Origin of the sequence: Nocardioides litoris, from assembly GCF_006346315.1 — a bacterium.
Taxonomy (GTDB): domain Bacteria; phylum Actinomycetota; class Actinomycetes; order Propionibacteriales; family Nocardioidaceae; genus Nocardioides; species Nocardioides litoris.
Genome location: NZ_VDMR01000005.1, coordinates 1 through 55,337, shown reverse-complemented (window position 1 = coordinate 55,337; position 55,337 = coordinate 1). Strand labels below are relative to the sequence as shown.

The 55,337-nt window shown below is 74.6% G+C and carries 58 protein-coding genes and 1 tRNA gene (1 of these 59 running past the window's edge); 33 read left to right on the top strand and 26 right to left on the bottom strand.

Annotation, left to right across the window (positions count from 1 at the left end):
- The 3 genes in view from FJQ57_RS16335 to FJQ57_RS16325 are tightly spaced (at most 60 nt apart) and all read left to right on the top strand, a layout consistent with a single transcriptional unit that may run on beyond the window.
- On the top strand, positions 1–748 hold the 3' portion of the coding sequence (locus tag FJQ57_RS16335; RefSeq protein WP_139982370.1) for a CapA family protein. Its footprint begins 389 nt before the window's first position; the window shows 748 of its 1,137 coding nt (coding positions 390–1,137); its start codon lies off the left edge, out of view; it ends in the stop codon at positions 746–748.
- Positions 745–1,227 carry a GNAT family N-acetyltransferase gene (locus tag FJQ57_RS16330; RefSeq protein ID WP_139982367.1) on the top strand — a complete coding sequence of 161 codons (483 nt, stop codon included), beginning with the start codon at positions 745–747 and terminating at the stop codon, positions 1,225–1,227. Before FJQ57_RS16335 ends, FJQ57_RS16330 begins: the two co-directional genes overlap by 4 nt.
- A 60-nt stretch (positions 1,228–1,287) precedes the next feature.
- Complete coding sequence (locus tag FJQ57_RS16325) at positions 1,288–2,139, top strand: aldo/keto reductase (RefSeq protein ID WP_139982364.1); 852 nt, start codon at positions 1,288–1,290, stop codon at positions 2,137–2,139.
- 13 nt (positions 2,140–2,152) lie between these two features.
- On the opposite strand, the gene FJQ57_RS16320 is transcribed toward FJQ57_RS16325, so the two are convergent.
- Positions 2,153–2,674 (bottom strand): MarR family winged helix-turn-helix transcriptional regulator, encoded by a 522-nt coding sequence (locus tag FJQ57_RS16320; protein ID WP_246081860.1) that lies wholly within the window; start codon positions 2,672–2,674, stop codon positions 2,153–2,155.
- A 40-nt stretch (positions 2,675–2,714) separates the two neighbouring features.
- Between FJQ57_RS16320 and FJQ57_RS16315 the strand changes: the two genes are divergently transcribed.
- Positions 2,715–3,641: an EamA family transporter gene (locus tag FJQ57_RS16315; protein ID WP_246081859.1), complete on the top strand. Its 927-nt coding sequence runs from the start codon at positions 2,715–2,717 to the stop codon at positions 3,639–3,641.
- Between the two features lie 38 nt (positions 3,642–3,679).
- Here the strand turns inward: FJQ57_RS16315 and FJQ57_RS23385 are convergent, their stop codons facing one another.
- Positions 3,680–4,348 carry a SecDF P1 head subdomain-containing protein gene (locus FJQ57_RS23385; RefSeq protein ID WP_246081858.1) on the bottom strand — a complete coding sequence of 223 codons (669 nt, stop codon included), beginning with the start codon at positions 4,346–4,348 and terminating at the stop codon, positions 3,680–3,682.
- Between the two features lie 87 nt (positions 4,349–4,435).
- Between FJQ57_RS23385 and FJQ57_RS16305 the strand changes: the two genes are divergently transcribed.
- Positions 4,436–5,635: an MFS transporter gene (locus FJQ57_RS16305; RefSeq protein WP_246081857.1), complete on the top strand. Its 1,200-nt coding sequence runs from the start codon at positions 4,436–4,438 to the stop codon at positions 5,633–5,635.
- Positions 5,636–5,780: 145 nt separating this feature from the next.
- Here the strand turns inward: FJQ57_RS16305 and FJQ57_RS16300 are convergent, their stop codons facing one another.
- Positions 5,781–6,386 (bottom strand): hypothetical protein, encoded by a 606-nt coding sequence (locus FJQ57_RS16300; protein WP_139982351.1) that lies wholly within the window; start codon positions 6,384–6,386, stop codon positions 5,781–5,783.
- A 75-nt stretch (positions 6,387–6,461) separates the two neighbouring features.
- On the bottom strand, positions 6,462–6,890 hold the full coding sequence (locus FJQ57_RS16295) for a nuclear transport factor 2 family protein (RefSeq protein WP_139982348.1): 429 nt from the start codon (positions 6,888–6,890) through the stop codon (positions 6,462–6,464).
- Positions 6,891–6,936: 46 nt separating this feature from the next.
- Here FJQ57_RS16295 and FJQ57_RS16290 point away from each other — a divergent pair, with 46 nt between their 5' ends.
- The 6 genes from FJQ57_RS16290 to FJQ57_RS16265 all read left to right on the top strand — a co-directional run bounded on the left by FJQ57_RS16290 (position 6,937) and on the right by FJQ57_RS16265 (position 12,214).
- Positions 6,937–7,833, top strand: coding sequence for a TIGR03619 family F420-dependent LLM class oxidoreductase (locus FJQ57_RS16290; RefSeq protein WP_139982345.1), 897 nt, complete (start codon positions 6,937–6,939; stop codon positions 7,831–7,833).
- Entirely contained in the window at positions 7,830–8,993 is a 1,164-nt protein-coding gene (locus FJQ57_RS16285; RefSeq protein ID WP_139982342.1) for a hypothetical protein, read from the top strand. Before FJQ57_RS16290 ends, FJQ57_RS16285 begins: the two co-directional genes overlap by 4 nt.
- On the top strand, positions 8,990–9,823 hold the full coding sequence (locus FJQ57_RS16280; RefSeq protein WP_246081856.1) for an SDR family oxidoreductase: 834 nt from the start codon (positions 8,990–8,992) through the stop codon (positions 9,821–9,823). The genes FJQ57_RS16285 and FJQ57_RS16280 overlap by 4 nt, the downstream gene beginning before the upstream one ends.
- Positions 9,820–10,992: a sulfotransferase family protein gene (locus tag FJQ57_RS16275; RefSeq protein ID WP_246081855.1), complete on the top strand. Its 1,173-nt coding sequence runs from the start codon at positions 9,820–9,822 to the stop codon at positions 10,990–10,992. Before FJQ57_RS16280 ends, FJQ57_RS16275 begins: the two co-directional genes overlap by 4 nt.
- Positions 10,993–11,138: 146 nt before the next feature.
- A complete protein-coding gene (locus FJQ57_RS16270; RefSeq protein ID WP_139982339.1) occupies positions 11,139–11,699 on the top strand; it encodes an rRNA adenine N-6-methyltransferase family protein in 561 nt (186 codons plus the stop codon).
- Between the two features lie 41 nt (positions 11,700–11,740).
- On the top strand, positions 11,741–12,214 hold the full coding sequence (locus FJQ57_RS16265; RefSeq protein WP_139982336.1) for a hypothetical protein: 474 nt from the start codon (positions 11,741–11,743) through the stop codon (positions 12,212–12,214).
- Between the two features lie 4 nt (positions 12,215–12,218).
- Here the strand turns inward: FJQ57_RS16265 and FJQ57_RS16260 are convergent, their stop codons facing one another.
- A complete protein-coding gene (locus tag FJQ57_RS16260; RefSeq protein ID WP_170219475.1) occupies positions 12,219–13,154 on the bottom strand; it encodes a helix-turn-helix domain-containing protein in 936 nt (311 codons plus the stop codon).
- 62 nt (positions 13,155–13,216) lie between these two features.
- Between FJQ57_RS16260 and FJQ57_RS16255 the strand changes: the two genes are divergently transcribed.
- The gene (locus FJQ57_RS16255; RefSeq protein ID WP_139982331.1) at positions 13,217–13,813 is read left to right on the top strand and encodes a maleylpyruvate isomerase N-terminal domain-containing protein; all 597 of its coding nucleotides are present in this window, start codon (positions 13,217–13,219) and stop codon (positions 13,811–13,813) included.
- Between the two features lie 54 nt (positions 13,814–13,867).
- Here the strand turns inward: FJQ57_RS16255 and FJQ57_RS16250 are convergent, their stop codons facing one another.
- Entirely contained in the window at positions 13,868–15,271 is a 1,404-nt protein-coding gene (locus tag FJQ57_RS16250) for a cytochrome P450 (RefSeq protein WP_139982328.1), read from the bottom strand.
- Positions 15,272–15,312: 41 nt separating this feature from the next.
- On the opposite strand from FJQ57_RS16250, the gene FJQ57_RS16245 reads away from it, so the two are divergent.
- On the top strand, positions 15,313–16,191 hold the full coding sequence (locus FJQ57_RS16245; RefSeq protein WP_139982325.1) for a hypothetical protein: 879 nt from the start codon (positions 15,313–15,315) through the stop codon (positions 16,189–16,191).
- A 29-nt stretch (positions 16,192–16,220) separates the two neighbouring features.
- Here the strand turns inward: FJQ57_RS16245 and FJQ57_RS23650 are convergent, their stop codons facing one another.
- On the bottom strand, positions 16,221–19,214 hold the full coding sequence (locus tag FJQ57_RS23650) for a helix-turn-helix transcriptional regulator (protein ID WP_170219474.1): 2,994 nt from the start codon (positions 19,212–19,214) through the stop codon (positions 16,221–16,223).
- Between the two features lie 48 nt (positions 19,215–19,262).
- On the bottom strand, positions 19,263–19,424 hold the full coding sequence (locus FJQ57_RS22630) for a hypothetical protein (RefSeq protein ID WP_170219473.1): 162 nt from the start codon (positions 19,422–19,424) through the stop codon (positions 19,263–19,265).
- 381 nt (positions 19,425–19,805) lie between these two features.
- Here FJQ57_RS22630 and FJQ57_RS16235 point away from each other — a divergent pair, with 381 nt between their 5' ends.
- Together FJQ57_RS16235 and FJQ57_RS16230 are read left to right on the top strand one after the other, a co-directional pair.
- Positions 19,806–20,435 (top strand): nitroreductase family protein, encoded by a 630-nt coding sequence (locus tag FJQ57_RS16235; protein ID WP_139982319.1) that lies wholly within the window; start codon positions 19,806–19,808, stop codon positions 20,433–20,435.
- Positions 20,432–20,854, top strand: a complete 423-nt coding sequence (locus FJQ57_RS16230) for a hypothetical protein (RefSeq protein ID WP_139982316.1) — start codon at positions 20,432–20,434, stop codon at positions 20,852–20,854. The genes FJQ57_RS16235 and FJQ57_RS16230 overlap by 4 nt, the downstream gene beginning before the upstream one ends.
- Here FJQ57_RS16230 and FJQ57_RS16225 read toward each other — a convergent pair.
- Both FJQ57_RS16225 and FJQ57_RS16220 read right to left on the bottom strand, forming a co-directional pair.
- Positions 20,851–21,606, bottom strand: a complete 756-nt coding sequence (locus FJQ57_RS16225; RefSeq protein ID WP_211349003.1) for a dienelactone hydrolase family protein — start codon at positions 21,604–21,606, stop codon at positions 20,851–20,853. The two genes, FJQ57_RS16230 and FJQ57_RS16225, sit on opposite strands and share 4 nt — an antisense overlap.
- Positions 21,603–22,916 carry a serine hydrolase domain-containing protein gene (locus tag FJQ57_RS16220; RefSeq protein ID WP_139982313.1) on the bottom strand — a complete coding sequence of 438 codons (1,314 nt, stop codon included), beginning with the start codon at positions 22,914–22,916 and terminating at the stop codon, positions 21,603–21,605. Before FJQ57_RS16220 ends, FJQ57_RS16225 begins: the two co-directional genes overlap by 4 nt.
- A 141-nt stretch (positions 22,917–23,057) precedes the next feature.
- Here FJQ57_RS16220 and FJQ57_RS16215 point away from each other — a divergent pair, with 141 nt between their 5' ends.
- The 4 genes from FJQ57_RS16215 to FJQ57_RS16200 all read left to right on the top strand — a co-directional run bounded on the left by FJQ57_RS16215 (position 23,058) and on the right by FJQ57_RS16200 (position 26,446).
- Positions 23,058–23,597 (top strand): DnaJ family domain-containing protein, encoded by a 540-nt coding sequence (locus FJQ57_RS16215; protein WP_139982310.1) that lies wholly within the window; start codon positions 23,058–23,060, stop codon positions 23,595–23,597.
- A 68-nt stretch (positions 23,598–23,665) separates the two neighbouring features.
- On the top strand, positions 23,666–24,754 hold the full coding sequence (locus FJQ57_RS16210; RefSeq protein WP_139982307.1) for an HpcH/HpaI aldolase/citrate lyase family protein: 1,089 nt from the start codon (positions 23,666–23,668) through the stop codon (positions 24,752–24,754).
- On the top strand, positions 24,747–25,631 hold the full coding sequence (locus FJQ57_RS16205; RefSeq protein WP_139982304.1) for an HpcH/HpaI aldolase/citrate lyase family protein: 885 nt from the start codon (positions 24,747–24,749) through the stop codon (positions 25,629–25,631). The genes FJQ57_RS16210 and FJQ57_RS16205 overlap by 8 nt, the downstream gene beginning before the upstream one ends.
- A gap of 230 nt (positions 25,632–25,861) precedes the next feature.
- A complete protein-coding gene (locus FJQ57_RS16200) occupies positions 25,862–26,446 on the top strand; it encodes a DEAD/DEAH box helicase family protein (RefSeq protein ID WP_139982300.1) in 585 nt (194 codons plus the stop codon).
- Here the strand turns inward: FJQ57_RS16200 and FJQ57_RS16195 are convergent.
- Entirely contained in the window at positions 26,415–27,287 is an 873-nt protein-coding gene (locus FJQ57_RS16195) for a patatin-like phospholipase family protein (protein ID WP_139982297.1), read from the bottom strand. The genes FJQ57_RS16200 and FJQ57_RS16195 overlap by 32 nt on opposite strands.
- A gap of 65 nt (positions 27,288–27,352) precedes the next feature.
- Between FJQ57_RS16195 and FJQ57_RS16190 the strand changes: the two genes are divergently transcribed.
- Positions 27,353–28,021 (top strand): SDR family NAD(P)-dependent oxidoreductase, encoded by a 669-nt coding sequence (locus FJQ57_RS16190; protein WP_139982294.1) that lies wholly within the window; start codon positions 27,353–27,355, stop codon positions 28,019–28,021.
- Positions 28,022–28,075: 54 nt separating this feature from the next.
- Here the strand turns inward: FJQ57_RS16190 and FJQ57_RS16185 are convergent, their stop codons facing one another.
- Positions 28,076–28,645, bottom strand: coding sequence for a cysteine dioxygenase (locus FJQ57_RS16185; protein ID WP_139982291.1), 570 nt, complete (start codon positions 28,643–28,645; stop codon positions 28,076–28,078).
- Positions 28,642–29,559, bottom strand: a complete 918-nt coding sequence (locus FJQ57_RS16180; RefSeq protein ID WP_139982288.1) for an amidohydrolase family protein — start codon at positions 29,557–29,559, stop codon at positions 28,642–28,644. The genes FJQ57_RS16185 and FJQ57_RS16180 overlap by 4 nt, the downstream gene beginning before the upstream one ends.
- 71 nt (positions 29,560–29,630) lie before the next feature.
- Between FJQ57_RS16180 and FJQ57_RS16175 the strand changes: the two genes are divergently transcribed.
- Positions 29,631–30,398 carry a hypothetical protein gene (locus FJQ57_RS16175; protein ID WP_139982285.1) on the top strand — a complete coding sequence of 256 codons (768 nt, stop codon included), beginning with the start codon at positions 29,631–29,633 and terminating at the stop codon, positions 30,396–30,398.
- Positions 30,399–30,466: 68 nt separating this feature from the next.
- On the opposite strand, the gene FJQ57_RS16170 is transcribed toward FJQ57_RS16175, so the two are convergent.
- From FJQ57_RS16170 to FJQ57_RS16140, 7 genes are read right to left on the bottom strand one after another with little or no spacing between them, the layout of a single operon-like run.
- A complete protein-coding gene (locus tag FJQ57_RS16170; protein WP_246081854.1) occupies positions 30,467–31,480 on the bottom strand; it encodes a M48 family metallopeptidase in 1,014 nt (337 codons plus the stop codon).
- Between the two features lie 25 nt (positions 31,481–31,505).
- Positions 31,506–32,561, bottom strand: coding sequence for a sulfate/molybdate ABC transporter ATP-binding protein (locus FJQ57_RS16165; protein ID WP_139982279.1), 1,056 nt, complete (start codon positions 32,559–32,561; stop codon positions 31,506–31,508).
- Positions 32,558–33,340, bottom strand: a complete 783-nt coding sequence (locus FJQ57_RS16160) for an ABC transporter permease (RefSeq protein ID WP_139982277.1) — start codon at positions 33,338–33,340, stop codon at positions 32,558–32,560. Before FJQ57_RS16160 ends, FJQ57_RS16165 begins: the two co-directional genes overlap by 4 nt.
- Before the next feature lie 21 nt (positions 33,341–33,361).
- The gene (modA, locus tag FJQ57_RS16155; RefSeq protein ID WP_139982274.1) at positions 33,362–34,141 is read right to left on the bottom strand and encodes a molybdate ABC transporter substrate-binding protein; all 780 of its coding nucleotides are present in this window, start codon (positions 34,139–34,141) and stop codon (positions 33,362–33,364) included.
- A 41-nt stretch (positions 34,142–34,182) separates the two neighbouring features.
- Positions 34,183–34,557: a TOBE domain-containing protein gene (locus tag FJQ57_RS16150; RefSeq protein ID WP_139982271.1), complete on the bottom strand. Its 375-nt coding sequence runs from the start codon at positions 34,555–34,557 to the stop codon at positions 34,183–34,185.
- A 47-nt stretch (positions 34,558–34,604) separates the two neighbouring features.
- A complete protein-coding gene (locus tag FJQ57_RS16145; RefSeq protein WP_139982268.1) occupies positions 34,605–34,814 on the bottom strand; it encodes a TOBE domain-containing protein in 210 nt (69 codons plus the stop codon).
- Between the two features lie 60 nt (positions 34,815–34,874).
- A complete protein-coding gene (locus tag FJQ57_RS16140) occupies positions 34,875–35,930 on the bottom strand; it encodes a hypothetical protein (RefSeq protein WP_139982265.1) in 1,056 nt (351 codons plus the stop codon).
- 324 nt (positions 35,931–36,254) lie between these two features.
- Here FJQ57_RS16140 and FJQ57_RS16135 point away from each other — a divergent pair, with 324 nt between their 5' ends.
- The 3 genes from FJQ57_RS16135 to FJQ57_RS16125 all read left to right on the top strand — a co-directional run bounded on the left by FJQ57_RS16135 (position 36,255) and on the right by FJQ57_RS16125 (position 43,798).
- Positions 36,255–37,562 carry a choice-of-anchor P family protein gene (locus tag FJQ57_RS16135; RefSeq protein ID WP_139982262.1) on the top strand — a complete coding sequence of 436 codons (1,308 nt, stop codon included), beginning with the start codon at positions 36,255–36,257 and terminating at the stop codon, positions 37,560–37,562.
- 196 nt (positions 37,563–37,758) lie between these two features.
- Positions 37,759–40,305: an amidohydrolase family protein gene (locus FJQ57_RS16130; protein WP_139982259.1), complete on the top strand. Its 2,547-nt coding sequence runs from the start codon at positions 37,759–37,761 to the stop codon at positions 40,303–40,305.
- A 115-nt stretch (positions 40,306–40,420) separates the two neighbouring features.
- Complete coding sequence (locus FJQ57_RS16125; RefSeq protein WP_246081853.1) at positions 40,421–43,798, top strand: (Fe-S)-binding protein; 3,378 nt, start codon at positions 40,421–40,423, stop codon at positions 43,796–43,798.
- An 82-nt stretch (positions 43,799–43,880) separates the two neighbouring features.
- Here FJQ57_RS16125 and FJQ57_RS16120 read toward each other — a convergent pair whose 3' ends face one another.
- Positions 43,881–44,159, bottom strand: a complete 279-nt coding sequence (locus FJQ57_RS16120) for a hypothetical protein (RefSeq protein ID WP_139982256.1) — start codon at positions 44,157–44,159, stop codon at positions 43,881–43,883.
- A gap of 18 nt (positions 44,160–44,177) precedes the next feature.
- Positions 44,178–45,893, bottom strand: a complete 1,716-nt coding sequence (locus FJQ57_RS16115) for a sodium:solute symporter family protein (RefSeq protein WP_211349012.1) — start codon at positions 45,891–45,893, stop codon at positions 44,178–44,180.
- A gap of 213 nt (positions 45,894–46,106) precedes the next feature.
- On the opposite strand from FJQ57_RS16115, the gene FJQ57_RS16110 reads away from it, so the two are divergent.
- The 4 genes from FJQ57_RS16110 to FJQ57_RS16100 all read left to right on the top strand — a co-directional run bounded on the left by FJQ57_RS16110 (position 46,107) and on the right by FJQ57_RS16100 (position 48,355).
- Complete coding sequence (locus tag FJQ57_RS16110; protein WP_139982250.1) at positions 46,107–46,682, top strand: toxin-antitoxin system HicB family antitoxin; 576 nt, start codon at positions 46,107–46,109, stop codon at positions 46,680–46,682.
- Positions 46,683–46,769: 87 nt separating this feature from the next.
- The gene (locus tag FJQ57_RS16105; protein ID WP_139982247.1) at positions 46,770–47,603 is read left to right on the top strand and encodes a DUF4097 family beta strand repeat-containing protein; all 834 of its coding nucleotides are present in this window, start codon (positions 46,770–46,772) and stop codon (positions 47,601–47,603) included.
- Positions 47,604–47,639: 36 nt separating this feature from the next.
- Positions 47,640–47,801 (top strand): hypothetical protein, encoded by a 162-nt coding sequence (locus FJQ57_RS22625; RefSeq protein ID WP_170219472.1) that lies wholly within the window; start codon positions 47,640–47,642, stop codon positions 47,799–47,801.
- A 110-nt stretch (positions 47,802–47,911) separates the two neighbouring features.
- Positions 47,912–48,355, top strand: a complete 444-nt coding sequence (locus FJQ57_RS16100) for a response regulator (protein WP_139982245.1) — start codon at positions 47,912–47,914, stop codon at positions 48,353–48,355.
- On the opposite strand, the gene FJQ57_RS16095 is transcribed toward FJQ57_RS16100, so the two are convergent.
- Positions 48,322–49,272: a siderophore-interacting protein gene (locus FJQ57_RS16095; RefSeq protein ID WP_139982242.1), complete on the bottom strand. Its 951-nt coding sequence runs from the start codon at positions 49,270–49,272 to the stop codon at positions 48,322–48,324. The two genes, FJQ57_RS16100 and FJQ57_RS16095, sit on opposite strands and share 34 nt — an antisense overlap.
- 63 nt (positions 49,273–49,335) lie before the next feature.
- Positions 49,336–49,911: a dCTP deaminase gene (gene dcd, locus FJQ57_RS16090; protein WP_139982239.1), complete on the bottom strand. Its 576-nt coding sequence runs from the start codon at positions 49,909–49,911 to the stop codon at positions 49,336–49,338.
- A 65-nt stretch (positions 49,912–49,976) separates the two neighbouring features.
- Here dcd and FJQ57_RS16085 point away from each other — a divergent pair, with 65 nt between their 5' ends.
- The 3 genes from FJQ57_RS16085 (at position 49,977) to FJQ57_RS16075 (ending at position 52,288) form a co-directional block, all read left to right on the top strand.
- A complete protein-coding gene (locus FJQ57_RS16085) occupies positions 49,977–50,741 on the top strand; it encodes an SGNH/GDSL hydrolase family protein (protein WP_139982236.1) in 765 nt (254 codons plus the stop codon).
- A 13-nt stretch (positions 50,742–50,754) separates the two neighbouring features.
- Positions 50,755–50,827, top strand: a tRNA-Gly gene (locus FJQ57_RS16080).
- Positions 50,828–51,631: 804 nt separating this feature from the next.
- Positions 51,632–52,288 carry a DUF2461 domain-containing protein gene (locus FJQ57_RS16075; protein ID WP_139982233.1) on the top strand — a complete coding sequence of 219 codons (657 nt, stop codon included), beginning with the start codon at positions 51,632–51,634 and terminating at the stop codon, positions 52,286–52,288.
- A 12-nt stretch (positions 52,289–52,300) separates the two neighbouring features.
- Here the strand turns inward: FJQ57_RS16075 and FJQ57_RS16070 are convergent, their stop codons facing one another.
- Both FJQ57_RS16070 and FJQ57_RS16065 read right to left on the bottom strand, forming a co-directional pair.
- Entirely contained in the window at positions 52,301–53,092 is a 792-nt protein-coding gene (locus FJQ57_RS16070; RefSeq protein WP_139982230.1) for a hypothetical protein, read from the bottom strand.
- Complete coding sequence (locus tag FJQ57_RS16065; protein ID WP_139982227.1) at positions 53,089–53,610, bottom strand: SigE family RNA polymerase sigma factor; 522 nt, start codon at positions 53,608–53,610, stop codon at positions 53,089–53,091. The genes FJQ57_RS16070 and FJQ57_RS16065 overlap by 4 nt, the downstream gene beginning before the upstream one ends.
- A gap of 127 nt (positions 53,611–53,737) precedes the next feature.
- Between FJQ57_RS16065 and FJQ57_RS16060 the strand changes: the two genes are divergently transcribed.
- Together FJQ57_RS16060 and FJQ57_RS16055 are read left to right on the top strand one after the other, a co-directional pair.
- On the top strand, positions 53,738–54,190 hold the full coding sequence (locus FJQ57_RS16060) for a nuclear transport factor 2 family protein (protein ID WP_139982224.1): 453 nt from the start codon (positions 53,738–53,740) through the stop codon (positions 54,188–54,190).
- A gap of 67 nt (positions 54,191–54,257) precedes the next feature.
- Positions 54,258–55,052: a hypothetical protein gene (locus tag FJQ57_RS16055; protein WP_139982220.1), complete on the top strand. Its 795-nt coding sequence runs from the start codon at positions 54,258–54,260 to the stop codon at positions 55,050–55,052.
- Positions 55,053–55,337 lie beyond the last annotated feature (285 nt).

The following is a 55,337-nucleotide window of genomic DNA, read 5'->3' as shown; positions in this document are numbered from 1 at the left end:
CGCGGCCGGCGTCGACGTGGCCACGATGGCCAACAACCACGCCCTCGACGTCGGCCGCGGGGTGCTGACCGGGCCCGACGGCACCCTGGCCGCCGCCCGCGCGGCAGCCGCAGCCGACCCGCCGCTCGACGTCGTCGGGGTCGGCCGCGACGCCGCCCAGGCCTTCGCCCCGGCGGTGCGGGAGGTGCGGGGCAGCCGGGTCGCGGTGCTCGGCGCGACCGTCGCGGGCGCCGACCCCACCGCCGACCCGACCGGCCAGTGGGCGGCGACCGACGACCGGCCCGGCACGGCCGACGCCCTCGACCCCACCCGGCTGCTGGCCGCGGTCCGCTCGGCCGACCGCGGCGCCGACGTGGTGGTCACCTACCTGCACTGGGGCGTGCAGGGCGAGTCGTGCCCCGACGACCGGCAGCGCTCGCTGGCCCGCCGGCTCGTCGACGCCGGGGCCGACGTCGTCGTCGGCTCGCACGCGCACGTGCTGCAGGGCGACGGGCGGCTCGGCCCGGCGTACGTGGCCTACGGCCTGGGCAACCACGCCTGGTACACGCCCTCGACGACCACGACGCTGACCCTCACGGTCCGCCCACCCACGGCCCCGGGCGGCCGGGCTCGCGTCGTCGCCGTCGACCGGGCGCCCGCACGCACCGGGGCCGACGGGCTGCCCGCACCCCTGCGCGACGCCGAGGCGCAGGCGGTTCTCGACGACGTACGACGGCTGCGGTCGTGCGCCGGGCTGGCGGCCCCGTGACGGCCCACCTCCGCGACGCCGACGCCGCCGACCGCGACGTCCTCCTGGACGCGCTCGTCGAGGCGGTGGACTGGGCGGGCACCGGCACCCTCGCAGCGGCCGACGTGCTGGCCACCCCCGAGCTCGCCCGGTACGTCGATGCGTGGCCCCGGCCGGGGGACGGGGGCGTGGTGGCCGAGGTGGCCGGCGAGCCGGTCGGCGCGCTGTGGTGGCGCCTGTTCCCGGCCGACGCACCGGGCTACGGTTTCGTCGCCACCGACGTGCCCGAGCTCTCCGTCGCCGTGCTGCCCGGCCACCGGGGCCAGGGGGTCGGCCGCCTGCTCGTCGACGGAGCGGTCGAGCGAGCCCGGCGCAGCGGCGTGTGCGCGCTGTCGTTGAGCGTCGCCGACGGCAACCGGGCGCGCCGGCTCTACGAACGCGCGGGCTTCCGACCCGTGGCCCGCGTCGGTGCGTCCGCCGTCCTGCTGCTCGACCTGTGACCCGGGCCTCATCCGTCCGGGTCTGGGAACAACCCGCGGCCGCGTGGTGTGGTCACAGGTATGGCTACGACCGTTCCGAACCTGACCCTCAACAACGGCACGACCATCCCGCAGCTCGGCTTCGGGGTCTTCCAGGTGCCGCCGGAGCAGACCGCCGACACCGTCACCAAGGCGTTCGAGGCCGGCTACCGCCACATCGACACCGCGCAGATGTACGGCAACGAGCAGGAGACCGGCGTCGCGATCGCCTCCTCCGGCATCCCGCGCGACGAGCTCTTCATCACCAGCAAGCTCAACAACGGCTTCCACCGGCCCGACGACGCCGAGCGGTCCTTCGACGAGACCTTGGCCAAGCTCGGCCTGGAGCAGATCGACCTGTTCCTCATCCACTGGCCCCTGCCCACGCTGTACGACGGCGACTACGTCTCGACCTGGCGGACCCTGGTCTCCTTCGTCGCCGACGGCCGCGCCCGGTCGGTCGGCGTGTCCAACTTCCAGCCCGCCCACCTCGACCGCATCGTGGCCGAGACCGGCGTCGTCCCCGCGGTCAACCAGATCGAGGCGCACCCGTTCTTCCTCAACGACGAGGCCCGCGCGGCCTCGCACCGCCACGGTGCGCTCGTCGAGGCCTGGTCGCCCATCGCGCAGGGCGCGGTGCTCGACGACGAGACGATCGGCAAGGTCGCCGCGGCGCACGGCAAGACGGCCTCGCAGGTCACGCTGCGCTGGCACGTGCAGCGCGGCGACATCGTCTTCCCCAAGACGATGTCGCCCGAGCGGATGGCCGAGAACTTCGCCATCTTCGACTTCGAGCTGACCGACGACGAGATGGGCGCGATCAGCGGCCTCGACAAGGGCGAGGACGGCCGCACCGGCCCCAACCCCGACCAGTTCGACTACGTACCGGAGTGACCCCCGGCTGATCTCAGGCGGGTCGCTCGAATCCCTCGAGCGCCCGCGCCCACGTCGCCAGGAGCCCGGCGAGCGCCTCCCGCTCGCCGGGCTCCAACGCGTCCAGGAGCCGGTGCTCGTTGGCGACGTGCTCCTCGACGAGCCGGTCGACCAGCACCAGCCCGCCCGCGGTGAGGCGGACCCGGCGCGAACGGGCGTCGTCGGCACACGGGCGCCGCTCGACGTGGCCCGCGGCGACGAGCCGGTCGACCCGCTTGGTCACCGCACCCGAGGTGACCATCGTGGTCGCGCCGAGCTCACCCGGCGTCAGCTCGTACGGCGCCCCGGAGCGCCGCAGCGCCGCCAGGACGTCGAAGTCGCCCGCGGCCAGGCCGGCGGCCGCGAACACCGGGCGCAGCTCCTCGTCGAGCCGCGCGGCCAGCCGGTGCAGCCGGCCGATGACGCCCATGGGCGAGACGTCGAGGTCGGGTCGCTCGACGCGCCACTGCTCGAGGAGGCGGGCGACGTGGTCGCTGTGGACGCCGTGGTCGGTCACGGGCTGGACGGTATCTCACGCGGAAGATAGTTTGTCTTCCGTGGAAGACAACAGCCTGCGACCGGCCCTCGTCGCCGCCGTCGCCCCGCTCGCGTGGGGCACGACCTACCTGGTCACCGAGCAGTGGCTGCCGCCGGACCGGCCGCTGTTCGCCGCGCTGGTCCGCGCCCTGCCCGCCGGCCTCCTGCTGCTCCTGGTCGTCCGCCGGCTGCCACCCACCCGGCAGTGGTGGCTGCGGGCCGCCGCCCTCGGCGCCTGCAACATCGGGCTCTTCTTCCCCCTCGTCTTCCTGGCCGCCTACCACCTGCCCGGCGGCCTGGCCGCCACCGTGCAGGCCGCCTCGCCGCTGGCCGTGATGGCGCTGGCCCTGCCCCTGCTGCACGAGCGGCCCGGCGTCGTACGCGTGGGAGCGGCGCTGGTCGGCCTGTCCGGCGTCTGCCTGCTCGTGCTGCGCTCCCCCGACGGCGTGACCGCGCTCGGCCTCGCCGGCGCCTTCGGCTCGGTGGCCGTCTCGGCGCTCGGCTTCGTCCTGGTCAAGAAGTGGGGCCGCCCCGAGGGCGTCTCGATGCTCACCATGGTGTCCTGGCAGTTCCTCGCCGGCGGGCTGCTGCTGCTGCCCGTCGCGCTGCTCGTCGAGGGCGCGCCGCCGGCGCTCGACCTGCCCGCCGTCGGCGGCTTCCTGTGGATCGGGGGCGCGGGCACCGTGCTCGCCTACACCTGCTGGTTCCGCGGCCTGTCCCGCCTGCCCGCCGGCGCGGTCTCGCTCGTCGGGCTGCTCAACCCGGTGACGGGCACCGTGCTCGGCGTCACGTTCGCCGCGGAGGCCTTCGGGTGGGTCCAGGCCCTCGGCATGGCCCTGGTGCTGGGCGGCGTCCTGGCCGGCCAGCGGCGTACGGCGCCGACCGCTCCGCTCGCACCCGCCGTGGCCCCACCGGTCCCACCGGTCCCGGTCACCACGCGACCCTGACAGCGGGGCATCGCGGGCGCGGGCTCGAGGTGGGGCGGTCAGCCGCCGGCCGCGATGGCCGCGGCGAGCTCGCGGGCCCGGTCCTCGGTGAAGCCCCCGTTGATCTGCAGCCGGCCGTCGCTGACGGTCTGGGTGGAGTACGGCGCCGCGAGCACCACACCGTCGAGCACGAACGCCACGGTGTCGCCGTCCGGCCCCTTCGCCAGCCCCTCCGAGAGCGCGGCGACCTGCTCGGCTGCCGCCTCGCCCAGGTCGACGTCGACGGCCCAGGTGTCGGTGCCCTTCGCGACGTACCCGGCCCCCTCGACCCCGCCGACGACGTCGGCCGGGGCGAGGGCGAACCGGACCGGGGGATGAGGGGGCACACCCTCGGTCGCCTCCCGCCCGGGCTCGCAGGCGTACCTGACCTCCTCGGCCGGCACCGGCGCACCGGGGTCGGCGCAGTCCAGGGCGAGCAGCGTCTCCCGGTCGCAGGCCGGCCCGCCGGGACCGCCCGAGCCGGCGACGTCGGCACACAGGGGCGACACGTCGCTGGCCAGCACCCGGCGCAGCTCCAGCGGACGTTGGTCGGCCCGGCCGCCACCGACGAACGCGGGGCCACCCGCCGACGACGCCTCCCGGTCGGTCCCGCAGCCGGTGAGCGTCGGGACCAGGGCCACGCCCAGCGCCACGAGGAACGACACGGTGACCATCCCCAGCCGGCACATGGCCGGATCGTGCCACGCCCCGGCTCCGCCCACACCCGCCGCCGTGGGGTTGGATGGCCCGGTGCCCCGCTGCCCCGCCGACCCGTGGTGAGCGAGCCCGCGAGCGGGTTCCGGCTGCGCGACGTCGCGCTGTCGGCGTACGGGCCCACGCTGGTGAGCGCCACCGGGTACGGCGCCGTGACGCCGGTGCTCGCGCTGCGTGCCCGTGACCTCGGGGCCGACGTCAGCACCGCGGCCGCCGTGGTCGCGCTGCTCGGCGTCGGGATGCTCGTGGCGTCCCTGCCCGTGAGCGTCGTCGTGGCGCGGGTCGGGGAGAAGAAGGCGCTGGTCGCCGCGGGCCTCGTCGACGCCGCAGCCATGCTGCTCGGCGCCCTGGCCGGGACGGTGGCGCTGCTGGCCGTCTCGGTCGTGGTCAGCGGGATGACGTGGACGACGTTCCTGATGGCCCGGCAGGGGTTCATGATCGACGCGGTGCCGCTGAGCCACCGCGCGCGGGCGCTGTCGATCCTCGGCGGGTCGACGCGCGTCGGCGTGCTCGTCGGTCCGCTGCTGGGGGCGGGGCTCATCCCGCTGGCCGGCCTGCCGGCGGTCTTCGTGCTCGCCGCCGTGTGCTCGGCCGCGGCGGCCCTGCTGGCCTGGCGGGTGCCCGACCTCGGGGAGGACCGCCGCCTGGCGCAGCGCGAGCGCGGTCAGCCGCGCGTGTGGCGGGTGCTGGCCGACCACCGCCGCACCCTGCTCACCCTGGGCAGCGTGGTCGCGGTCATCTCCGCCTCGCGGTCGGTGCGCACCGGGCTGCTACCGCTGTGGGCCGACCACGTGGGGATGTCGGCGAGCACGACCTCGCTCGTCCTCGCGCTCGCCGCACTCGTCGACATCGTCTTCACCTACCCCGGCGGCTGGCTGATGGACCACCGCGGCCGGGTCGTCATCGCCGTCCCCGTCGTGCTGACCGTCGCCGTCGGGTCGCTGCTGCTGCCGCTGGCCACGTCGACCGCGGGCGTCGCGGCCGTGGCCGTGCTCATCGCCGCCGGCAACGGCCTCGGCTCCGGCATCGTCATGGTGCTCGGCGCCGACGCCGCCCCCGACGAGGGACGCGCGCAGTTCCTCGGCGGCTGGCGCCTGTGCGGCGACATCGGCCTCTCCGGGGGCCCGCTCGTCGTCAGCGCCCTGGCCGCCGTGGCCCCCCTCGCCGTGGCCGCCCTGGCCGTCGGTGCCCTCGGCCTCGCGGGCACCGCGTGGACGGGGTGGTGGGTCGGCCGCGCCGACCGGGCGCGGACGAGCGCCTAGCGGCGCGGGGGCCGGCCTGCCGTGGCGCCGGCGTGGGGTGACGGGGACGTCGTCCGAGCTGGTTGCCCACGCAGCCAGGACGCAGGACGTCCGACCCGGCCCCGAGGCCACCGCGGCCGCGTCGCAGGGGCGGCGGCGACCGCCGTCACGAGATGGTGACCGTGACCTCGTTGCTGGCCAGCCCGGTGTCGGTGTCGATGACGCGGAAGCGGTTGGGCCCGAGGGCGCCGGTCTGGATGAAGGTGGAGAAGTCGGTGCCGTTGACCGGGATGGTCACCGGGAAGTCGCCCCACTGGCCGGCCTCGAACTGCTGGACGCGCAGCACCGCGCCGTCGCCGCCGGTGTAGGTGCCGTTGAGGTCGATGGGCTGCATCTGGCCGACTGTGGCCTGGGCCGAGGACAGGGTGATCTCGGTCTCCGGCGCCTCGGGCGTCTCGGAGAACGTCGAGTCGGGCGTCTCGGGCTCGGGCAGGTCGGACAGGGTGATGTACTGCGAGGGCGTGCCACCGGTGTCGGTGGGGTCGGGGATGACGAGGGTCTCGGCCTGGGTGCTCGTGCCGCCGCCCCCGCCGCCACCGCCGCCCAGGCCGGAGGCCTTGGACGCGACGCTGGCGCCGATCGAGAGCACGCCTCCGACGATCACCGCGGCCGCGACGAGCGCGACGAGACCCCAGACGACGGCCATGCCGGGACGCTCGGGCCGCGCGACGTCGTCCTCGTCCGGGTCCTGGCCGGGGTGCAGGTCACTCACGCCGTCATTGTGGGCGACGCCGGGCGCCGACCCAAGTCCCGCCCGCCGGCGACCGCTCCCCCGCGCCTCCCGCCGTCAGATCCCGCGCTTCCAGACGACCTGCTCGTGCAGGCGCCGGCTGCGCCAGCCGGCCGGGGTGCGGACGACGTCGTGGTGGTACATCCCGCCGATCTCCACGATGGTGGTCCCGCCCTGGCCGTCGCGCAGCGGCATCGGGTTGTCGAAGTAGGCGCACACCGCCGCCTCGTCGGGGCCGTCGAAGACGATCTCGACCTGCCCGATGGTGTGCATCCGCTGCGGGAAGAACGCCGGCAGCATCTCGGCCAGCCACGGCTTGACCTCGGCGTACGACGCATGGATGCCGCCGGACTCGGTGTAGTCGATCTGGGCGTCGTCGGTGAAGACGGTGTCGAGCCGGTCCCACTCGCCCGAGTCGATGGCCCGCGTGTAGCGGGTGACGACGTCGGCGATCTCCATGCGGTCGCTGATCTCCTGCAGGTCCACGTGCGGACCCTGGCACAAAACTGGAACACGTTCTAGTGTGCGGCCCGTGAGGTTCTCCTACGCCGAGGCGATGACCCAGGCTTCCCACTACGCCCCACTGGCCCAGGCCGCCGAGGCCGCGGGCTACACCTCGATGACCGTGGCGGACTCGCTGGTCTACCCCCGGGAGTCGGACTCGACGTACCCCTACACCGACACCGGCGACCGGGAGTTCCTCGAGGACAAGGAGTTCATCGAGACGATGGTGATGTGCGCGCACCTGTTCGCGCACACGACCACGCTGCGGCTGACGCCGTTCGTGCTCAAGCTGCCGGTGCGCCCGCCGGTGCTGGTGGCCAAGCAGGCCTCGTCGCTGGCGTTCCTCTCCGGCAACCGTCTCGGTCTCGGCGTCGGGCTGAGCCCGTGGCCGGAGGACTTCGCCAACCTCCAGGTCGACTGGGCGCGCCGCGGCAAGCGGATGGACGAGTGCATGGACATCCTGCGCGGGCTGACCGCGCCGGGCGAGCAGGCGAGCTGGTTCGGCTACTCCGGTGAGTTCTACGAGATCGACGAGCTCAAGCAGTGCCCCGCCCCCACCGAGAAGATCCCGCTGCTCGTCGGCGGCCACGCCGACGCCGCCCTGCGCCGCGCGGTCGTCAAGGGCGACGGGTGGATGCACGCCGGCGGCGACGGCGAGGAGCTCGACCGGCTGCTGGCCCGGCTCGCCGAGATCCGCGCCGAGGAGGGCGACACCCGCGGCCCCGACGAGTTCGAGGTCCACGTCATCTCCTTCGACGCCTACACCCCCGACGGCGTCAAGCGCCTGGAGGACAAGGGCGTCACCGACTGCATCGTCGGCTTCCGCGTCCCCTACATCACGGGCCCCGACACCGAGCCGCTCGAGACCAAGGTCAAGCACCTCGAGTCGTACGCCGAGAACGTGATCGCCAAGGTCGGCGGATGAGCGAGCCCGGCGGGGCCAGCGCCTCGCTCGACCTGACCCGCCCGCTCCAGGAGGCCATCGCCGAGGCCGAGGAGCTCATCGCCAACGCGGCGTTCATCCGCACCGAGCAAGACCGGCTCGAGGGCTACGACTACCTCGCCGGCCGGATCCGGATGGCCATGCAGACGGCGTTCGACTACGACCTCGACCGGCCGCTGTTCGTCAACCCGACCCACCAGTTCTCCCGGCAGGGGCTCGACAACCCCGACGCGATCTACCTCAACGCCTACCTGCGCGAGGGCGTCACCTACGTCGTCCGGGGCCGCCGCGGCACGAGCGCCGACCTGAGCTTCCAGGTCATGGGCGGCGCCTACTCGGCCACCTCGGCCGCGACCAACCTGATGGCCTTCGACGACCGCGAGCTCGACGTGCGCGACGACGGCACGTTCGAGCTCACCTTCACCGCCGAGCCGGGCGCCAGGACGCTCATCGTGCGCGAGGTCTTCAACGACTGGGACACCGAGGAGCGCGGCACGCTCACCATCGAGCGGCCCGACCGCCTCGGCCAACCGGCGACGCCGCTCACCGAGGCGGTGCTGCGCAAGAAGTACGAGGTCGCCGCGCGCTCGCTCACCGGGTCGATCCTGACCTGGTTCGAGTTCCCGAAGTGGTTCGAGCGGCAGGAGCCGGTCAACACCCTCACCCCGCCCCGCTCGACCCCGGGCGGCCTGGCCTCCCAGCGCTCCTCCATCGGCCACTACGAGCTCGACGACGACCAGGCGCTGCTCATCGAGGTGCCGCGCTGCGACGACTGCGCCTACCAGGCGGTGCAGGTCGGCTCCGACTGGTACGCCTCGACCGACTACGAGACCCACCAGACCTCGCTGACCAAGGCCCAGGCGGTCACCGACCCCGACGGCGTCATGCGGTTCGTGCTGTCCGAGCGCGACCCCGGCATCGCCAACTGGCTCGAGGCCACGGGCCACCGCAGCGGCTCGCTGATGCTGCGCTGGCAGCGCCTCGAGCGCGACCTCACCGACGCCGACGGACCCACCGCGACCGTCGTCCCGTTCGACGAGGTCGTCGAGCACCTGCCGTTCCACGAGCCCGTCACCCCGGACCAGCACGCCGCCCGCATCGCCGCGCGCCAGCGCGCCGTCGCCCGAAGGATGATCAGTTGAGCACGACGTCGATCCACCACAGCACCCCCGTCGCCGACGCGTTCACGCCGCCCCCGCTGCTCGAGGGCAAGGTCGTCGTGCTCTCCGGCGTCGGCCCCGGCCTGGGCCGGGCGCTGGGCGAGGAGGCGGCCCGGATGGGCGCCGACCTCGTGCTGGTCAGCCGCACCGAGCGCCGCCTGGAGAAGATGGCCGAGGTCGTGCGCGCCCACGGCCGCCGCGCGCTCGTCGTGCCGACCGACATCACCGACGAGGCTGCCCGCCAGGCCCTGGTCGACCGCACGGTCCAGGAGCTCGGCCGCGTCGACTGCCTCATCAACAACGCCTTCGGCATCCCGCCCATGGACCCGATCAGCACGATCAAGGTCGAGGACCTGCGCGCGGCCAACGAGACCAACGTCTTCGCCCCGCTGCGGCTGACCTCGCTGTTCGCCGACGCCCTGGAGAAGACCCACGGCTCGGTCATCATGCTCAACAGCGCGGTGCAGTTCAGCAGCCAGCCGGAGTACTCCGGCTACAAGCTCTCCAAGGGCGCGCTTGCCCACCTGGCCCACTCCCTGGCCACCGAGCTCGGACCCCGCGGCATCCGCGTCAACAGCGTGGCGCCGTCGTACATCTACGAGGACGTCAACAAGGGCTACTTCGACTGGCTGGCCTCCGAGGCCGGCACCACCCACGACGACGTGTACGCCGAGAAGGCCGCGCCCTGCGACCTCAAGCGGCTCGCGTCGCCGGAGGAGGTGGCCCGGGCGACGCTGTTCCTCGCCTCCGACCTGGCCTCGGCGGTGACCGGGCAGACGCTGACCGTGGACTGCGGGGAGTTCCACTCGTGACCGTCTCGGACCAGTCGCAGAACGTGATGACCCGGGAGCGGGCGGACATCGGGTCCTACGACGACATCGTCGCCGCGGCCCAGCGCACCACGGGCCTCACCGAGATGGGCAGCACGCTGCACGAGCAGGGCCTGCGGGTCCTGGTCGACGACCTCGCCTCGCCGGAGGCCGGGCTGACGCCGCGTGGCAACTACTTCCAGCGCTCGGAGGTCAAGAGCGCGCTGGTCGGGGTGCTGCTGACCCAGTCGGCGTTCGCCCGCTTCCCCCAGCACGCCGACGTGCCCGTCGAGCGGCCGATCTTCGTGATGGGCCTGCCGCGCACCGGCACCACCGCGCTGCACCGGCTGCTGCACGCCGACCCGACGGCCCAGGGACTGGAGATGTGGTTGACCCAGTTCCCCCAGCCGCGGCCGCCGCGCGAGAGCTGGGACGACGACCCGGTCTTCCAGGCCATGCAGGCCGGGTTCGCCGCGCACCACGTCGAGAGCCCCGACTTCATGGGGATCCACTACATGGACGCCACCACCGTCGAGGAGTGCTGGCGGCTGCTGCGCCAGACCGGCAAGTCGAGCTCCTACGAGTCCCTCGCGCACGTCCCGCGCTACTCCGCCTGGCTGCAGCAGCAGGACTGGACCGACGCCTACGCCCGGCACCGCCAGAACCTCCAGCTGGTGGGGCTCAACGACCCCGAGAAGCGCTGGGTGCTCAAGAACCCCTCCCACCTGACCGCCCTCGACGCGCTGATGACGGTCTATCCCGACGCGCTCGTGGTCCACACCCACCGCGACCCGGTCGTGTGCATCGCCTCGTCGTGCTCGCTGTCGGCCGAGACCACGGCCGGCCACTCCACGACGTACACCGGCGAGACCATCGGCCGCACCCAGCTCGACCTCTGGTCCCGGGCCTACCACCGCTACCACGACGCCCGGCCCGCGTACGACGACGCGCAGTTCGCCGACGTCGCCTTCGCCGACCTGGTGCGCGACCCGATCGGCACCGTCCGCGGCATCTACGACCACTTCGGCCTCGACCTCTCGCCCGAGGCGCTGGCCGCGGTCGAGGCGATCGACCGCGAGCAGAAGCAGGGCGGCCGCGCCCCCTCCCACCGCTACGACCTGGCCGACTACGGCCTCACCGAGACCGAGGTGCGGGCCGCGTTCGACCGCTGAGCCCGCGGTGGCTGAGGTGCGAGCGCAGCGAGCCTCGAAGCCCCGCCGGCCCGCCGGCCCGCCGGCCGAAACCCGGTGGACCCGGTCGGCGGCCGGGTGCGAGGGTCGGAGCATGAAGACGACCTGGCTGACCGTGACGGTGCGTCGTGCCCGGGCCGCAGCCCGGGCGGCCCGACCGGTGGGGCTGGCACCCGCTCTCTGACGCCGCGGCACGGCGGCTCGTCGCCGACGCTCCCGTCGGCTCCGGCGACCTCGTGCTCGACCCGGGAGCCGGGCGGGGGGCCATCACCCGTCCGCTCCTCGCGACCGGCGCCCGGGGGCTCGCCGTCGAGCTGCACGCCGGGCGGCTCCGCACGTTGCACGACCTGGCCGTCGACGAGCCGCGGCTGACGGTCATCCGGGCCGACGTGCGCGACCTGCGGCTGCCGCGCCGGCCGTTCCGGGCCGTCGGCAGCCCGCCGTACGACGGGACGAGCGCGCTCCTGGCCCGGTTGCTCACCCCGGGGTCGCGGCTGGTCTCGGCCGACCTGGTCGTGCAGCGCGGCCTGGCCCGGCGGTGGGCCGAGGGCCGCGCCCCCGGCGCCGGACGTTGGTCGCGCCGGTGGTCGGTCGAGGTCGGGCGGGCCGTGCCGCGGCGGGCGTTCGCCCGGCCGCCGCGGGTGGACTCGGTGGTGCTGCGCGCGCGGTTGTCCACAGGCGGCCGGTGACGCCGTTTGTCCCCAGGCCCCGCGGGAGCAGACCGGTCCGCATGACTGCGAACTCCAGCGCTCCCGCCCCGTCCGTGTCCGTCGCGATCCCGCCGTCGTGGCGGCGCCGCCACGACCCGCAGCTCGCCGAGCACGGGGTCGTGCTCGCCGCGCGGGCCCCGGCCCTGCCGGCGAGCGGCCTGCGGCCCGAGCTGCTGCTGCGCGTCGGCCGCACCGACCACGACGACGTCGAGGCCTGGCGCACCGACGCGCTCGGCGACCTCGCCGACCTGCTGGTCGACCTGGCCGTGGAGGACGACGACGTCTTCGACCTCGGTGAGCACGAGGTGGTCTACCACCGGTTCGCCCACCGGGTCGGCACGGTCGACGTCCTCTGCGACCAGTGGTCCTGGCTGGTCGACGGCTGCGGCACGACGCTGACCTGCTCGGCCGCGCGGGAGGACTACCCCGCCTGGTGCGACCTGTTCGAGACCGTCGCCGCCACGGTCGAGCCCGCTGGGCTGATCGAGGCGTAGCGGCTCAACGAGCGGCCAGCGCGTCGAGCCGCGGCCGCGGGTCGGCCTTCTCGAGGTCCCGCACGCCCGCGGTCCACAGCGCCCCCACGGCCATCGTGCGGCGCACCGCGCCGAAGGTGACGACGTGCGCGATGGTGCCGCCCACGCTGTGGGTCGCCATGGGCTGGCAGGTCGTGTCGACGAAGGTGTCGACCATGGCGTCCTCGGCGATGGCCCGGGCCACGAAGTCGCGGTAGTCGCGACCGGCCACGGCATGCCGGGCGGCGAGGCCGGCGACGGTCTGGTCGCTCTCGTCGGGCCAGTCCTGGCCGCGCACGGCGTTGAGCCAGTGCTCCTCCTGGGTGACCATCCCGTTGAGCAGGCCGCGCAGGGTGGGGTCGTCGTCGACGCCCTCCACCGACTGCGTGATGGGCCGGTCGACCACCTCGGCCGGCAGGTCGGCGGCCGCGGCGATGAGTGCGGCGAGGGAGTCGACGTGGTGGTCGACCATCTGCAGCAACAGGTCCATGGAGCTCTCCTTGCGTGGTGCGGGCAGCCGGAGGCCGCCCGGGGGTCGGAAGTGGACGCCGCTCGAGCCGGGCAGCTCGAGCGACCGGACGGTGACCGGCGGACGGGTCCGCGGGCCGTCGCGGAAGGCGGACGGCGGAGCGCCGTACGCCCGCCGGAAGGCCCGCGTGAACGCCTCGTGCGAGCCGTAGCCCGCGGCGACCGCCACGTCGAGCACGGTGCGGTCGGGGTGACGCACCAGCTCGTACGCCGCCCGCTCGAGCAGCACCCGCCGGCGCAGCGCCCCCGGGGCCTCGCCCCCGGCGGCGGTCACGAGGCGGTCGAAGTGGAAGCGCGACAGGTGGGCCCGCGCCGCCAGCTCCGCTCCGCCGGCGTCCGGGTCGTCGAGCCCGGCCTGGGCCAGGTCGAGGAGGAGCGCGAGGGCGTCGGTCACGGGACCAGCCTGCTCCTCAGCCGACCTGGTGCGAATGATCGTCCTTGCGGCACGCTGGGCCCGTGCGCACCGACGACGACCCGGCCCAGCTCCACCGCGTCGTCGCGGACGGGTTCCGGGCCGTCGCCGACGCCACCCCCGCAGGCGGCTGGGACGCGCCCGCGCCGGTCGCGGGCTGGGCGGCACGCGACGTCGTACGCCACCTGGTGGAGTGGTTCCCGCCGTTCCTCGCAGGCGGCGCAGGGGTGCGGCTGCCCGCCGGCCCGCCGGTCGACGCCGACCCGGCGGCCGCCTGGCGGGCGCAGGCCGAGTCCGTGCAGGCGCTGCTCGACGACCCGACCACCGCCGACCGGGTGCTGGTCAACCCCCACCTCGGCGAGGTCCCGCTGCCCGAGGCCGTCGCGCGCTTCTACGTCGCCGACGTCTTCATGCACACCTGGGACCTCGCCCGCGCCGTCGGCCTGGGCGGACCGACGGCCGGGCTGGACCCGACGTACGCCGCCCAGCTGCTCGCCGGCATGGAGCCGATCGAGGAGGTGCTCCGCACCTCCGCCCAGTACGGCGCCCGCGTGCCCGCCCCCGCCGACGCCGACCCGGTCACCGCGCTGATGGCCTTCGTCGGCCGGGACCCCGCGTTCGGCACCCCGGACCGGGGGTAGTCCCTGGCAAGGATCACGGGTGCCGGGGCTCCGACCCGTGATTCTTGCCAGGGACTAACGCTGCTGGCGGCGGCGGACCGTCACCCGGGCACCACGACGCGGGACCGAGGTGATGTTGCGGACCTGGGGCACGTCGTCGCCGGCGGCGGTGACGTCGACGGCCCGGAAGACCTCGCGCAGCACCTCGACGCCCTCCATGAGCGAGAAGCCGGCGCCGATGCAGCGGCGGACGCCGCCGCCGAAGGGGATCCAGGTGCCGGTCGCCGGGTTGCGGCCCAGGAACCGCTCCGGGTCGAAGCGGTCCGGGTCGTCGAAGAGGTCGCCGCGCTGGTGGGTGACCACGATGGAGGGGCCGACCGTGACGCCGCGGGGCAGGTCGCGCCCGCCGATCGTGGCCGGTCGCACGAGGGTGCGGACCACCATCGGGATGACGGGGTGCAGCCGCATCGACTCCTTGACCACCGCCTCCAGCCAGGCGTCGTCGCCCTCCGCGGCCGCGCGGACGGTGCGGGCGTGCAGGTTGGGGTGGCGGCCGAGCTCGAGGAGCGCCCAGGCCAGCGCCGTGGCCGTCGTCTCGTGGCCGGCGAGCAGCAGGGTGACGAGCTGGTCGCGCAGCTCGACGTCGGAGAGCCGGTCCTCGGGGTCGTCGCCCGGCCCGCTGCCGACCCGGACCAGGCGCGAGAGCACGTCGCTGCGCTCGGCCAGGTCGGACGCCTCGCGGCGCTCCCGGATCTCGGCCAGCATGAGGCGGTCCAGCTCGTACTGGTTGTCGGTGGCCCGCTTCCAGACCCCGTGCCGCTGCAGCCGCGGGTAGCCCCAGCCGAGCAGCACCACGGGCGAGATGTCGATGACCTCGGTGACCCGTGGTCGGAGTGCGGCCAGCCGGGCCTCGTCGGTCACGCCGAAGACGACGCGCAGGATCACCTCGAGCGTCAGCGCGTTCATCCGGTCCAGGGAGCGGAACGTCGCGCCGTCGGGCCAGTGGGCGACCTCGTCGCGGGCCAGGTCGCCGACCAGGTCGGCGTACCCCTTGAGGGCGGCGCCGTTGAACGCGGGCATGATCAGCTTGCGGGCGCGCTGGTGCTCCGCGCCGTCCTGCAGCAGCAGGGAGTGCAAGCCCATGACCGGCCCGAGGATCGCGTTGCCCTTGCCGGCGTGGAAGACCTCGGGGTCGCCGGCGAAGATCTCCTTGGTGTGCTCGGGCCGCGTGAACAGCACCAGCGGGCGCCCGCCGGGCAGCAGCCGCACGGTGAAGGTGTCGCCGTAGGTGCGGTGCAGCCACGGGTGGAACCAGTGCCGGAACCGCATCAGCGCCACCGTCTGCGCCAGCGCCGGCCACCGCGGCCCCGGCGGCAGCGCGACGTCGGCCGGCACGCGCGCGCCCCCGGCGCCGCCGACCGGGTTGGTGCGGCGGAGCCGCTCGCTCGTGAGGGCCGAGACGTCGTCGAGCGCGGTCACGCCCTCGACCCTACTCGCGGGTACGCACCTACGCTCGGGCCGTGACCGGCCGCCGCGCGCTCCTCGTCGCGCTCGTCGCGCTGGTCGTCGCCGCCGGGCCGCTGGTCGCCTGCGGCGGGCCCGACGAGCCCGCACCACCCGGGCCGGCCTCGGCGCCGTGGCCGAGCACCCTGGCGGCGTACGTCGACCAGGGGCGGCTCGACCGGGTGGGCCGTGGCGCGTTCGTGCGGCTGGTCAACGGCGCCGAGGACGACGACGCCTCGGTCACCGTGACCCGCGCCGAGGTCTCCTCCGACCGGTGGGGTGCGGTGACGTGGACCGGCGAGGAGCGCTTCGTCAACGAGACCGACCTCGACCTCGTGCTGCCGCTGGGCCGCTGCGGCACCGGGTCCGACGCCACCGTGCGGCTGACCTACCGCCTCGACGACGGGCCGGAGCGGGTCTCGACGACCACCGCCACCGACCGGTACGGCGCCGTCGGGCTGCTCCTCGAGCGCGACTGCGCCCAGCGCACCACCGAGGAGGCGGCCTCGGTGACCACGGGCCGGCCCCGGGTCGTCGGGTCGGGGCGCGCCTCGGTGCTGGAGCTGCCGGTGCGGTTGGTGCCCACGGGGGCTCGGGCGGACGTGGCGTTCGCCGGGTTCGACCGCACGGTGCTCTTCGCGCTGGCGCCGGGCACCGCGGTCTGGCCGGGGGCCGACCCGGTGCCGCTGTCGGGCGCGCCGGTCGAGACGGTGCTGCGCCTGGTGCCGGGGCGCTGCGACCCGCACGCGCTGGCCGAGGACAAGGTCGGCACGCTCGTGCCGCTGCACGTCACGGCCCCGGACCTGCCCGCCGGCGCCGCGTCGTACCTGCCGCTGCCCGACGAGACCCGGGCCGCGCTGCGCCGCTTCGTGGCGACGCACTGCGGGTGGGCCTGACCTGCCCTGACCTGGCCTGACCCGCAGCCTCAGTCGATCAGGCCGGTGCGGCGCGCGATGGCCGCGGCCTCGGTGCGCCCGCCCGCGTCGAGCTTGCCGAGGATGTTGGAGACGTGCACCGAGACGGTCTTGGTGCTGATGTAGAGCAGCTTGGCGATCTCGCCGTTGGTGCGGCCGTCGGCGACGAGGCCCAGGATCTCGCGCTCGCGCGCGGTCAGCGCGACGACCGGGCCGGCCGCACCGGGCCGGACCGCGGGCTGGGGCGCGGACCCGATCGCCACGAGCTCGTCGAGCAGCGGCTGGGCGCCCAGGCGACGGGCGGCCTCGCGGGCGGCGTCGCCGAGCACCCGCGCGCCCGCGAGGTCGCCGGTGGCGCGCAGGATGCCGGCCAGCTTGGTGCGCACCAGCGCCAGCTCGTGCACGTGCCCGAAGTCGGCGAACAGCGCCTCCGCCTCGCGCCAGGTCTCCACCAGCACGTCGAGCGCCGGCGCGTCGACCCCGGCCCGCCAGCGCGCGCGGAGCACCTCGGCGTCGAGCCGCTTGACCCACGCCCGGCCCTCCGGACCCCAGTGGCCCGAGGGGTCGGTGTAGCGGTCGAGCACCTCGTGCCCGTCGGCGTGCAGCCGCTCCACGCGCGCCACCAGCGCCTCCCGCTCGGCCGCGCTGCGGCCCTCCATCGCGTCGGCCACCACGCCCACGGCGACCGCCGCCAGCCGGATGCGGGCGCTGAACCACTCGTGCCAGATGCTCGCGAGCACCCGCGCCGCCTCGTCGTAGGACGCCAGGGCGGTCTCGGGCTCGTCGCGCCGGCCCGCGGCGACCATCTCGATCGCGGCGGCGTGGATGGCGACCGCGCCCTCGCGCCGCCAGAACGGCCGCAGCCCGGCGATCCGCGCGGTGACGTCGTCACCCCGGGCCTGGTGGATCGAGAGCCGCAGCGTCGAGAGCATGGCCCGCGGGATCGGCGGCGGGAACGGGCCCTCGACGACGAACAGGTCGAGCGCGCGGTCCCACGCGCCCCGCACGATGTGGATCCAGGCCAGCTGCCAGCGGGCCTCGAAGCCGTACGGCGCCCACGGCAGCCCCGCGTCGACGGCGCGGTCGATGGCCCCGGCGAACCACCGCTCGGCCTCGTCGAACTCGGCCCAGTCCTCGTAGGAGCGGCCCACCAGGAAGCGACCGCGCAGCTCGGCGTGGATCGCGTCGGACTCCTCCGCCCGGGCCACCGCCTCCTGCAGCGCCTCGCGCAGGCCCTCCTTGGGGCCGGTCTTCTTCAGCACCGACAGCGTGGTGATGACGTCGGAGGCCATCTCGTGCAGGTCGAGCCGCTCGGCCAGCTCGAGCGCGTCGAGGCCGACCGTCTCGGCCTCCTCGAACCGCTCGTAGGCCAGCAGGATCCGGGCGTGGGTGGCCAGCACCTTGGCCCGCAGGCCGCTGTCGCCCGGGGGCGCGAGCGCCACGGCACGGGCGGAGATCGCGCTGGCGTCTGCGTCGCTCTCGGTCATGAACGACGCCGCGGCCTGGGCACTGAGCATCCGCGCCCGCCAGGTGTCGGGGGCGTCGGCGGGCAGCCGGTCGAGCTGCTCGGCCACGACGGCGACCGCGCGCTCGGGGTCACCGGAGGCGACCAGGGCGTCGGCGGCCTTGACGACCAGCTTGGCCAGGTCGACGCCGTGCTCGTCGTACCCACCCAGGTCGGTCGCGGCCGTCGGGGCGCTGAGGATCTCCAGCGCCTGCTGGTAGTGGTACGCCGCCTCGTCGGGGCCACCGACGGCGATCGCCTCGTTGCCGGCCCGCACGCTCGCCTGGAGCGCGGTGGTGCGGTCGAGCGCCAGCCGGGCGTGCCGGGCCAGCTCGGCGGCGGTGCCGCGCACCGCGCTCCGGCCCGGACCGGTGGCCCGGGCGCTCTCCTGAAGCGCGGCGACGTACCGGGCGTGCAGGGCGGTGCGCTCCCCCGGCAGGAGATCGTCGTACACCGCCTCGCCGAGCAGGGCGTGCCGGAAGGCGTAGGAGCCGCGGTCGGCGACGAGCACGTTCATCTCGACCGCCCCGCGCAGGCCGGCGCCGAGGGCCTCGGGCGAGAGGTCGGAGGTGGCCTCGAGCAGCTCGTGGCTGACCCGGCGGCCGCTCGCGCTGGCGGTGCGCACGACCTGGCGGGCCTGGTCGTCGAGCCGGTCGAGGCGCACGAGCAGCACGTCGGCGAGGTCGGCCGGCACGAACGCGCCCGGCTCGGCGGCGGCGCTGACGAGCTCCTCGACGAAGAACGCGTTGCCCTCGGCGCGGGCGACGACGTCGGCCAGCTCGGCCTCCGGCAGCCCGCCGGGCACGAGCTGGCGCACGAGGGAGCGGACGTCGTCGTCGGCGAGCGGCGCCAGCCCGACCCGCTCGACCCCGCGCAGCCGCGACCACTCCGCGACCTGGCGGCGCAGCGGGTGGCGGCGGTGCAGGTCGTCGGAGCGGTAGGACGCGACGACGGCGTACCCGTCGGCGTCGACGCGGGAGAGCAGGTAGCTCAGCATGTCGCGCGTGGACTGGTCGGCCCAGTGGGTGTCCTCGATGACCAGCAGCAGCGGGGCGGTGCGGGCGGCGGCCTCGAGCACCGCGGCCATCGCCCGGAACAGGTCGGCCCGGTCGAGCGCGGAGGTCTCGGCGTCGACGGGCTCGGCGTCGTTGAGCTGGCGGCGGACGGGCTGCAGGCGGGTCAGCGCGGGGTAGGACGCCGCGGTCTCGGCGACGACCTCGGGCCGCTCGGCGGCCAGGCGCCCGATCACCTCCGAGAACGGCAGGTAGGGCAGCGCGCTGTCGCCGAAGTCGAGGCAGTGGCCGGCGTACACCTGCCAGCCCTCGGCCTTGGCCTCGTCGCGCAGGGCGCGGAGCAGGCGGGTCTTGCCGACCCCGGCGTCGCCGGAGAGGAGCACGTCGGTCAGCCGGTCCGCGGGCCGTGGCGGGCGGACCCCGAGCGACGCAGCGACCTGTGCCAGCTCGGCGTCACGCCCCACCATGGTGCTGGACTGGATGGCCACGTGCTCCATCATCGCGCTCCGCGGGCTCGGCGGGTGGCCCGGCGCGGGTCAGCGGGCGCGGCGCGCCTCGCCGCGGTCCTCGCGGCCCGCCACGAACGGGACCCGGGTGCGGTCGCCGCCCCGGCGGCGCGGACGGCTGGCGCCCATGGCGCGCGAGACGCGCTCGCGGCGGTAGTCCATCTCGGCCTGGATGGTCATGTAGTCGTGCATGGCGGCGTCTCCTGCCTACCTCAGGGCCGGCCCGGTGCCGGCGTCATGAGGAGAGAGTCGTCGCCTGAGGTAGTGCCCCACATCGGGCAACCCACCTAGGCCCCACCGCCCCCTACCTCAGACCGGCGTGAGGGCCGTCACGACCCGGCCCCTTCGATGCCCCCGGGGGTGTCACGGCTGGCCGGCCGGACCGATGCAACTCACCGTCCGGTGCACTCACCCGCCCGCATTCGGGCGGGTGAGTCGTGCGGACGGTGAGTTGCATCCCCGGGACGGGCCGCGCGGCAGACACCCCCCGGGGCACCGGGCCGGCGGCGGTGGGGAGCGCGGAGGCCGGCCGAGCCGGCACCTCCCGCACCGCCCGGAGCCTAGGCTGGCGCGGTGGAGCTCCAGGACGTCGTACGACGCCGCCGCATGGTCCGCCGCTACGCCGAGACCCCCGTCGACCCGGCGGTGGTCGACCGGGCCCTGGCCAACGCGACCCGGGCGCCGAGCGCGGGGTTCAGCCAGGGCTGGGCCTTCGTGGTGCTCGACACCCCCGAGCAGGTCGAGCGGTTCTGGCGCGCCAGCAGCGACGAGGTCGACGCCCCCGGCCGGTGGCTCGAGGGCATGATGCGCGCACCCGTGGTCGTGCTGCCGTGCAGCAGCAAGGCCGCCTACCTCGACCGCTACGCCGAGCCCGACAAGGGCTGGACCGACCGCGACGAGGACCGCTGGGCCATGCCCTACTGGCACATGGACGCCGCCATGGCCTCGCTGCTGATCCTGCAGACGGTGGTGGACGAAGGTCTCGGTGCCTGCTTCTCCGGCCTCGCCGCCGGACGCGAGCCGGCCGTGCGCTCGGCGTTCGCCATCCCCGACAGCCACGACCCGATCGGCGTCATCACCATCGGCCACCCCGAGGCCGGCGGCGCGCCGGGATCACCCGCGCGTCGCCGCCGTACGCCGTGGCGGGAAGTCGTGCACCGCGGCGGCTGGCAGCCGGTCGAGGACCGGCGGGCGCCGGCGTGAGGGTCCCGCAGCTCGGCGGCCGCTGGCTGGGCCTGGCCCTGGCGTCCGGCTCGTTCCTGCTCGTCGTGGGCGGGGGCGCCGCGGCCGCGGTCGAGTCCGACACCGTGGGCGGCTTCTGGAACGGCATGTGGTGGTCGCTGTCGCTGGTGATGACCGAGGGGTTCGTCGGTGAGGCCCCGCGCACCACGGCCGGCGCCCTGGTGTCCGCGGCGCTGATGGTCACCGGGTTCGCCATGCTGTCGGTGGTCAGCGCCAGCCTGGCCTCGATCTTCGTGCGCAGCGACGAGCGGCCGGCCGAGCAGCGCGACGCCGCCGCCGACGCCGCGTTGGTCCGGGCGCTCGACGAGGTGCTCGAGCGCCTCGAGCGCCTCGAGGCGCGCCTGGACACGCGGCCCGGCGACGACCGCGACCGGACCTAGCGGCGCAGCGTCCGGTCGAGCAGGTCGCGCAGCTCGGTGAAGTGCCGCTCGGTCGCGGCCTCGTCGTGCATCGAGGTGTCGGCCATCGAGTAGCCGTGGGCGGCGCCGGGGTAGACCTCGTTGCTCGCCTCCAGCCCGTGCTCGGCGAACGCCGCGCCGAGGGTGGCGACCGCCTCGGGCGGCATCGAGCCGTCGTTGTCGGCGTGGCCCATGACGAAGGCCGCCCGCGCCGACCCGAGTCCGAGGTGGGGGCTGTCGGGCTCGTCGGTGGCCAGCCCGCCACCGTGGAACCCGCCGCACGCCGCCACGAGGTCGGGGTGCGCGCACGCGGCGCGCAGCGCGACCCGCGCCCCCATGCAGTAGCCGGTGACGCCGACCGGTCCGTCGGCGACGCCCTCGAGGCCACGCAGGGCGTCGAGGTACGCCGCCACGTCGGGCAGCACCTGGTCGCTCGTGAGCCGCCCGACCCGGGGCATCGCCTCGGCGAAGAACTCCTCGCGCGCTCCGGGCTCGCGCAGGTCGGCGGTCGGGGCCAGCGCAGCGGCCGAGCCCTCGCGGTAGAAGAGGTTGGGCGCCAGCACCACGTAGCCCCACGACGCGATCCGCTCGCACATCTCCGCGATCCGCGGCCGGAGCCCGATGGCGTCCATGCAGAACAGCACGCCGGCTGCGCCCCCGTCGTCGGGCCGGGCGACGTACGCCTCGGCGGACACGTCGGGGGCGGACAGCGTGACCAGCTCGAGCGTGCTCACCGGACCACCACCCCGGGACGCACGGACGCGGCCGGCAGCGGCGGACGCACCCCGTCGACCCGGCCCGAGCCGCCCGAGCCGCCCGAGCCGCCCGCGCTGCCGCGGCACGTGGTGGCCAGGGCGACCTCCAGGAAGTCGTGCAACGCGTCGGCGGCCGGTGTCTCCTCCAGGGAGTACTCGCGCCCGGTCATGGCCACGGTGACCCGTCGGCGCCCGTTGGCGGAGGAGAAGGAGAACGTGAGCGTGGCCCAGGACGCGCCGTCGTGGCCGTGGACGGAGCCTCCGTCGCGGCAGGGGTCGGGCAGCCGGTAGCTGCCGTAGCCGTAGGGCAACCCGTCGCGAGCCGGCTCGTTGACCACCGAGCGCATGAGCCGCACCGTGGCGGGGCGCAGCAGCCGGCCGCTGGACAGTGCCCACTGGAAGCGGTTGAGGTCGCGGGCCGTGGAGACGAGCGCGCCGGCCCCGGAGAACATCGTCGGGGAGAACTCCCGCAGCGGCACCTGCCGGCCGTCGCGCCCCAGCCCGGCGTACTCCACGAGGGCCGGTCGGCGCAGGCCCTTGCGCACGGCCCAGGTGCTCTCGTCCATCCCAGCCGGGCGCAGGACGCGGCGCTCGGCGAGCCGGGTGAGCGGCACCCCGGTCTGGCGGCGCAGCATCATCCCGACGACGACGAAGTTGGTGTTGGAGTAGCCCCACGAGGTCCCGGGCTCGAACAGGGAGGGCAGGCCCTTGGCGACGGCGAGCAGCTCGCGGTCGGTGCGACGGGGACCGATGATCGCGCGGAACTTGGCCAGCGTGGTGCCCTCGGCGCCCAGCGCGACCAGGTAGTCGGGGAGGCCGCTGGTGTGGCTGAGCAGCTGCCGCAGGGTGACGTCGGACCGGGCCGGCCACGCGCCGGGCAGGACGTCACCGATCGTGGTGTCGAGGGTCCAGGTGCCACGGTCGACCAGCTGCAGCGCCATCGTCGAGGTGACCATCTTCGTCACGCTGGCCGCGCGGAAGCGGGCGTCGGGCGTCGCGCGCCGGTACGGCGACCGCTGGGCCGCACCCGCGGCCCCCGACCACACCTGGCCGCGGTCGACCACCTGCGCGGTCACGCCGACCGCGCCGGCGCGGACCACCTTGCGCAGCGCACGGCGCAGCCGCTGCTCCTGGCTGCGGGGCGTGGGCCGCTCGGCCGTGGTGGGCCCGACCACGCGGGGCGCGGCCGGCGACGGCGAGGCGGTCGCGGCCGGGGTGGACGCCAGCAGGCTGCCGGCCAGCACGAGGGTGGTGGCCGCGGCGATCCGGGCCGGGGGACGGACACGCATGGGATCTCCCGAAGGTCTGGGGCGTCGCAGCCTTCCTAGCCGGGCGCGACCCGGGTGGCACCACCCCTCGGGCAGGCGCGACGGTCGCGCCGGGACCCCCGCCGACCACCGGTTTCCTAGGATGGTCCCGAGGTGATCGCCATGACCGAGGACCGACGGCCCACCGAGCGCGAGAAGGACGGCCGCACCGGGCAGGCGGCCGCGGCTGCCCGCATGCAGCGCAAGGACCGCTGGGTCGAGGAGCAGCTGCGGATCGCCATCGAGCGCGGCGACTTCGACGACCTGCCCGGCGCGGGCAAGCCCATCGAGGGGCTCGGCGACAGCCACGACCCCGACTGGTGGCTGAAGAAGCTGGTCGAGCGCGAGAACATCACCGTGCTGCCGTTCTCGGTGCAGCTGCGCCACGAGGACGCCGAGCTCGACGCGACGCTCGACGGCATCGCGTTCGAGGCCGAGGTGCGGCGGGTGGTCACCGACTTCAACGAGCGCGTCGTCGCCGCCCGCTACCGCGCGCCCGAGGGCCCGCCGCTGATCACCATGCCCCGCGACGTCGAGGAGACCGTCGCCGCGTGGGCCGAGCGGCGCGAGGCCCGTCGCGCCGCCCGGGCCGAGGCCGCGGCGGCCGCCCAGCACGAGCGGCGGGAGCGACGGCGGTGGTGGCGCCCGCGTCGTACGGGCTGAGGGACCACCCCGGCCGCTGCGAGATCGGTCATACCGGCGCGAGGTGAACGACTGCTAACTTCCGCGCCATGCCCGCATCCCAGAGCGCCAAGGACTTCTTCCGCCCGCTCGCGGTCGGCGCGCCCGAGCCGCTGACCTCGATCCCGTTCCGGCCGAGCCGGGCCATCCACTTCTTCGACCCGTCCAACGAGAAGATGGCCGCCAAGATCCCGCAGATGGTCGGCACCGTCGACGTGCTGCTCGGCAACCTCGAGGACGCGGTCAAGGCCGACAACAAGGTCGCGGCCCGCGAGGGGCTCGTGCGCATCGGCGGCTCGACCGAGGGCCTCGGCACCGGCGGCCCGACCCAGCTCTGGACGCGGATCAACAGCCTCGACAGCCCGTGGGCGCTCGACGACCTGACCACGCTGGTGCCCGAGATCGGCCACAAGCTCGACGTCGTCATGGTGCCGAAGGTGCAGGGCGCCGAGGACATCCACTACGTCGACCGCCTGCTCGCCCAGCTCGAGGCCAAGGCCGGCCTCGACCGCCCGATCCTGGTCCACGCGATCCTCGAGACGGCCCGCGGCATGGCCAACGTCGAGGAGATCTGCGGCGCCTCCCCGCGCATGCAGGGCCTCTCCCTCGGCCCGGCCGACCTCGCCGCCGACCGGCGGATGAAGACCACGCGCGTCGGCGGTGGCCACCCCGGCTACCTGGTGCGGCAGGACCCCGTCCCCGACCAGCCCGACGCGAGCCGGCCGACGTACCAGCAGGACCTCTGGCACTACACGATCGCCCGCATGGTCGACGCGTGCGCGATGCACGGCATCTACCCCTACTACGGGCCGTTCGGCGACATCACCGACGTGACGGCGTGCGAGGACCAGTTCCGCAACGCCTTCCTCCTCGGCTGCGTCGGCACCTGGAGCCTGCACCCCAAGCAGATCGCGATCGCCAAGAAGGTCTTCTCCCCCAGCGTCGACGACATCGCGCACGCCAAGCGCGTCGTCGCGGCGATGGGCGACGGCACCGGCGCGGTGATGCTCGACGGCAAGATGGAGGACGACGCCTCCCTCAAGCAGTGCCTGGTCATGGTGGAGCTCGCCGACCAGCTCGCGGCCATCGACCCCGAGCTGAAGGAGCAGTACGACGCGATCGAGGTCTCCGATGACTGAGGACGGGACCGGGGCCGCGTTCACGCCGCTGCGCTCGGTGCTCTACATGCCGAGCAGCAACGAGCGCGCGCTCGAGAAGGCCAAGTCCATCCCGTGCGACGGGCTCATCCTCGACCTCGAGGACGCCGTCGCCCCGGACGCCAAGCCGGCCGCCCGCGACGCCGCCTGCGCGGCCGCCGCGTCGGGCGAGTACGGCCGTCGTACGGTCACGATCCGGGTCAACGGCCTCGGCACCGAGTGGCACGACGCCGACATCGCCGCCGCCTCGGCCGCCGGACCCGCCGGGGTCGTGGTGCCCAAGGTCGGCAGTGCCGAGGAGGTGCAGCGCCTCGTGGCGGCCATGGAGAAGGCCGGTGCCCCCGACCACACGCGGCTGTGGGCCATGGTCGAGACGCCCGTGGCGATCCTCGACTGCCTGGCCATCGCCCGCGCGTCCGAGCGGCTCGCCGTGCTCGTCATGGGCACCAACGACCTGGTCAAGGAGCTGTACGCCGAGCACGTGCCCGGCCGGGCCCCGATCCTGCCCTCGCTGCACACCGCCCTCCTCGCGGCCCGCGCCGCCGGCGTCGCGATCGTCGACGGCGTCTACAACGACGTGAAGGACACCGAGGGGTTCCTCGCCGAGTGCGAGCAGGGCCGCCAGATGGGCTTCGACGGCAAGACCCTCATCCACCCCGGCCAGGTCGAGGGCGCCAACACCGCCTTCGCCCCGTCGGAGAAGGCGGTCGAGGACGCCCGGGGGCTCATCGCGGCGTGGGAGGGCGGCAAGGGCTCCGGGGTGGTCACCTACAACGGCCGCATGGTCGAGAACCTGCACGTCGAGTCCGCCCGCCGCACCCTCTCGATCCACGAGGCGATCGGCGCCCTCCAGGGCTGAGCCCTGCGGCGAGGGGTCTCGAGACAGCCGCCGGCGCGCCTTCCTCGACCACCGTGTGGCCCGGGTAGACCGGACCCACGGTGGTCGAGGAGGGACGAAGTCCCGTCCCGAGACCACACGACCGCAGCGGCTCCAGTGGTCTTGGAACGGGCGCCTGCCTTCCTCGACCACCGTGTGGTGGGCTCGATGTCCGGTCGCCACCACTCCGCACGACCTGCTCGACTGTGCGGGTGCACCTGGTCGTCCTGTTCGGGCCGCCGGCGGTCGGCAAGATGTCCGTCGGCCGCGAGGTCGCGCGGCTGACGCCGTACCGGCTGTTCCACAACCACGCCACGATCGAGCCGCTGCTCGAGGTCTTCGACTGGGGCACCGAGCCGTTCGAGCGGCTGCGGGAGGAGCTCCGGCGCCGGGTCATCGAGGAGGCCGCCGCCTCCGACCTCCCCGGGCTCGTCCTCACCCTCGTCTGGGGCCTGGACTCCCCCGCCGACACGGCGTACGTCGAGCGGCTGGTCGCCCCGGTGGCGGCGGCCGGCGGCCGGGTGTCGTTCGCCGAGCTGTGGTCGAGCCAGGAGACCCGGCTCGGGCGGGAGGGCACGCCGGAGCGGCTGGCGGCCAAGGCGTCCAAGCGCGACCAGGAGTGGGCGCGCAGGCACCTGGTCGAGTCCGACGAGGAGCACCGGCTGAGCACCGGACCCGACCAGCCGTTCCCGCTCGCGCACCGCTTCGAGCACGTGCGGGTCGACAACGACGCGCTGTCGGCCACCGAGGCCGCGGAGCAGGTCGTCAGCCTGCTCGGTCTCCCCAGAGCTCCGTGAGCTCGGCCACGTGGGCCGCGGCCTGGGCGCGGCCGGCCCGGGCCGACGGCGGACGGGCGGTGGGGTCGAGGACGTTCTTGCCGATGGCCGCGCGGGCGTCGGCATCGGGCGTGATGACGACGTGGCGGACGCCGAGGTCGCCCAGCTGGGCGGCCGCGCTGCGCAGCGGCCCGAGCGAGCGGTCGAGCGGCGCCAGCACGACCACCGGGTCGCAGCCCGCGGCCAGGTCGGCGTTGGCGCCCGAGCGCATGCCGCCGTCGACGTAGGTGCGGTCGCCGATCGGGATCGGCGGGTAGACGCACGGCACGGCGCACGAGGCGTTGACCGCGTCCTCCAACGGTACGCCGGCGAGCGGGCCGCGCGGGCCGAACGCCGCCAGCTCCCCCGTGCCGACGTCGACCGCGGTCACCACGAGGTCGCGGTCGGGCCACACGAGCCCGCCGATGCGCTGGGCCACCTGCTCGTAGCGCTCGGCCACCGTGGGCACCCGGCCGCGCGCCGCCTGCCGGACCGCGGCCCGCCCCAGCACCCGGCCGAACGCCTCGACGTCGCCGCGGGCGCGCACCAGCGCGGCGGCGTACCGGACGAGCACGGAGGGCCCGATCGAGGCCAGGGGCGCGGTGTCGCCGAGCTCGGCGGGCGGGAGCAGCTGGCGCCGGTAGAGCTCCTCGAGGCCGATGCCGGAGGTCACCTGCGCGCCGACGATCGAGCCCGCCGACGTGCCGACCACCCGGTCGGCGGTCGTGAGGTCGACACCCGCCTCGGCGAGACCGGCCAGCAGGCCGGTCTCCCACGCGATGCCCGTGATGCCGCCGCCGCCCAGGACCAGTGCTCGTGCCACGGGGCCAGTGTGGCGGGCCGCGCCGGCAACCGAAGGGGTGGGCGGGGCGCCTGTTGACTGGAGCCATGACGACTCTTGCGATCATCGGTGCCGGCAAGGGGCTCGGCGCAGCCGTGGCCCGGCGGTTCGGCAAGGAGGGCTTCAGCGTCGCGCTGGTCTCCCGCCACCAGGGCCGCCTCGACGCGCTCGCCGCCGAGCTCGAGCAGGACGGCGTGCAGGCGAAGGGGTTCGTGGCCGACGTGCGCGACCCGGAGAGCATCGCCGCCGCGCTCGAGCAGGCCACCGAGACCCTGGGACCCATCGAGGTCCTGCAGTACAGCCCGCTGCCCCAGAAGGACTTCATGCGGCCGGTGCTCGAGACCACGCCCGCCGACCTGCGCGGACCGGTCGAGTTCTCCATCTACGGCCCGGTCGCGGCCGTGCACCAGGTGCTGCCCGGCATGCGCTTCCTGCCCGACGACGCCAAGCCCAGCATCCTGTTCGTCAACGGCGGCTCGGCCGTCAAGCCCGGCCGCGCCGTCACGGGCACCTCGATCGCCTTCGCCGGCCAGAAGGCCTACATCGAGCTCCTCCACGACGAGCTCGCGGACGAGGGCATCTACGTCGGCCAGCTCATCATCGGCGGCCAGATCATCGCCGGCGACGACGAGAAGGACCCCGACGTCCTCGCCGAGCGCATCTTCGCGCTGCACTCCCAGCGAGACCGGCTGCGCGACCAGGTCAGCGAGGACTGAACCGGCCTCAGGCCGACCCGTCGTCCCCGACGGGTCAGCGGGACCGGCCGGGCCTCAGCCGTCGAGGGGGCGCAGCTCGTCGGCGTACGACACCGACCAGCGGCGCATGACGCCGGAGTCGCTGATGGAGTACTGCCCCATCCGCCACAGCGGCGGCGAGTAGGCGTGGATGGAGACCGACCCGTCGACGGCGCCGCCCATGCGGTGGATGTGGTCGGGGCCGAAGGCGAGGGTGCGGCCGGCCCTGACGGTCTGCACGACGGGCGTGCCGCCGAGCCGCGGACGGCTCTCGGTGACCGCGCCGCGGGTGACCGCGACGGCACCGGAGGAGGTGTCGTGGTCGTGCCAGCCGGTGTCGTCCTCGAGGTTCCAGCACAGCAGCCACACGTCGATGTCGGCGTCGCGGTAGAGCGAGACGAAGTGCCGGCTGCCGCGCTCGTCGGCGCCGTCGTGGCGGACGTACCGCTCCCACAGCTCGGGCCGCGCGGCGACCTCGCGGACCCAGGCCCGCAGCTCGGTCGACGTGAGCTCGCGGCCCGGCAGGGCAGGGAGGTCGTCGACGTCGAGCACGCAGGCGCTCGCCACGGCCGACGGCGGGGCCAGACCAGGGGTGACCAGTGTCATCGGACTCCTCCGTGGAGCAGGTGGTAGGGGTTGGTGGTGAACAAGGCCCGGGAGAACGCCTCGCCCAGGCCGGGGTCGCGGGGCTCGGCGTAGGGCCGGTCGGACCCGTGCACGATCGGGTCGACGCCGACGACCCGCACCACGGCATCGACGGCGCGCGGGCCGTAGGAGGAGGTGTCGTAGTAGACGTGGCGGTCGACGGCGCCGAACCGGCCGCCGCGTGCCGTCAGCCGCTCGTGGTGCAGCGGCGCGAGGCCCGCCAGGGCCGCGAAGCAGATGCGCAGCGTCGGCAGCAGCGCCCGCCCGGCGACGTGCCAGGCCATCCAGGCCGCGGTCAGCTGCGCGGTGTACGACGTCAGGGCGGGCCACCAGCCCGGCAGGTCCTCCCCGGGGCCGGCCACGGGCTCGGCCGGGCCCGGGTGCACCAGCACCGGCGCGTCGGCGGCCTCGACGACGGCGAGCACCGGGGCGAGCCGCTCGAGGGCGTGCGGGTCGAGCAGCGCCGTGGCGGGCACCTGGAGCCCGACCACGGAGGGTGCGGCGAGCGTGTCGCGCAGCCCTCCGAGGTCGGGCTCGACCAGGTTGACCGCCGCCCACAGCCCGTGGGCGGGACCGAGGTCGGCGGCGAGGCCGTGCCACGCGTCGAGCAGGGGGGCGGCCTCGGTGGGGTCGAGGGTCTCGATGCCGAGCGGCGAGCTCAGGGAGAGCAGGGCCCGGTCGACACCGTCGGCCGTGTCGGTCGCCTGCCGCTCGGCCAGGGGCGCGAGCACGCCCGCGCCGGGCACCAGCGCGAAGTCGGGCTCGCCGTCGAGCAGCAGCCGGTCGGCCACGACGCGCGGCCCGTGCGACCGGCGTCGCAGCTCCTCGACGAGCGCAGCCGGCCACGCGTGCTGGTGGACGTCGAGACAGGACACTGGAGGACCGTACCATAATTGGCCTATCTGTACTGGTTTTGTGTTGTTAAGCGCGTCGCTACCGTGGCGCCATGCCGTCCACCCTCGCCTGCATCGGTCTCGACGTCGCGGGCCTCGACGAGCTCAACCAGCACCTCACCGCCATGCCCACGCGCGTGGCCGGCCGGCTGCGCGGCGTCGAGTCGGTGCGCCACGACGACCCCAGCGGCTCCCGGGTGGTCGTCGTGCAGGACCCCGACGGCCAGACCATCGACCTGGTCCCCTCCTACGACGGCGTGCCGGGCGCCCGGCTCGGCGGTCTCGTCCCGCACGGCGCCGTGGTGCTGGCCGACGTGCTCGACGACGACGACCAGCTGGTGACCCGCCTGGCCGTCGACCTCGAGCAGCGGCGCCACCTCGGGGCCGGCCTCGCCGGCCCGGTGCGCGCGTCGGTCGCGGCCCTCGGGGTCGAGATGACCGTGCACGCCGACGCCGCCGCGTTCGCCGCCTCGGAGGCCAGCCTGCTGGGCGAGCCGGGACCCGAGGAGCAGCGGTTCGCCGCCGAGTCGTTCGTCTCCTACGGCGCCTTCGCCGACCCGGCCGCGGCCGAGCCGACCGCCCACCTGGCCGGCACGGTGCTGCTCTCGGAGGGCCGCACGCACGAGGTCACCGGGCAGCGGTTCCAGGTGGCCAAGGTGCGCACCCTCGGGTTCGAGGTGACCGTGTGCCTCGCCGCCTCGGCCCACCCCGAGGTCCCGCAGCCCGGGCAGGTCGTCGCCGGCAGCTGTTGGCTGGTCGCCGACGTGCCGACGCTCTGGACCGTCGAGCCGCCCCGTCGGCGGCGTCGCGGCCGCCGCTGAGCCGACCCGGTGGCTGGGGTGCGAGCGCAGCGAGCCCCGAAGTCCCGCGACCTCGGCGTCGGCGCTGCTCAGGCGTCGCCGCGGCGCAGCTTCTCGTCGAGCCAGACCTTCATGCTGCCGGCGACACCGGCGATGTCGTGCACCATCTTGCCGACCGCGTCCTGAGAGGCCTCGAAGGCGGCGGAGTAGGACCTCGCGGCGTCCTTGGCGGCGTCGGTGACCGCGGCGTCGTCGTCGTCGGCACGGCGCGGGTAGGTGCCGCCCAGCACGGCGGCGTACTCACCGGAGTCGACCCAGCGGCGCAGCTCGGCCGCCCGGACGACAGCGAAGGGGTGGGTGGTGCGCTCGACGAGGAGGAGCTTGAGGACGGAGTCGCGCAGGTCGCCGGACTCGAGGTACTCCTGGCCCTGGGCCATGAACGTCGCGGTGTCGAGCTCGCCGACGAGCCCGCCGCTCGCGGTCTGCATGTGGGTGCGGACCGCCGCCGCCGGGTCCTGCGTGGCCAGCAGCCCCGCCCGGTCGGCCGACAGCTCGGACTTGCGCTGCCACTCCATGAGGGCGGCGATGATGGCCCGCACCCCGAGCCCGCCGAGGGGGATCGAGCCCAGCACCCCGGTCATCGACAGCAGCCGGGCCAGCAGGGTGCGGTAGAGCGCGTGCCCGCTCAGGGCGTGCCCGAGCTCGTGGCCGACCACGAAGCGCAGCTCGTCCTCGGCCAGCAGGTCGACCAGCGCGGAGTTGAGCACGATGACTGGCTTGTCGAGGCCGATGGTCATGGCGTTGAGCGTCGGGTCGGCGCGCACGAAGAGCTCGGGCACCTCGGGCGCGTCGAGGACCCGGCAGGCGTCGAGGAGCAGGTAGTGCAGGGTGGGGAACTGGCGCTCGTCGACCCGGACGGCCGTGCCGAGCAGCAGCAGCCGGGTCGTCCGCTCGTTGACGAGCCCCGAGACCGCCTTGAGCACGGTGTCGAAGCCGCGCAGCTTGCGCAGCGCGACCAGCGCGCCGCGGTCGGCCGGGTGCTCCCAGGCGCGGGAGCTGATGCCGGGCAGGGGCTGGCGCGAGCGCACGGGTGGGGTCGTCACGCGCACAGGGTAGGCAGGTCGCCGGTCAGGCGGGGTAGACCTCGACCTCGGTCGCCTTCACCGAGAACCACACCCGGAGCCCGGGCACCAGCTCCAGCTCGGCCGCGGCCTGCGGGGTGACGTCGGCGGCCAGGTCGCCCGCGCGGACCCGGACGAGGTCGCCCAGCGGCTCGACCGCGGCGACCTCGGTGGCCACGACGTTGCGCGGGCTGCCGTGCGGCTCCTCGCGGTAGACCGCGACCGCGGTCGGGCGGAACGCCGCCACCGCCGAGGTCCCGCGGGCGGGCCCGTCACCGACGACGCGCCCTCCCACGACGCCGCCGTCGGGCAGCACCAGGTGGTCGCCGTCCCAGCGGCCCGCGACGACGTTGAGACCGGCCAGCCGGGCGGCGAACGCCGACCGGGGCCGGGTGAGCACCTCACGGCTGGGGCCCTCCTCGACCACCCGCCCGCCGTCGAGGACGACGACCCGGTCGGCCAGCAGCAGGGCGTCGAGCACGTCGTGGGTGACCAGCACGCAGGTGCGCTCGGCCAGCACCCGGCGCAGCACCTGGCGCAGCGCCGGCGTGACCGCGACGTCGAGCGCGGCCATCGGCTCGTCGAGCAGCAGCAGGTCGGGCTCGGCGGCCAGTGCCCGCGCCACCGCCGCCCGCTGGGCCTGCCCGCCCGAGACCTGGCCGGGACGACGGTCGGCCAGCTCGGCGATGCCCACCTCCTCCAGCCACGACCGGGCCCGCTCCCGCGCGGCCGTGCGGCCCGCCCCCGTGCTGCGGGGGCCGAAGGCCACGTTGTCGAGGACGCTCAGGTGCGGGAAGAGCAGCGGGTCCTGGGCGAGCAGGGCCACCCGCCGGCGGTGCGGCGCCAGGTCGACGCGCCCCCGCCCCCCGCCGTACGACGCCAGGACGCGTCCCGCGAGCTCGACCCGACCGGTGGCCGGTCGCAGCAGCCCGGCCACGACGGAGAGCAGCGTCGACTTGCCCGCACCGTTGGGCCCGAGCAGCGCGACCGTCTCGCCGGGCGCGACCGCGAGGCTGACGTCGACGTCGCGCTCGGGCACGGTGGCGGTGACGACCAGGCTCATGCGGCCCGCCGCTGGCCGGCCAGGCCGATGACGAGCACGGCGACGACGACCAGCACCAGGGCCAGGGCGATGGCGGCGTCGGGGTCGGTCTCGCGCTGCAGGTAGATCTCGAGCGGCAGGGTGCGGGTGACGCCCTCCCGGCTGCCGGCGAAGGTGATGGTGGCGCCGAACTCGCCGAGCGAGCGGGCGAAGGCGAGCACCGCCCCGGAGAGCAGGCCCGGCAGGGCCAGCGGCAGCGTCACGCGCAGCAGCACCGTGGTCGGCCGGGCGCCGAGCGAGGCGGCGACGACCTCGTAGCGCTCCCCCGCGGTGCGCAGCGCTCCCTCGAGGCTGACGACGAGGAAGGGCAGGGCCACGAACGTCTGCGCCATGACGACGGCGAGGGTCGAGAACGCGATCTCCTCCCCCAGCACCGGGAACGTCTCCCCCACCAACCCGCGGCGGCCGAAGGTGTAGAGCAGGGCCAGGCCGCCGACCACCGGGGGCAGCACGAGCGGCAGCAGCACCAGCGAGCGCAGCACGCCCTGGCCGGGGAAGCGGGTGCGCGCCAGCACCAGCGCCATCGGCACCCCGACCACGACGCAGGCCGCGGTGCTCGCTGCCGAGGTGCGCAGGCTCAGGGCCAGCGCCGCCCGCGAGGACTCGGAGGTGATGAGCGCCCCGAAGCTCGACCAGTCGACCTGGGCGACGACCGCCACCAGCGGCAGCAGCACGAAGACCGCGCCCAGCGCCGCCGGGACGACGACCCAGCGCGGGAGGCCGACCGGGCGGGTGCTCACCGAGCTGACCCTACGGCCGGGTCACGGGGCGCCGAAGCCCGCGTCGGCCAGCACCTGCTGCCCCTCGTCGCTGAGGACGAGCGCCACGAATTCGGCCGCCAGCTCGGCCTGGTCGCTCGAGGCGAGCGGCGCGATCGGGTAGCGGTTGACGACGTCGGCGGCCTCGGGCACCTCGACGCCGGTCACCTCGTCCCCAGCGGCGATGACGTCGGTGCGGTAGACGAGGCCGGCGTCGGCCTGGCCCGAGGTGACCTTGCCCAGGACGTCGGTCACCGACTGCTCCTCGCTGACGGGGTCGAGGGCCACGCCCGCCGCCTCGGCCACGCCCTGCGCGGCGGCACCGCACGGCACCTCGGGCGCGCAGGTGACCAGGTCGACGTCGGACCCCTCGGCCACGTCGGCCAGGCCGGCGATGCCGTCGGGGTTGCCCGGCTGGGTGGCGATCTCGAGGGTGTTGGTGGCGAACACCTGCGGCTCCGCGCCGAGCTCGTCGGCCGAGAGCTTGTCCATGTTGGCCTCGTCGGCCGTGGCGAGGACGTCGGCGTCGGCGCCGTTCTGGACCTGGGTGACGAGGTCGGAGGAGCCACCGAGCTGGAGCTGGACGTCGACGCCCTCGTGGGAGGCCTCGAAGTCCTGCTCGAGCTGGCCGAACGAGTCGGTCAGCGAGGCCGCGGCGAAGACCACGAGCGTGGTGCCGCCCGTGCCGCCGGCCCCTGCGCCGGACCCGTCGTCGTCACCCCCGCACGCGGCGAGGCCGGAGGCGGCGAGCAGGACGGCGGGCAGCAGCGGGAGCAGGCGCATGGCCCGACCATACCTAGGTATTGCCTAGATGTGTGCCGAGGTCAGGCCTCGACGATCACCGTGGTCGCCTTGACCACGGCCGTGGCCGGCGACCCGGGCTCCAGGCCGAGGTCGTCGGCGGCCTCGCGGCTCATGAGCGAGACGATCCGGTAGTCGCCGCAGGCGAGCTCGACCTGCGCCATCACGTCGTCCCTCTTGACCGACACGACGATGCCGGCCATCCGGTTGCGGGCGCTGCTGGCCGACCGGGGCGCCGGGTGCCGGGCGAGCAGGTCGGGCAGACGGTCGGACCGCAGCACCCGCTGCCCGCGCTGGCGCTCGAACTCGACCCGCCCGTCGGCCTCCCAGCGCCGCAGCGTGTCGACGCTGACGCCGAGGGCCGAGGCGACCTCACCGATGCGCAGGTAGTCGGCCACCCCGGCAGCCTAGGGCCGCCGGCGCCGCGGCGCCCGGCGCCGCGGCGTCACTCGACGCCGAGGCCGACCTCGGTCGACTTGATGAGCACCACGACCTCGCTGCCCTCGGCCAGGCCGAGGTCCTCGGCCGCCTCGCGGGTGATCGACGACGTCACGGACTCGCCGCCCTCCAGCTGGACCTTGACCACCGCCATGGCCTCGCCGGTCGTGATCGAGGTGACGGTGCCGGCGAGCTGGTTGCGGGTCGAGAGCTTCACGGGTTCCTCCGGTGGTTGCGGGGGGTCGATGTCGCGCCCAACCTAGCCAGCGGGACCCGCTCAGACGTCCACCCCGGCGCAGCTGCGCTGGGCCAGGCCCACCGGCGCGAGGTCGAGCGTCGGGCGCTCCCAGGGCGCGGTGAGCGCCGAAGCCAGCGCGGCCGGGTCACCGTCCTCGGCAGCGTCGAGCCGGGCCTGCCACCCGTCGGCCCGCTCCGCGGCGAGGTCGAGCACCTCCTGCCAGGCAGCGGGGTCGGGAGCACCCGCCGCGTCGACGCCGGCGAGGGCGTCGCTCGTCTCACGCCACTCCTCCGCACCGCGGGCGAGGGCGTCGCGCAGCGGGTCGGTGGGCTCGACCGGGCCGCCGCTCGCGGCGCTCACCACCTGCCCGACGGTCGCGACGTCCTCCGCCCACCGCTCGGTCCAGCGCCGGGTGACCACGTCGGTGCAGGCCTGGCTGGCCGCGGAGACGAACGCGACCGCGTCGGCGGCCGGCTGCTCCGGCTGCGGGTTGCCGGCGATCGCACAGTCGGTGCGGTCCAGGCCGAGCGAGGGCAGCACGCCCGCCAGGGGGCTGGTGCCGGCCGACTCCTCGAAGACGGTCTTGACCGCGCTCCACTCGCTGCCGTCGCGCAGCACGGCGGCGCGTGCCCCGAAGCTCACCGCCGCGTCGTCGTACGACGCCACGAACGCGTCCCAGTCGGTGGCCTCGGCCGGGGCGTCGACGCCGGCGAGTCCCGCTGCGATGCCGCGGAGCACCTCGGCGTGGGCGTCCAGGGTGTCGGCCCAGCCGGTGCGCTCGGCCTCGGGCGCGGGCTCCCGGCCGCGGACGACGCCGACGAACACGACGCCGGTGTCGGGCAGCGGACCGGCGGCCATCGCCTGGTCGACGGCCTCGGTGCACGCGCGTGCGGCCGCGACCCGGAAGGTCGTCAGCGGCGCGGCGTCGGGCTCCAGCGTGGGGGCGACCGACGGCGCGGCCGAGGACCCGGCGGACGCCGGCTCGGCTCCGGACCCGTCCTCGTCGCCGCAGCCGGCGAGCAGGGCCAGCCCGGTGGCGGCGGCCAGGGCGAGGGTCGCGCCGCGACGCCAGGTGGGTCGGGGGTGCAGGGCCATGGTCGACCTCCTCGATGGGGGACCCCCATCATGCCGCCTGCCGCCACCCCGCCCGGCGGGGGCGGGTCGGGCGCGAAGGTGAAATCTCTCGGGCACGGCGTCCAGTCCTGCCCGTTCACCCACGCGGCGCCCGCGGGGGCGGTTAGCCTGCGCAAGCCTCCGCCGTCCATGCACCCCCATTCCTGGTCACGGAGGTCCGACGTGGCCTGCCTAGACCACCGTCGGTCCGCGCATCACGGTCACGACCCTCGGGTACGTGGCGAGCCCTGCAGTCCGCTCACTCGGGTGTGCACTCCTCCCCCCAAACTCCTCCAGGAGACCCCCATGCGTCGCCTCATCCCCGTCGCCGTCGCAGCCGCCGCCCTCGTGGCGACCCAGCTGCCGGCGACGTCCACCGCCCTCGCGGCCCCGGCACCGGACGCCGTGTCCGCCGTGTCCGGCGTCGCGGCCAAGGTCGCGGGCCCCAAGGTCCGCACCAAGTTCGCCCTCCGCACCGTCGCCTACGGCACCCGCGTCGACGGGGGCTCGCTCCCGGCCGGCTCCAGCGCCACCGCCTACGACCGCATCAGCTGCACCAACCAGACCGGCCGGGAGCGCGTCAACTTCGTCGCCGACCAGGTCATCCCCGGTCTCGGCAAGGCCGAGGGCATCCGCACCCGGGTCTGGACGGCCAAGAAGGGCAACCGCGTCTCGGCCTACTCCATGCACCAGATCGCCAAGCTGACGATCGGCAACCCGAGCGTCGGGGCCCTCGAGATCACCGGCCTGAAGTCGGTCAGCGAGGCCTTCAACGACAACGGCCGCTACGGCACCACCTTCGACAGCGAGGTCGCCCGGATCGTCCTGAAGGCCGGGACCCGCGTGGTCGCCAGCTACCCGATCCCCTCGCCCAAGCGGGCCCTGACCATCCCCGGCCTCCTGCGCATCGCCCTCGGCACCGCCGAGCGTCGCACGGGCCCCCGCTCGGCCGACGTCTTCGGCAACGCCCTCGAGATCACGGTCCTGCCGACCGGCACCAAGGCCCGCGTCGCGCAGACCAACGCGCGGATCGCGGGCGGCATCGAGCAGGGTGTCTTCAACGGCTACTCCGCCGGCGTCGAGGCCCGCGCCCTCGCCGACAACACCCGCGTCGGTCGCCAGCCGCTCAACCCGCTGCCCTGCCGCGGCAGCGACCTCAGGGTCGAGCGGGTCGCGGGCGTCAACCTCGGGTCGCTCGGTGGCCTGCGCGGCGTCGCCGCCACCGCCCAGGGCACCAACCGGCCCCGGGTCGCCCGGGGCACGGTGACCGGCTCGGTCGCCCAGGCCTCGCTCCTCGACGGTCGCGTGCGGATCGAGGGCATCAAGGCCGTCGCCACCGCCCAGCGCAAGGACGGCAAGCTGACCCGCAGCAGCGAGGGCAGCACCGTGCTCGACGTGACGATCGACGGCCGGAAGTTCAGCTTCCCGGCCCTCGGGAAGATCACGATCCCCGGCCTGGTCGAGCTCGACGACGAGGTCGTGGAGAAGACCCAGAACGGCCTGAAGGTCATCGGCCTGCGGGTCAAGGTCCTCAACGGGACCGGCGCGGTCGTCGACCTCGGCGTCGCCCAGATCGGCGTCCGGCCCGGCGTCTCGCCGAAGAAGCGCCGCTGACCGGCTGACGGCCGGCCAGCACAGCCGGCCCAGCACAGCCGGCCCCGCACAGCCGGCCCCGCACGACCGCCGCGACGGCCGTCCGCCCACCCGGGCGGGCGGCCGTCGCTGCGTTTCGGGGCGCGCGACGGGGTGCCCGGCCTAGAGTGACGCGTCCGTGTCGCGTCCGTCACACCGCTCCCGTCGAGGTGGACCCATGAACCGCCCTCACCGCCGCGTCGCCGCCCCCGCCCTCCTCGCGGTCGCGCTCGTGGTCACCGCGCTCGCGCTGCCCTCCTCCGCCGGCCGCCCGACGGCCTCGCTCCGCGAGGTCAACGAGCAGGTCAAGGCCGCCGCCGGGGTCCCGCACACCGACCCGCCGGGCACGCCCGCGCACACCCACGACCCGCGCTTCAAGAACCAGCTGGCGCGCGGCGGCGAGCAGGGTGTCGAGACCGTCGACCCGACCACCGCCGTCGAGGCCCGCGCCGCGGCGTCGTACGTCGCCTCCGAGCGCGCGCTGCCCGACCCGCGACTGACCCGGGTGCCCGTCCTGCAGCGCCGCCGCCCCGAGCCGCAGGACCGCTACGCGATGGCCGGCGGGTGCTACACGCTCAGCCCTGCCCCGGGGCGCTACCTGGTCCGGTCGGGCAGCGGGCTCCGGGCGGCGGCCGTCGCGCGGGGCAGGGCGGCCCGCTTCCGCTTCGAGCCCACCCGGCTCGGGGCCTACCTCCTCTACACGACCGACCGGCGCTTCCTGGCCGGCAGCGGCGGCCTCGCCGTCGACGACCGCCCCAGCCGCGAGGCGGACTGGACGGTCACCAAGCGGCCGGCGGGGTTCAAGCTGACCCTGCGCGGCAACCGCTCGCTGCAGGCCCGCGGCGCCACGGCGTCCCTCGGGGCAGCCCCGACGCTGTTCCGGCTGCGCACGGTCGGCCCGTGCCCTGCGCACCCCGAGGCCCAGGTCGACATCTCCGGGTGGCCGCACGCCGGCGTCACCCCCTTCCAGGAGGTGCGCGGGTTCGTCGACGCCCACACCCACGGCATGGCCTACGAGTTCCTCGGCGGCCGCGCGCACTGCGGCAAGCCGTGGGACCAGTACGGCGTCACCTACGCCCTCGTCGACTGCCCCGACCACCAGGTGACCGGGGGCAACGGCGCGGTCCTGGAGACCTTCCTGTCCGGCAAGCCGAGCCACGACCCGGTCGGCTGGCCGACCTTCAAGGACTGGCCGGCGCCCGACTCGCTCACGCACGAGGGCACCTACCACCGCTGGATGGAGCGGGCCTGGCGCGGCGGGCTGCGGGTCTTCGTCAACCTGCTCGTCGAGAACAACAAGCTGTGCGAGGTCTACCCGGCCAAGAAGAACAGCTGCGACGACATGGACTCCATCCGCCTCCAGGCCAAGCGGATGTACCAGTTCCAGGACTACGTCGACGCCCAGTTCGGCGGCCCCGGCAAGGGCTTCTACCGGATCGTCAAGACGCCCTTCGAGGCCCGGCGGGTCATCAACGCCGGCAAGCTCGCGGTGGTCATGGGCATCGAGACCAGCGTGCCGTTCGGCTGCACCTTCAAGGCCGTCCTCGGCTCCGACCGCCCGGCGTGCACCGCGGCCGACATCACCCGCCAGATCGGCGAGATGCACCGGATGGGGGTGCGCCAGATGGAGCTGGTCAACAAGTTCGACAACGCCCTGGGTGGCGTCGCCGGCGACGAGGGCTCGACCGGACTGGTCGTCAACGGCGCCAACTTCCTGGAGACCGGCTCCTTCTGGGACATGCGCACCTGCAAACCCGCCGCGACCGAGAACAGTGACCGCACCCAGTTCGCCGCCCCGGGCGGCCTGCCGGCCCAGGACGCGATCTTCGGCGCCATCGGCCAGCTCTTCGGCTCCGTCCTGCCCGCGGTGCCGCTCTACCCGCCGGCCGACCACTGCAACGCCCGCGGCCTGACCTCGCTCGGCGCCCACACCATCCGCGAGCTGGCCAGGCGCGACATGCTCTTCGACCCCGACCACCTCAGCGTCAAGGCCCGCCAGGCCGCGATGGGCGTCATCGAGCAGCTGCGCTACCCCGGCGTCCTGTCCAGCCACTCCTGGTCCACCCCCGACGCCTACCCGCGCATCTACCGGGCGGGCGGGTTCATCACGCCGTACGCCGGCGACTCGACCGGCTTCGTCGACAAGTGGCGCCGCCACGTCGGCTGGGCCGACCCGCGCTACTACTGGGGCATCGGCTACGGCGCCGACATCAACGGCCTCGGGGCGCAGGGCAACCCGCGCGGCGCGTCGGTGCGCAACAAGGTCACCTACCCCTTCAAGGGCATCGGCGGCGTGACCGTCCAGCGGCAGCGGGCCGGCAAGCGGGTCTACGACATCAACCGCGACGGCGTCGCGCAGTACGGCCTGTACCCCGACTGGATCCAGGACCTGAGAAAGGTCGCGGGCGCCACCCGGCCCGGCGACGGCACGGCGATCTTCGACGACATGAGCCGCGGCCCCGAGGCCTACCTGCAGATGTGGGAGCGCGCCACCGGCATCCGGCCGGACTCCTGCCGCAACCCGGGGCTGCGCAAGCCGGTCGGCGCCGTCCGCCGCCTGGTGCGCCCCGGCCTCACCACCGAGCAGGTCATGCGGCGGGTCGGCCAGCCCTTCCGACGGCTCGGCTCGTCGTACGGCGTGTGCGCGAAGGCGCCGGGACGCCCGAAGGTCATGGTGACCATCGACTTCACCCCGAAGGGACGGGTCCGTGCGGTGCGCACCTGAGGTTACCTACCAGTAGGATCCTTCTCACGCCGGAACCCGGCGACCCGCGCGTGTCGGACGCCTAGGCTGCTGGCTGCTCCGCGAGCGCGGACACGAGCAACTTGGGAGTGCCATCGTGCATCATGACCTCGCCCTCTGGGTGCGCCTCGTCGCCCTCGTGGTGGCGATCGCCGGCATCGCCATCGCCGGCAAGCGGATCGTCTTCCTGACCCGGCTGATCACCTCCGGGCAGCCCGCCCCCGACCGCATCAAGGGGGTCACCGGGCGGGTCGGCCTCGCGGTCAAGACCCAGCTGGTCGAGGTCGTCGGCCAGAAGAAGCTGCTGAAGTGGTCGGTGCCCGGCGCCGCGCACGCCTCGGTCTTCTACGCCTTCATCATCCTCGGCACGGTCTACCTCGAGGCCTTCGGCATCCTCATCTCCGGCAACGCCGCCTGGCACATCCCGCTCGTGGGCCAGTGGGCCGTGCTCGGGTTCGCCCAGGACGCGATCGCGCTGCTGGCGCTCGTCGGCATCGCGGCGTTCTGGCAGATCCGGATGAAGAACTCCCCGGCCAAGCTCGGCCGCGACTCGCGGTTCTTCAAGTCCAAGCTGTTCGGCGCCTACCTGGTGCTGTTCCTCATCTTCTCCGTCGTCTGGACGATGTTCTTGTTCCGCGGCGCCGCCTCGGCGCTCGGCAATCTGCCCTACGACTCCGGCGCCTTCGCCTCGATCGGCCTGGGCAACCTGATGGACGGCATCCCCGAGGGCGGGCTCGAGGTCCTCGAGGGCGTCGGCCTGCTGCTCCACATCGGCGTCATGTTCGTCTTCCTCGTCGAGGTCGTGAACTCCAAGCACCTGCACGTGTTCATCGCCCCGATCAACGTGATGTTCGGTCGCCGCCCGGTCGCCCTGGGCGCGGTGAAGAACCTCATCTCCGACGGCAAGACCATCACCCTCGACGACGTCGACGACCTCGACGAGGACTCCAAGCTCGGCGTCGGCGCGGTGGAGGACTTCTCCTGGAAGGGCCTGCTCGACATGGCGACCTGCACGGAGTGCGGTCGCTGCCAGAGCCAGTGCCCGGCCTGGAACACCGAGAAGCCGCTGTCCCCCAAGCTCCTCATCATGGCGCTGCGCGACGCGGCGTACGCCAAGGGCCCGGCGATCATCGCGGGCGAGGGCAAGCGCGAGGCCCTGCTCGAGGGCAACGAGACGCTGGTCAAGGAGATGGAGCGCCCGCTCGTCGGCGACACCGGCGACGACTGGTTCTACATGCCCGAGGACGGCTCCGGCGTCATCGACCCCGACGTGCTGTGGTCGTGCGTGACCTGCGGCGCCTGCGTCAACCAGTGCCCGGTCGACATCGAGCACGTCGACCACATCGTCGACATGCGCCGCTACCAGGTGCTGGTGGAGTCCAACTTCCCCGCCGAGCTCAACGGGCTCTTCAAGGGCATGGAGAACAAGGGCAACCCGTGGAACATGTCGCCCACGGCGCGCATGGACTGGGCCAAGGACCTCGACTTCGAGGTCAAGGTCGTGGGCGAGACCATCGAGTCGCTCGACGAGGTCGACTGGCTGTTCTGGGTCGGCTGCGCCGGCGCCTACGAGGACCGCGCCAAGAAGACCACCCGCGCGGTGGCCGAGCTGCTCGACATGGCCGGCGTCTCGTTCGGCGTCCTCGGCAACGGCGAGACCTGCACCGGTGACAGCGCCCGCCGCGCCGGCAACGAGTTCGTCTTCCAGGGCCTGGCCCAGCAGAACGTCGAGGTGCTCACCGAGGCGAAGGCCAAGAAGGTCGTCTCGACCTGCGCCCACTGCTTCAACACGCTGAAGAACGAGTACAAGGACTTCGGCATCGAGCTCGAGGTCGTCCACCACACCCAGCTGCTCAACCGCCTGGTGCGCGAGGGCAAGCTGACCCCGGTCCAGGACGGCGCGGGCGCCCACAAGCGCTCCATCACCTACCACGACCCGTGCTACATCGGCCGCCACAACGGCGTCTACACGCCGCCGCGCGAGCTGCTGCAGATCCTGCCGGGCGCGACGTACGTCGAGATGGAGCGCAACAGCGAGCGGTCCTTCTGCTGCGGCGCCGGCGGGGCGCGGATGTGGATGGAGGAGAACATCGGTTCTCGCATCAACGTCAACCGCTCCGAGGAGGCCGTCGGCACCGGCGCCGACCAGATCGCGGTCGGCTGCCCGTTCTGCCGGGTCATGCTCTCCGACGGCCTGACCGGCCTGCAGGACAAGGGCGAGGCCCGCGAGGAGGTCGAGGTCCTCGACGTCGCGCAGATGCTGCTCGCCTCGGTCAAGGGTGCGCCCGCGACCAAGCTGCTCCCGGGCGCCGGCGCCGAGGCCAAGGCCGCGGTCCCGGCGGGCGCCAAGCACGGGGTGAGCGACAAGGCCGCCCCGGCCCCGACCCAGCCGGCCACCGAGGAGCCCGCCTCGGCCAAGGGCGGCGGCGGCGCCGGCGGCAACGAGGGCAAGGCGGCCGGCGGCGGCTCCTCGCTCTTCGACACCCCCGTCGAGCCCGAGACCGCCACGCCCGCCAAGGCCCCGGCCGAGGAGGCCACGGCGGCCAAGCCCGCGTCGTCCGGCGGGTCGCTGTTCGACCTGGGCGGCGACGGGGACGGCGCCGCCGACGAGGCGCCGGCCACGCCGGCATCCTCCGGCGGGTCGCTCTTCGACCTGGGCGGCGACGAGCCGGCCCCGGCCAAGGCCCAGGCCACGACCGAGGCCGAGCCCGAGGCCACGACCGAGGCCACGACCGAGGCCAAGCCCGCGGCGTCCGGCGGCGGTTCGCTCTTCGACATCGCCGCCGACGAGCCCACCCCGGCCCCCGCGGCCGACGCGAAGGCTGCGGAGACGCCCCCGGAGCCCGCGCCGGCGAAGGCCGAGCCGACCGCCGACCTCGGGTCGGGCGGGTCGCTGTTCGACATCGCCGCCGACGAGCCGGCCCCGGCGCCGGCCGCCCAGGCCGAGCCGGAGCCGACCCCGGAGCCCGAGCCCACCCCGGTGGCGAGCACCCCGCCCGCGGCGCCGGCCGAGCCGGCCCAGCCGGCCCAGCCGGAGGTCGACCTGTCCTCGGGCTCGCTGTTCGACATCGCCGCCCCGGAGCCCGCCGCCCCGGCGGCCCCGGCCACCTCGTCGGAGCCGACCCCGGAGCCCGAGCCGGAGCCGGCCGCGGAGCCCGCGCCGGCCAGCGAGCCGGAGCCCGAGCCGGAGCCCGAGCCCGCCCCTGCGGCGGAGGAGGGTCAGCCGGGCACGTTGTCGGGCGGTCCGGCGGTCAGTGCCGCGGCCACGGCCGTCGCCGCCGACGAGCCGGAGGAGGAGACCGAGGCCGAGGCCCTGGTCGAGGAGACCGAGCAGGCCGAGGACTCGCCCGCCGCGCCCGCCGCCCCGTCGGCGAGCAGCAACGGCTCGAGCGCCGGCTCCAGCAACGGCACGGGTGACGCGCACCAGCCGCGCACCGACGTCGAGATCGGTGGCGGGTCGCTCTTCGACCTCTGACCGCCGCCCCTCACCGCTGACCCGTCGTGGACCCACGACGGGTCAGCGCGTTCTACAGGCAGTGTGGTGCGAGCGGGTCCCGTCAGTGCTTGGGGGCGGGGAGGTCGTCGGGGCCGGCGGTGTGCTCGGGGACGACGACGGGCCGCAGCCGCGACCAGGCGATGAACACCAGCCCGACGACGAGCAGGCCGAGGCCCGCCCACAGGTTGGCGTTGACGCCGGCGGTCTTCTCGCCGCCCTCGTCGCCGTCGACGAGGCGCGTGACGAGCAGGATGACGCCGTACGCCGTGAGGAGGGCGCCGATGACGTTGCGGATGTCGAGCGCGCCGGCGGTGTGCTTCTTCTCGTTGCTGTCAGCCATGAGGTGCTCCGTTCGGGGTCAGAAGACGAAGTTCAGGACGACGACCGCGGCCAGCGCGATGCCGGCCAGGGGCAGGGTGCGGCGGTACCAGGGGTACTCCGCCTCGCGCGGGTCCACGAGGTCCTCCCGCGGCGTCTCGGACCACACCAGGCCCTTGAGCTCCGAGGACGGCTTGGGGGTGCCCGCCAGCGAGATGACCACGCTGAGGACGATGTCGATGGCGAAGGCAGCACCGGCCGCGACGAAGGACGCCCCCTGCCCCGAGAGCGGGATGACGCCGAGGCTGGCCGAGCCGAACGCGTCCTCGGACAAGAAGGCCACCGCCACGGCCGACAACGTGCCGGCCACGAGGCCGACCCAACCGGCGGTCGCGGTCATCCGCTTCCAGAACATGCCGAGGATGAACGTCGCGAAGAGCGGCGCGTTGAAGAACCCGAACAGCGTCTGGAGGTAGTCCATGATGTTGGAGAAGTTCGAGGCCAGCGTGGCGGTGAAGATTGCGATGACCGTCGCCCCGACCGTGGCCAGCCGGCCGACCGTGAGGTAGTAGCGGTCGTCGCGGTCCTTGACGGCGTAGGACTGCCAGAGGTCGTAGCTGAAGACGGTGTTGAACGCCGAGATGTTGGCCGCCATGCCGGCCATGAAGGCGGCCATCAGACCGGCGATGGCGATGCCGAGCAGGCCGTTGGGCAGCACGTCGCGCATCAGGTAGAGCAGCGAGTCGTTGAACTCCACCGGCGCGCCCGTCGGGTCGGTGACCGACCCGCCCGCCTTGACGTCGGCGATCTCGGTCACCGCGACGGCGGCGATCATGCCGGGCAGGATCGTGATGAACGGGACCAGGATCTTGGGGAACGCGCCGATGATCGGCGTCTTGCGGGCCGAGGAGATCGAGTCGGAGGCCATGGCGCGCTGGACCTCGACGAAGTTGGTCGTCCAGTAGCCGAAGGACAGCACGAACCCGAGACCGAACACGATCCCGATGACCGAGAGGACGTCGGAGCTGAAGCCGGTCAGGTTGGTGCCGGGCCAGCTGTTGAGCTGGGCCGTGGCGTCGGCCGCGGTCGGCGAGGCCTCGGTGATCCGCTGCTTGAGCCCGTCCCAGCCACCGACCTCGTGCAGGCCGATCAGGGTCAGGGGCAGCAGGGCGGCCACGATGACGAAGAACTGCAGCACCTCGTTGTAGATCGCCGCACTCAGCCCGCCGAGGGTGATGTAGGCCAGCACGACGACCGCCGCCACGATGAGCGAGACCCACAGCGACCAGCCGAGGAGCGCCTCGATGATGGTGGCGAGCAGGTAGAGGTTGATGCCGGCGATGAGCAGCTGGGCGACGGCGAAGGAGATCGCGTTGACCAGGTGGGCCGGCGGCCCGAAGCGGCGGAGCATGAACTCCGGCACCGAGCGCACCTTCGAGCCGTAGTAGAACGGCATCATCACGACGCCGAGGAAGAGCATCGCGGGGATGGCGCCGATCCAGAAGTAGTGCACCGCCGGCAGGCCGAACTCGGCCCCGTTGGCCGACATGCCCATGATCTCGACCGCGCCGAGGTTGGCCGAGACGAAGGCCAGACCCGTGACCCAGGCGGGCAGGGACCGGCCCGAGAGGAAGAAGTCGACCGAGTCGCTCACCTGGCGGCGGGCCAGGAGCCCGATGCCGAGGACGAACCCGAAGTACAGCGCGACGATGAGGTAGTCGACGACGCTCGCGTTGATGAGGGTGTCCGAGGCCAGGGGTGCGGGGACGGCCATGGGTGCTCCTTCCGAGAGACAACCTTCGCAATGTAGGAGCGCCCCTCCGGCCTGCCACCACCCCCACGGCTAGGGCGACCGGCGCCCGTCGTACGGCTGGCGGCGCGGCGTCGCGCCCCTCGCGCACCACGACGGCACCGCCGTGGTGTCAGATTAGCCTTGACGTGACACCACTGTGGTGTCACAGTGGTGCCCATGGACATCACCCCGTACGTCGACCACCTACGGCGCGACCTGCTGGCCGCGGCCGAGGGCGCGGGCGAGGAGCTCCGGTCGGCCGCGGAGCGGCTCGGGTTCGCCCTCGACCCCGCCGCCCGGCTCGCCCTGATGGAGGCGGTCAGCCAGGCCTGCGCGGAGATCACGGCCGAGATGCCGGCCGGGGGGGTCGACGTGCGCCTCGACGGACGCGACCTCGCCTTCGTCGTCGACCAGCCCGTGCCGGTCGCTCCGGCCGAGGCCCCGGCACCACCGGCCCCGCCCGCGCCCCCGGCGCCACCCGAGGACGACGGCACCGCCCGCATCACGCTGCGGCTCCCCGAGTCGGTCAAGGCCCGGGCCGAGGACGCCGCCGCGGCGGCCGGCCAGTCCCTCAACACCTGGCTCGTCGGTGCCGTCCGCGCCGCGACCCAGTCGGGCGTCGTCCACGTCGACGTCGACCTCTCCAGCACCCCGTTCACCGGCGGCCCGACCCCGCCGACGCCCAGCCTGCCGCCGTTCCCCTCCTTCCCCGGCACCGGCCGCGGCCGGCGCCGCATGACCGGCTGGGTCTGACCCGCAACCCACCCCTCCCGCCCCACCCGGGTCCGGCACCGCCGGTCCCGCGGACGAGCACACCCACCCGCACCCGAGGAGCACCCCGTGACCGACCAGACCGAGCACCACTTCGAGACCCACGAGCCCGTCGAGCTGTACGTCGAGAACGGCCGCGGCACGGTGGAGGTCCGCGCGACCGACACCACCGAGACCACCGTCCACCTCGAGGGGCCCGAGGCCGAGCACGTCCGCGTCGAGCTCGACGGCCGCCTCCTCAGCGTGGTCGCCCCCGAGCGCCGCTCGGGGCTGTTCTCCGGCGACCGCGCGCTCGACGTCGTCATCACGCTCCCCTCCGGCAGCGCCGTCGGCGCCAAGCTGGGCAGCGCCGACCTCCGGGTCACCGGCAGCACCAGCCACGCGCAGGTGCGCAGCGGGTCCGGCGACGTCTCCTTCGAGGCCCTCACCGACACCGCGGTCGTCGAGACGGGCTCGGGCGACGTCCGGGTCGGCGCCGTCGGCGGCGACCTGCGCATCAAGAGCGGCTCGGGTGACGTCACCCTCGACACCGTCTCGGCCGCCGTCGCGGCCTCCACCGGGTCCGGTGGCGTCGCCGTGCGGGAGTCGACCGGCGCCCTGGTCGTCAAGACCGGTTCCGGCGACCTCGTCGTCGGCCGCACCTCGGCCGACGTCGGCCTGACCACCGGCAGCGGCGACGCCCGCGTCGACCTGGTCACCGCGGGCACGGTCCGGGTCAAGGGCGCCTCGAGCGACGTCCGCGTCGGCGTCGCCGGTGGCGTTCCGGTCTGGACCGACGTCTCCTCCCTCACCGGGAGCATCCGTTCCGACCTCGTCGGTGCAGGGAAGCCCGGCCCCGACCAGCAGCACGTCGAGATCCGCGCCGTGACCGTCAGCGGCGACGTCGTCCTCGAGCAGCGCTGACCACTCCTCCCACCACCGACACCCAGGAGCCCGACCATGAACTACGAGAACGAGGCCCTCGCCAGCACCCGCCGCCCGGTCCCGACCGACGACCCGCTCGCCCGTCACCGCGCCGAGCTCACCACCACGCGGCGCCGGCAGCGCCGCCACCTCCTCGCCGACCGCGTACGCCGGGTCGCCGAGCGCATCGACGGCTGACCCAGACGTCCAGCCGATCTTGGGCTTGTCTTGAGATCGGTTGTCTACCGTCGTCGACGACCCTGGGGTGGCTCGGCACCGCACCAGGCCCAGGACCGAAAGACGCTTCCATGGCCACCGTGCTCGTCGCCGACGACGACACCGACATCGCCCAGCTCGTGCGCCGGGTGCTCACCTCGGCAGGGCACGACGTGCTCGTGGCGCCCGACGGCGTCCGCGCGCTCGTGCACGTCGCCGCGGTCGACCTCGTCGTGCTCGACGTGTCGATGCCGACCCTCGACGGGCACGAGGTCACCGCGCTGCTCCGCGAGACCCACCACACCCACGACGTGCCGGTGCTGGTCATCTCCAGCGACACCACGCCCGCCGCGATCGAGGCCGCGCTCGACGCCGGCGCCGACGGCTACCTGCCGAAGCCGATCGTGCCGACCGAGCTGGTCCGCCGCGTGGACCACCTGCTCGCCACGACGGCGGGGTCGCGCCGCGCCGCCCGCCGGGTCGGCGCCCTGCGCCGTCGGCGTCAGGACTTCATCGCGACGCCCAGCCTCCAGTAGCCCATGAACGCGACCTGGTGCCGGTCCACGCCCAGGTCCTTGACCAGGGCCCGGCGCAGGCCGGTGACGACCTTCGACTCCCCCGCGATCCAGGCGTACATGCCCTCGAGGTCGCTGCCGACGTGGCGCTGCGGCGCGTCGACGTCCTCGCCGGAGGAGCTGTAGGCCGGGGTCTCCCACAGGTCGGGGTCGACGTCGTCGTCGCTGACCTCGACGTACCGGGCGCCCGCGCCGAGGTGGTCGAGCACCGCGCGGTGGAGCTCGACGCCGCGCTCGGCGCCGTCGCGCGGCAGCCAGGTCAGGCCGACGCCCGACGGCACGTCGAGCTCGAGGCGGTCCTCGCTCGTCGGGACCTCGAGGAAGGCGTGGCCGCGCACCCCCGGCTGCAGCGAGCACAGCTGCTCCAGGATCGCCGAGACCGCCGGCACCGCCGTCTCGTCGCCGACGAGCAGCAGGTGGCGCGCGTCGCCGGGGACGAACTCGATGCCGCCGTACGGCACGCCGCGGCGCGGCGCCATCATCACCAGCCGGTCGCCGAGCTGCGCGGAGCGGCCCCACGTGCCGGCCGGGCCGCACTCGCCGCCGTGCACGACCACGTCGACGACGACGCGGGTCGAGGCGCCGTGCCCGAGCACCCGACGCACGGTGTAGGTGCGCATGTGGCCGCGCTCCTCGACCGGCCGGTCGAGCCAGGTCGACAGCCAGGACTCGTCGGCGCCGTCGAAGCTCGGCAGCGGGCCGCCCTCGTGCGGGAAGACCAGCTTGATGCGCTGGTCCCACCACGGGCCGTCGACACCGAGGTCGGCCAGCCCGGGGGCGGTGAGCTCGACGCGCACGAAGCTGGGCGAGAGCCGCTCGACCGAGACGCACTCCACCTCCTCGAGCAGGAGGGGCAGGTCGGACGTCGTGCTCGTCATGGGGCGCGGCCTCACGTGCTGGGGATCAGGTTAGGCTCACCTTACCTGGCCCCGCAGTGCGCGTCAGATCGCGGTGCGGTGGAAGTTCTGGTAGCTCCGCGACGGCGTCGGCCCGCGCTGGCCCTGGTAGCGCGAGCCGTACTTGGCCGAGCCGTACGGGTGCTCCGAGGCCGAGCTCAGCCGGAAGAAGCAGAACTGCCCGATCTTCATGCCCGGGTAGAGCTTGATCGGCAGCGTGGCCACGTTGGCCAGCTCGAGGGTCACGTGCCCGGAGAACCCGGGGTCGACGAACCCGGCCGTGGCGTGGGTGAGCAGCCCGAGCCGCCCCAGCGACGACTTGCCCTCCACGCGCGCGGCGATGTCGTCGGGCAGGCTCACGACCTCGTACGTCGACCCCAGCACGAACTCGCCTGGGTGCAGGATGAACGGCTCGTCGCCCTCGGGCTCGACCATGCGCGTGAGGTCGGACTGGTCGGCGGCGGGGTCGATGTGGGGGTAGCGGTGGTTCTCGAAGACCCGGAAGAACCGGTCGAGGCGCACGTCGACCGACGACGGCTGCATCATCCCGGGGTCCCAGGGCTCGAGCGCGACCCGTCCGGCGTCGACTTCGGCCAGGATGTCGCGGTCTGACAGCAGCACGCCCGCACCCTACCGGCGGCAGGCCCGCTCACCGGCCCGTCCTCGCCAGGCAGGACCATGGCCATGTGACCCACCCCTACCGCCGCTACGTCGCCCTCGGCGACTCCTTCACCGAGGGCGTCGGCGACCCCGACCCGTCTCGGCCCAACGGCGTCCGGGGCTGGGCCGACCGCGTCGCCGAGGTCCTCGGCCGCCAGGAGCCCGACTTCGGCTACGCCAACCTGGCCATCCGCGGCCGCAAGCTCGGCCCGATCCTGGCCGAGCAGCTCGAGCCCGCCCTCGACCTCGAGCCCGACCTCGTCACCGTGTACGCGGGCGCCAACGACATCCTGCGGCCGCAGGTCGACGTCGACGCCCTCGTCGCGGCGTACGACGACGCGCTGGGTCGGCTCGCCGCCACCGGCGCCCGGGTGCTGGTGTGGACCGCGTTCGACCCGGGTGGGTCGGCGACGTTCGGGCTGCTGCGCGGGCGGTTCGCGATCTACAACGAGCTGGTCCGCGAGGCCGCCGACCGGCACGGCGCGACGATCGTCGACTACTGGCGGATGCGCGAGTACCGCGACTGGGGCCTGTGGGACCCCGACCGCATGCACATGGGCCCGGCCGGCCACCAGCACATGGCTGCCACCGTGCTCGACCTGCTCGGCGTCGAGCACGACCTCCAGCCGCTGCCCGGCACGGTCGTCGCGACGGGGCGGGTGCACGCGCTGCGCGCCAACGCCGACTGGGTCCGCACCTCCGCCGCACCGTGGGTGCACCGCCGGCTCACCGGACGCTCCTCCGGCGACGGGCTCGACCCGCGGCACGCGACGTACACCAGGCTGGGATAGCATCGGGCGCACTGCGGATGTAGCTCAGTTGGTAGAGCGCGACCTTCCCAAGGTCGATGTCGCGAGTTCGAGTCTCGTCATCCGCTCTGTTGGACTGGTCGCTCCGCCCTGCGGCCGTGCCGCGGCCCCGCGCCCCTCCGGCTCGCTGCCGCCGACCTGGTACGGCGCGGCCGACCGGCACCCTGCCTCCGCGCTCCGCTCCCGGCGCCGCGTGGCCCGGCCGCGCTGTGGCCCGGGCGCCTCAGGGCGGTCGAGTCGAACGGGTCGCTCCGCCCTGCGGCCGTGCCGCGGCCCCGCGCCGCTCCGGCTCGCTGCCGCCGACCTGGTACGGCGCGGCCGACCGGCACCCTGCCTCCGCGCTCCGCTCCCGGCGCCGCGTGGCCCGGCCGCGCTGTGGCCCGGGCGCCTCAGGGCGGTCGAGTCGAACGGGTCGCTCCGCCCTGCGGCCGTGCCGCGGCCCCGCGCCGCTCCGGCTCGCTGCCGCCGACCTGGTACGGCGCGGCCGACCGGCACCCTGCCTCCGCGCTCCGCTCCCGGCGCCGCGTGGCCCGGCCGCGCTGTGGCCCGGGCGCCTCAGGGCGGTCGAGTCGAACGGGTCGCTCCGCCCTGCGACCGTGCCGCGGCCCCGCGCCGCTCCGGCTCGCTGCCGCCGACCTGGTACGGCGGGGCCGACCGGCACCCTGCCTCCGCGCTCCGCTCCCGGCGCCGCGTGGCCCGGCCGCGCTGTGGCCCGGGCGCCCGTGCCGCGGCCACACGCTGGTCGAGGAGGTTGCGCAGCAACCGTCTCGAGACCACGCGACCGCAGCCGACACGTGGTCCCGAGGCGGGCGCCCGGGGTGCCCGGCTCCTCCACCGTGGGCCACGGGCCGCGGCCCGCCTAGGCTCGAGCCGTGCAGTTCACCGGCTTCCCCGTCGCCGCGCTCGACTTCTACGACGACCTCGAGGTCGACAACACCAAGTCGTTCTGGGAGGCGCACAAGCACGTCTACGAGGAGTCGGTGCGCCAGCCGTTCGTCGCGCTGACGACCGCGCTGGAGCCGGAGTTCGGGCCGGCCAAGGTGTTCCGGCCCTACCGCGACGTCCGGTTCGCGAAGGACAAGACGCCGTACAAGACGCACCAGGGCGCGTTCGTCGGCGCCGGACCGTCGCTGGGCTGGTACGTCGAGCTCTCGCCGCGCGGCGTCCGAGTCGGGGGTGGGTTCTACGAGGCCTCCGGCGCGCGGCTGGGCGCGATCCGCGAGGCGATGACCGACGACAAGCGCGGTCCGGCCCTGCGGCGGGTCCTCACCAGGCTCGAGAAGGCCGGCTTCGAGGTCGGCGGCGACCGGCTGAAGACCACGCCCCGCGGGTACGCCGCCGACCACCCGCGCATCGAGCTGCTGCGGCACCGCTCGCTGGTGGTCGGCCGCGGCTACGGGTTCGAGAAGGTCATCCACACCCCGGCCGTCATGACGCTGGTGCGCGACGACTGGCGCACGCTGCGGCCCCTCGTCACCTGGCTCCAGGACGCGGTCGCCGGGGTCCCCGAGGACCTCCGCCAGCGCTAGCCCACCGCCCAGTCAGCCGCCGAACCAGACCTCGCTCGTCACCAGCCGGACGGCGTCGGCCTCGCTGATCGGGGGCGCCGGGGCGACGGGCTCGGCCCGGCCGTCGGGGGAGTCGTAGGAGACGAGGCTGACGACGTACCCGTGCCGCCACGCCCACACCGACCGCGAGGTGACGCCGTCGGCGGTCTCGTCGTGGAGGAGCAGCAGCACCCCGTCGCGGGTCTCGCACCGGCCGGCGGGCTGCCCGTCGGGCTGGTCGGCGGGGTCGACGAGGGCCTCGCAGGACGCCAGGCCGTCGGCGCGCTCGATGCCGACGGTGGTGAGCGTGCCGTCGTAGCGGAAGTGGACCATCTTGTCCTGCCGCTCGTCCGAGACCCCGTACGGCGCCTGGGTGAGCGGGTCCGACACGGTGCCGCCGAGCTCGCGGCCGACGATCCCCGGCACGTCGTACGCCGAGACGGTGACGAGCGCGTCGACCTGGCCGGCGGGCGGCGTCACCGGCGCCTCGGTCGGCTCCGCGGTGGGCGTGGGCGTGGTGACCGGCTCGGTGACCGGCTGGTCGGCGTACTCGGGGGCCGTGCGCGCCTCGCCCCCGAGCAGCGTGGGACCCACGCCCGCCGCGACGCCGATGACGCCGACGACGGCGGCCGCGGCGAGCGCGGTCCCGACGCGGCGGCGCCGGCGGAGGGTGCGGCCACGGGCGGTGCCGCCCCGCACGATCCGGTCGACGTCGACCGCGAGGTCGTGCTCCAGCCCGTCCGTGGCGTCGCGGAGCAGGCGGGACGCCGGGTGGTGGTCGTTCATGAGGGGTGCCTCTCGGTGTCGGCGGAGAACGAGCTGCCGAGCAGCGGACGGATGCGGTCGAGTGCCCGGAGGCTGCGGCTGCGGACCGCGCCGGGCGAGCAGCCCATGCGGTCGGCGGTCTCCTCGACGCTGAGGTCCTCGAGGTAGCGCAGCACGAGGACCGTGCGGTCCTTCGGGGCCAGCCCGTCGAGCGCCGCGAGCAGCGCGAGGCGGGTGGCGGCCCGGTCGGTGCCGTCGTCGACGGGCCGCTCGGGCAGCGTCCCGGTCGGGCGCTCGGTGCTGCTGCGCCGGCGCCGGCTGCTCAGGAACGTCCGCGTCAACGTCGTCTGGGCGTAGGCGACCGGGTTCTCGATCGGGCTGCGGAAGGCGGCGTGCCACCGCACGTAGACCTTGGCCAGGGTCTCCTGGACCAAGTCCTCGGCGAGGTGGGCGTCCCCGCACAGCAGCCAGGCCGAGCGCAGCAGCACCGGGGTCCGCGCCCGCGCGAACTCCTCGTACTCCTCGTCGTGGCCGGGCATCTCGTTCTCCTGGGTGGTGGGTGGTGCGTCGGCGTCACTCCTCCAGACGCCGCCCGCGGCCTCCGCGTCACACCCGAGTTCGCCGCGACCACTAGAACAGGTTCTAGTTCCGCCGTACGCTCCCGCCATGATCACCTCCGAGGCCATCACCTGGCTGGCCACCGACGACGACCACCCGGCCCGCCGCGCCAGCCAGCGCTCCTACTCGGCGGTGGCCAAGGGCGACCTGGCCGAGTGGCTGACCGTCTACCACCAGGACGCGGTGCTCGAGGACCCCGTCGGCCCGTCGATGTTCGACCCCGAGGGCCGGGGCCACCGCGGGCACGCGGGCCTGGCGGCGTTCTGGGAGCAGGCCATCGCGCCGGTGGACCGCTTCGCGTTCACCATCACCGAGTCACTGGCCAACCCGGGCAGCGGCACGTGCGCCAACGTGGGCAGCATCCGCACCTCCTTCGAGGACGGCTCCTGGACCGTGACCGACCTGGTCATGGTGTACGTCGTCGCCGACGACGGCCGGGTGCTCTCCATGCGCGCCTTCTGGGAGCCCGAGCGGACGATGGCGTCGTTCACGCGCGGCTGATCGGGTCCTCACCGCCGGTTCACCCGCCGCTCACCTCGCCCTCACCCGCGGCGCGCAGGGTGGGGAGGTGGCCCAGCGGCGCGCATACCTCCACGTCGGACTCGACGACGGTTCCGGCGACGTGGTCGCCGACGCCCTCGACCGCCACGCCCACGCCCTGCTCGACCTGCGCGTACGCCGGGCGGCCGACCCGGCCGAGACGTTCCGCGGCGTCGTGGAGGTGCTGGGCTGCCCCGCCGCCTGGGGCGTCGACCCCGACGAGGTCGAGGGCTCCTGGTCGGCACTGATCTCCGATGTGCGCCGGGGGCGCGACACGATCGTGCTGACCGAGTCGCTGCTGGCCGGCGTCGGGACCGACGGGGCCCGCACCGTGGTCGGTGCGCTCGACGGCTTCGACGTGCACGCCGTCGTCACCGCGCGCGCCCCCGGACCCGGTGGCGGCCCCGAGCTCGGCGACGTCCTCCCCCGCTGGGCCGGTGCGGTCGGCGCGGCCGAGCGGGTGCACGTGCTCCTCGGCGACCCCGCCACCACCTGGCGGGCCCTGGGCCTGGTCGCCGGCTTCGGCACCGCCTCGCTCCGCGTGGACGGCCCGTGCCCACCCGACCGGCCGCTCGACCCCGAGCGCGCCGCGGCCTGGCGGACGGCGCTCGACGCGGCGCCGTACGACGTGGTGGGCGACCCGGACCTGCTGACCGTCGGCGACCCCGCCGCCGACCTCCTGGCCGAGACCGGTCGGGAGCTCGCCGACGCCCGGCACGAGCTCGCCGTCCTCCGCCGCCGCAACGACGACCTCACCCGCCGCCTCGACCGCGCCGACCGCAAGCGCCGCAAGCTCAAGCGCCGCCTCCGCGAGCTCGCCTGAGCTCAGGCACACCCACCCGTGAGTCGAGGGGGACGGCGTCCCGTCTCGTGGTCTCGAGACAGGCGCCAGCGCGCCTTCCTCGACCACCGAGTGGCCCGATCAGCTCCTCGGCCGACCCACACGGTGGTCGAGGAGGGACGAAGTCCCGTCTCGAAACCACACAACCGCAGCCGACGAGGCGGTCTCGAGACAGGCGCCAGCGCGCCTTCCTCGACCACCGAGTGGCCCGATCAGCTCCTCGGCCGACCCACACGGAGGTCGAGGAGGGACGAAGTCCCGTCTCGA

Excerpts from the sequence above, each read along its gene's own strand:
- FJQ57_RS16325 (WP_139982364.1), top strand. The coding sequence starts at position 1,288 with ATGGCTACGACCGTTCCGAACCTGACCCTCAACAACGGCACGACCATC.
- modA (WP_139982274.1), bottom strand. The coding sequence starts at position 34,141 with ATGCGCCTGCTCCCGCTGCTGCCCGCCGTCCTGCTCGCCGCCTCCGGC.
- FJQ57_RS16210 (WP_139982307.1), top strand. The coding sequence starts at position 23,666 with ATGCCCGCATCCCAGAGCGCCAAGGACTTCTTCCGCCCGCTCGCGGTC.
- FJQ57_RS22625 (WP_170219472.1), top strand. The coding sequence starts at position 47,640 with ATGAACTACGAGAACGAGGCCCTCGCCAGCACCCGCCGCCCGGTCCCG.
- FJQ57_RS16190 (WP_139982294.1), top strand. The coding sequence starts at position 27,353 with ATGACGACTCTTGCGATCATCGGTGCCGGCAAGGGGCTCGGCGCAGCC.
- FJQ57_RS16175 (WP_139982285.1), top strand. The coding sequence starts at position 29,631 with ATGCCGTCCACCCTCGCCTGCATCGGTCTCGACGTCGCGGGCCTCGAC.
- FJQ57_RS16205 (WP_139982304.1), top strand. The coding sequence starts at position 24,747 with ATGACTGAGGACGGGACCGGGGCCGCGTTCACGCCGCTGCGCTCGGTG.
- FJQ57_RS16185 (WP_139982291.1), bottom strand. The coding sequence starts at position 28,645 with ATGACACTGGTCACCCCTGGTCTGGCCCCGCCGTCGGCCGTGGCGAGC.
- FJQ57_RS16060 (WP_139982224.1), top strand. The coding sequence starts at position 53,738 with ATGATCACCTCCGAGGCCATCACCTGGCTGGCCACCGACGACGACCAC.
- FJQ57_RS16120 (WP_139982256.1), bottom strand. The coding sequence starts at position 44,159 with ATGGCTGACAGCAACGAGAAGAAGCACACCGCCGGCGCGCTCGACATC.
- FJQ57_RS16285 (WP_139982342.1), top strand. The coding sequence starts at position 7,830 with ATGAGCGAGCCCGGCGGGGCCAGCGCCTCGCTCGACCTGACCCGCCCG.
- FJQ57_RS16100 (WP_139982245.1), top strand. The coding sequence starts at position 47,912 with ATGGCCACCGTGCTCGTCGCCGACGACGACACCGACATCGCCCAGCTC.
- FJQ57_RS22630 (WP_170219473.1), bottom strand. The coding sequence starts at position 19,424 with ATGCACGACTACATGACCATCCAGGCCGAGATGGACTACCGCCGCGAG.
- FJQ57_RS16065 (WP_139982227.1), bottom strand. The coding sequence starts at position 53,610 with ATGCCCGGCCACGACGAGGAGTACGAGGAGTTCGCGCGGGCGCGGACC.
- FJQ57_RS16265 (WP_139982336.1), top strand. The coding sequence starts at position 11,741 with ATGACTGCGAACTCCAGCGCTCCCGCCCCGTCCGTGTCCGTCGCGATC.
- FJQ57_RS16110 (WP_139982250.1), top strand. The coding sequence starts at position 46,107 with ATGGACATCACCCCGTACGTCGACCACCTACGGCGCGACCTGCTGGCC.
- FJQ57_RS23385 (WP_246081858.1), bottom strand. The coding sequence starts at position 4,348 with ATGTGCCGGCTGGGGATGGTCACCGTGTCGTTCCTCGTGGCGCTGGGC.
- FJQ57_RS16220 (WP_139982313.1), bottom strand. The coding sequence starts at position 22,916 with ATGCGTGTCCGTCCCCCGGCCCGGATCGCCGCGGCCACCACCCTCGTG.
- FJQ57_RS16135 (WP_139982262.1), top strand. The coding sequence starts at position 36,255 with ATGCGTCGCCTCATCCCCGTCGCCGTCGCAGCCGCCGCCCTCGTGGCG.
- FJQ57_RS16070 (WP_139982230.1), bottom strand. The coding sequence starts at position 53,092 with ATGAACGACCACCACCCGGCGTCCCGCCTGCTCCGCGACGCCACGGAC.
- FJQ57_RS16095 (WP_139982242.1), bottom strand. The coding sequence starts at position 49,272 with ATGACGAGCACGACGTCCGACCTGCCCCTCCTGCTCGAGGAGGTGGAG.
- FJQ57_RS16130 (WP_139982259.1), top strand. The coding sequence starts at position 37,759 with ATGAACCGCCCTCACCGCCGCGTCGCCGCCCCCGCCCTCCTCGCGGTC.
- FJQ57_RS16215 (WP_139982310.1), top strand. The coding sequence starts at position 23,058 with ATGACCGAGGACCGACGGCCCACCGAGCGCGAGAAGGACGGCCGCACC.
- FJQ57_RS16140 (WP_139982265.1), bottom strand. The coding sequence starts at position 35,930 with ATGGCCCTGCACCCCCGACCCACCTGGCGTCGCGGCGCGACCCTCGCC.
- FJQ57_RS16165 (WP_139982279.1), bottom strand. The coding sequence starts at position 32,561 with ATGAGCCTGGTCGTCACCGCCACCGTGCCCGAGCGCGACGTCGACGTC.